A 56,902-nucleotide genomic window follows, 5' to 3' on the forward strand; every position below is an offset into this window, starting at 1 on the left:
CGAGGAAGACCTTGGTGCCCAGCAGCGCCTCGATCTGGCGGCGCGAGTCGGTGCCGACCTGCCGCAGCCGCTCCCCGCCCTTGCCGATCACGATGCCCTTCTGGCTGGACCGCTCGACGTAGATGTTGGCCGTGATGTCGAGCATCGGCTCGGCCTTGGGGTGCCGCTCGCGCGGCGCCATCTCCTCGATGACGACGGCGATGGAGTGCGGCAGCTCGTCGCGCACGCCCTCCAGGGACGCCTCGCGGATCAGCTCCGCGACGAGGATCTCCTCGGGCTCGTCGGTGAGGTCGCCGTCGGGGTAGAGCGGCATGCCCTCGGGGAGGCGCTTCACCAGCAGGTCGGCCACGAGCCGGGTCTGGTAGCCGTCCTTCGCCGAGCACGGCACGATCTCGGCGAACTCCATGAGCTTCGAGAGCTCGGTGAGCCGGGCCAGCACCTGCTCGGGCTCGGCCAGGTCGGTCTTCGTGACGACGCCGATCACCGGGGTGCGGTGGGCGACCCCGCGCAGCTCGTTGACGATGAACTCGTCGCCGCGGCCCACGGGCACGTCGGCCGGCACGCAGAACCCGACGACATCGACCTCCGCCCACGTCTCGCGGACGACGTCGTTGAGCCGGCTCCCGAGCAGCGTGCGCGGCTTGTGCAGCCCCGGGGTGTCGATGACGATCAGCTGCGCGTCGGGGCGGTGCAGGATGCCCCGGATCGCGTGCCGGGTCGTCTGCGGCCGGCTCGACGTGATGGCGATCTTCTGCCCGATCAGGGCGTTCGTCAGCGTCGACTTGCCGGCGTTGGGGCGGCCGACGAAGCACGCGAAGCCCGAGCGGTAGCCGTCGGGGACCTCGGCGAACCTCACGACGCCCACCGGGGTCGTGAGTGGAAACCGGTGTTCTGGCACCGGTTCGCACTCACGGGTGCCGCAGGCGCACTCACGCCGCACCCAGCGGGGCGATGCGCTCGCCGGTGAGGCGCTCCAGGATCTCGCGGCCGATCGGCAGCGCCGCCGTGGCGGCCGGCGAGGGCGCGTTCAGCACGTGCAGCACCGAGCCGGCGCCGGAGCCCTGGTCGACGAACAGGAAGTCGTCGACGAGCGTGCCGTCGCGCTTCACCGCCTGGGCCCGCACCCCGGCGCCCGCGGGCGAGAGGTCGGAGGCCTGCACGTCGGGCAGCATCCGCTGGATCTGCTTGACCATCGCCTTCTTCGACAGCGACCGGTGCATCTCACCGAAGCCGTACTTCCAGTGCGTCCGCGCGATCCGCAGCATGCCCGGGTAGGCGATGGTCGACAGGAACTCCTTGGGCTTGACCGTGCCCCAGGAGTAGCCCTCGCGGGCCAGCGCCAGCACGGCGTTCGGCCCGGCGTGGACGTGGCCGTCGATCCCGCGGGTGGCGTGCACGCCCAGGAACGGGAACGCGGGGTCGGGCACCGGGTAGATCAGGCCCTTGACCAGCTCCGCGGCCCGGTCGGAGAAGCCGGAGTACTCGCCGCGGAACGGGATGATCCGGATGCCGGGGTCGGCGCCCGAGGCCACCGCGAGCTCGTCGCAGCGCAGGCCGCCGCAGACGACGACCTGGGTGCCGAGCAGGTCGCCCCGCTCGGTGCGCACGACGACGTCGGCGCCGCGGCGCACGATCTGGGTGACCGCGCGGCCCGTGTGGACCTCGCCGCCCTCCTTGACGACGAGCTCACCGAGCTTCTCCGCGATCAGCCGGTAGTCGGTGATCCCGGTGGACGGGACGTGCAGCGCGGCGATCCCGCGGACGTTCGGCTCGTACTTCTTCATCCCGGCCTGGTCGAGCTCGGTGACCTCGACGCCGTTGGCCGCGCCCCGGCGCACCAGCTCCGCCATGCGGGGCAGCTCCTCGGGCTCGGTGGCGACGACGAGCTTGCCGCACACCTGGTGGGGCAGGTCGTGCTCACGGCAAAACGCCACGGTCTCCGCGCATCCGGCCACGGCCAGGCGGGCCTTGAGGCCGCCCGGGGCGTAGTAGAGGCCGGAGTGGATGACGTTGGAGTTGTGGCCGGTCTGGTGGTTCGCCAGGCGGGGCTCGCGCTCCACGACCGCGACGGAGCGGCCGGTGCGGGCGACGGCGTGCGCGGTGGCGAGGCCGACGATCCCGCCACCGACCACGACGACGTCGAAGGTGGGGGTGGTCATCCTGTGGACTCCAAGGGGGTGTCGGTCGTGTCGTCGTCGGGCCGGTCGAGCTGCTCGACCAGCACCGTGGTGATGCGGATGCGTCCGCGGGCGTCCTTGCCGCCCTCGGCCCGCAGCCGCAGGCCGGCGACCTCCGCCACCGCGCCGGGGAGCGGGACGCGCCCCAGCCGCTGGGCGAGCAGGCCGCCGACGGTCTCGACGTCGGCGGCCTCGACCGCCTCCGTCAGGTCGTTGTCGTCGGCGTCGATGCCGGGGAACAGGTCGGCGAGGTCGTCGACGGGCAGCCGCGCCGCCAGCCGCAGGCGCCCGTCCTCCAGCGGCTGCACGTCGGGCACCTCCTCGGCGTCGTACTCGTCGGCGATCTCCCCGACGATCTCCTCGAGGATGTCCTCGATCGTGACGACGCCCGCGGTGCCGCCGTACTCGTCGACGACGATCGCCATGTGCTTGCGCTGCGCCTGCATCTCCTTGAGGAGCTCGTCGACGCGCTTGCTGTCGGGCACGAACGCGGGCGGGCGCATGACGGCCGACAGCGCCGTCTCCCCCGCGTGCGACGCCGCGACCAGGTCCTTGAGGTAGGCGACGCCGACGATGTCGTCGATGTTCTCCCCGAGCACCGGGATGCGCGAGTAGCCGCTCTTGAGCGCCAGCCGAAGGACCTTCTCGACGGGCGTGTCGTACTCGGTCCACACCACGTCGGGGCGCGGCACCATGACCTCGCGGACCAGGGTGTCGCCCAGCTCGAACACCGAGTGGATCATCTGGCGCTCGTCCTCGTCGACGACGCCGGTGGTGCTCGCCATGTCGACGAGCTCCCGCAGCTCGACCTCCGAGGAGAACGGGCCCTGCCGGAAGCCCTGTCCCGGCGTGATCGCGTTGCCGACCAGGATCAGCAGCGACGTGAGCGGCCCCAGCAGCCGGGCCAGCGCGCGCACCGGCGCGGCCACCAGCATCGCGAGGCGGTAGGGGTGCTGGCGGCCCAGGGTGCGCGGCCCGACGCCGATGAGGACGTAGGACACGACCAGCATGATCCCGCCGGCGAGCAGCGCCGCAGGCCACACCGGGGCCGTCTCCTCGAACAGCGACGACTCCACCAGCGCGACGGTGAGCAGCACCGTGGCCGCCGTCTCCGCGGCCAGGCGCAGGAGCAGCAGCAGGTTGACGTGGCGGGGGCGGTCGTCGACGACGGCCGCGAGCGCCCGCGCGCCGGGCCGGCCCATCCGCACCAGCGAGTCGACGCGGGCGCGCGAGACCGACAGCAGCGCCGCGTCGGCGGCGGCGAACAGCCCGGCCAGCGGCACCAGGACGACGGCCGCGACGATCAGGCTCCAGTTCACGCCGGTCCCCGGTCCACGGTCAGGAGTCCTCGAGGCCGGCGGCGCCGAGCACGGCCGAGTCGGTGCGGCGCTGCGCCGCGCGGGCCGCGGCCTCCTCGCGGGAGCTGCGCCAGGTGGCCAGCAGCCGGGACTGCAGCGAGAACATCTCGCGCTCCTCCTCGGGCTCGCCGTGGTCGTAGCCGAGCAGGTGCAGGACGCCGTGCACGGTGAGCAGGTGCAGCTCGTCGGCGAGCTGGTGCCCGGCCTTGCGCGCGTTGCCCTTCGCGAACTCCGGGCAGAGCACGATGTCGCCGAGCAGCGCGGGCCCCAGGTCGGGGGCGTCGGGGCGGCGGGACTCGTCGAGCAGCTCGTCCATCGGGAACGACATGACGTCGGTCGGGCCGGGCTCCTCCATCCACCGCTCGTGCAGCTCGCTCATCGCGTCCTCGGTGACCGCGGTGATCGCCAGCTCGACGGCCGGGCTCACCCGCATGGCGTCGAGGGCGAACCGCGCCACCGACACGATGAGCGACTCGTCCATCGCGACGCCGGACTCGTTGCTGACCTCGATGGACACGAGGCCCAGGGTAGTCGGTGGTCCCGGGTAGGTTCTCCGCGGTGACTCGCGCGCGGAACTGGGCCGGCAACGTCGTCTTCTCCGCCCGTGAGGTGCACCACCCGCGGTCGGTCGCGGAGCTGCAGGAGCTGGTCGCCGGGTCCGACCGCGTGCGCGCCCTGGGCACCGGCCACTCGTTCTCCCCGATCGCCGACACCCCCGGTGACCTGGTCGTCCTCGACGCGCTGCCGGCCGGGGCCGTCGTCGACGGCGACCTCGTCACCGTTCCCGGCGGGATGCCCTACGCCGAGCTGGCGCGCCGGCTGCACGCCGCCGGGCGCGCGCTGCCCAACCTCGGTTCCCTGCCCCACATCTCCGTCGCGGGCGCCTGCGCCACCGGCACCCACGGCTCCGGGGACGGCAACGGCGTGCTCGCCACGGCCGTCGTCTCGGCCGACCTGGTGCGCGCCGACGGCTCGCTGGACACGGTGTCCGGCCCGTCGTCGGTGGTGGCGCTGGGCGCGCTCGGGATCGTCACGTCGCTGACGCTGCGGACGGTGCCGGCGTTCGACGTCGCGCAGTGGGTGGTGGTCGACGTCCCCTTCCACGGCTTCGACCACGTCGGCGAGCTGCTGGCCGACGCCTACAGCGTCAGCGCCTTCACCTACTGGGAGCGCCCGGTGTTCGACCAGGTCTGGGTCAAGCGCCGCGTCGGCCAGGGGCCGCCGGAGGACCACTGGATGGGCGGACGGCCCGCCGACGGCGCCCGGCACATGACCCGCGGCGAGCCCACCGGCAACTGCACCGACCAGGGCGGGCGCCCCGGCCCGTGGCACGAGCGGCTGCCGCACTTCCGCGCCGGGTTCCGCCCGAGCAGCGGCGAGGAACTCCAGTCGGAGTACCTGCTGCCGCGCGCGTCGGCCCCGGCGGCGCTGCGGGCGCTGGAGGCGGTGGCGGGCGCGATCGCGCCGGCGCTGCTGGTCTCGGAGGTCCGCAGCGTCGCCGCCGACGACCTCTGGCTCTCGGCCGCGCAGGGCCGCGACAGCGTCGCCGTGCACTTCACCTGGGTCCCCGACGCGGCCCCCGTCGCCCCCGCGGTCGCCGCCGTGGAGGCCGCGCTCGACCCGTTCGACGCCCGCCCGCACTGGGGCAAGGTGTTCACCACCCCGCCGGAGCGGGTGCGCGAGCTGTGGAAGCACCTGCCCGAGTTCGCCGACCTGGCCCGCGCCGCCGACCCGACGGGCAAGCTGCGCAACGCGATGCTCGACCGCTACCTGCCCGGCTGAGCCCTCCGGTGACGGCTCAGGGAGCGGGCGCGGGCGGCCGCGCGCAGGTCGTGTCGGTGGGCGGCAGGACGAGGTCCACCAGGTAGCGGGTGGTCACCTCGTCGGCGCAGGCGTTGACCCCCTGCAGCACCACGGTGTGGCCGTCGTTGTCCACCGAGAGCAGCCGCGCCGAGAGCTGGCGCGCGAGCGACACGCCGTCCTCGTAGGGCGTGGCGGGGTCCCCGGTCGACGACGCCACGAGCACCGGCGGCAGCCCCGGCGCGCCGACGGGGCCGGAGTCGCTCGTCGGGGGCACCGGCCAGAACGAGCACAGCTCCAGCACGTCCGACGAGCCGTACCCGGCGTCGAGGAACGGCGCGAGCGCCAGGTTCGCCTCGTTGACCTCGCGGGCGACGGCGCGGTCGGTGAGCCGGTCGCCGTCCATGCAGCTGATCGCCGGGAACGCCTCCAGCAGGTTGCCGTAGGAGCCGTCCGGGGCGCGGTCGTAGTAGAGGTCGGCGAGGATCAGCAGGTTCGTGCCGTCGCCGCGGGCGACCTGGCGCAGGCCGTCGAGCAGCGGCGGCCACAGCGAGTCGGCGTAGAGGGCCTGGACCATACCGGTGACGGCGTCGGCGTAGCCGAGCACGCGGCCGCCGTCCGCCGTCGGGACGGGCGCGTCGATCAGGGGCGTGAGCAGCTCCTGGACCTGCGCCGACGCCCCGGCCGCGTCGGTGCCCAGCGGACAGTCCGGCTGCGCGGCGCAGGAGGCCGCGAAGCTGTCGAAGGCCCGCTGGAACCCGCGGGTCTGGGTGGTGCGCGAGGCGACCGGGTCGAGCGAGGGGTCGACGGCGCCGTCGAGGACGAGCGCGCGGACCTCCGTCGGGAACTGCTCGGCGAACTCGGTCCCGATCGACGTGCCGTAGGAGTAGCCGAGGTAGGTCAGCTGCGGGTCGCCGACGACCTCGTGGGCGATCTGCAGGTCGCGGGCCACGTCGCGGGTGCCGACGTTCTCCAGGACGTCGAGCCCGACGCGGTCGGCGCAGCGGTCGGCGAACTCCTGGAACTCGGCCTCGGTCTGCGCGACGCCCTCGGGCGAGGTGTCGAGGTCGAGGTCGGCCCGCTCGGCGTCGACCTCCTCGGTGGTGGAGCAGTCGATCGACGGCTCGCTCACGCCGACGCCGCGCGGGTCGAAGCCGATGAGGTCGAACCGCCGCGCGACCTCCCCGTCGCCGAGCAGCCCGGCGAGCGCGGGCAGGAAGCTCACGCCGGACCCGCCCGGGCCGCCGGGGTCGACGAACAGCGAGCCGACCCGCGCGGCCGGGTCGAGCGCCTTCTGCCGCAGCATGGCGATGCGGGCGGTGGACGCCGACGGGTCGCCGTAGTCGAGCGGCACCTCGAGGTACGCGCAGTCGTACTGCGGGTTCGCGTACGCCTCGCGGTCGACGTCGGTGCGCGCGAGGTCCGTGCAGGGGCCCCAGGCGAGCTCCTGTGCGAAGTAGGGGTTCAGCGCGGGCGCCAGGGGCGACACAACGGCGGGGTCGGCCGCGGCGGGGTCGGCCGCGGCGGGACCGGCCACCGGGAGCAGCAGCGACACCGCCAGGACGACGACGGACGGGGCGCGGCGGGGGGACCTCACCGCGCCATCCTCACCCCGCGCGGGCGCGGCGCCCCGGCCCCACGCCGACCCCGATCGGCTGGATGAGCCGATCGGGGGGCGGGGTCAGCGCCGGCGGGCCCGGCGGTCCTGCGGCGGGCCGTTGCGCGGCGCCGCCGAGCGCAGGTCCGGGCGCGCCGTCTCGGCGTCCCAGCGGGAGTAGGCGTCGACGATGTCGGCCACCAGCCGGTGGCGCACGACGTCCTGGCTCGACAGCACCGAGAAGTGCACGTCGTCGACGCCGTCGAGGATCTCGCGCACCACGTGCAGGCCGGAGCGCGTGCCACCGCCGGGCAGGTCGACCTGCGTGACGTCCCCGGTGACGACGATCTTCGAGCCGAAGCCCAGCCGCGTCAGGAACATCTTCATCTGCTCGGGCGTGGTGTTCTGGGCCTCGTCGAGGATGATGAAGGCGTCGTTGAGCGTGTTGTGCGTCAACAGGTGGTCCTCGGTGACGTAGAGCGAGTCGCTCGCCGCTACCTGGATGCACACCGTCTGCGCCCTGCCCTCCGGCTCGATGGTGTCGATGAAGCGCATCGGTCGTCCACCGCCGCCGGCCGCCAGGTACGTGTCGCGCTTGCGGGCCAGCCGGAAGGGCTCGATCCCGGCCGGCAGCCGGATGTCGACGACGTGCGCGTCGTGTCGGTAACCGACGGGGCGCCCGGCCGCGAAGCCGGGTGTCCGGCCCGCCGCGAGGCGCGTGCGCGTGTAGGCGACACCGCCGAGGGAGCGAACCAGTTCCACCACGTCGTCCCGCAGTCGGGCAGACGCCGTCGAGTACTGGATGCGACACGTGCGGGCGACCTGGGTGACCGGACCGCCGTCTGTGTCGAGCAGACCCTGCAGCACGGCGAGCCGGACCGCTGAGGTGTTCAGCAGGTAGTCCGTCGGCACGAACTTCGAGTGGGACCGGGTCCCATCCAGGTCGAGCGCGCGCAGCGCGCCGGTGACCGGGTTCTCCAGCGTCATCACGTCGCCGGCGGCCCGGACGCGGTTCAGGACGTAGTCCAACCCACCCTTGTGCCGCACGACGACCCCCGGAAGCGCAGCGTCGAGTGCGACCGCCAGCTCTGGATCGGTGGTGGCGAACGCCGGAGTCGTCGCCCCGGTGATGCACCCGTCTCCGAGCAGCAGACCGAGGGCGTACGGGTCGATCGGCACCGCCCGCTCGGGATGCTCCACCGGCGCGGTGAGCATCGGGAGTTCGTACCGTCGGGCGTGGGCGGCCCGGAGGTTCCCGATCATGTCTTTCGTCTCGAGAACGCGCCACGGCTTGCCACGCCGACGATCGGGGGCCGTGCGCACGGTCCAGAGGTGCTCTCCGCAGCACAGCGTCGACGAGCCGTCCTGGGCCGTGACCCGGTAGACGTCCTTCTCCCCCTGCGGGTAGACCCCGAGCACCGGCGTCGGCTCGCCGTTCGAACCGACGACGAGATCGCCGACGACGAGATCGCCGATGGGCCGGAACCCTTCGGGCGTGAGGACGCCGGTGGTGACCGGTTGCGCCCTTCCACGCATGTAGGCCAGCGGCGCCACCTCGATCGTGCCGGCGGCCATCAGCTTCGGGATGGACTCCGGGTCGATCATGTCGTGCAGGGCGTCGTAGAGCGGGCGCAGGTAGGGGTCGATCTTCTCGAACAGCGTGCCGGGCAGGTAGCCCAGCCGCTCCCCCGCCTCGACGGCCGGCCGCGTGAGGATGATGCGGTTGACCAACTTGGCCTGCAGCGCCTGCACGGCCTTGGCCATGGCGAGGTAGGTCTTGCCCGTACCGGCGGGGCCGATGCCGAAGACGATCGTGTGCGCGTCGATGGCGTCGACGTAGCGCTTCTGGTTGAGCGTCTTCGGGCGGATCGTCTTGCCGCGGCGGGACAGGATGTCGAGCGAGAGCACCTCGGCGGGCGACTCCCCCAGCGTCTCCGCCCCGGCGCCGAGCATCTCGACGGTGCGGCGGACGGCGTCGGGGGCGACCTGCTGGCCGCGCTCGGCCAGCGTGATCAGCTCGGTGAAGACGCGCTCGGCGAACGCGACGTCGGCGGGGGCGCCGGACAGGGTGAGCTCGTTGCCGCGGACGTGCACGTCGGCGTCGAGCATCTCCTCGGCCGTGCGCAGCGTCTCGTCGCGGCGGCCCAGGAGGGCGAGCAGTGCGGCGTCCGGGACGGCCATGCGGGACTGGACGGACTGGACCGGCTGGACCGAATCCTGGTCGGGATGGGTCAAGGGCTGCGCCGCCTGCTCTCTGCGTCCGGGCCGTCTGGCACGAGTCGGTGTGACGCCGTCGATGCTACCGCCATCCCCTCGCCCACCGCCGGGTGTTCGACGGGCGTGAACTCCCGCACGTCCCCGTCCGCGGCCCGTCATCTGCCGTTAACGTGTTCGGCGACCGCTGCGCCCCGCGTGCCACCGCCGCCTGCTCCGCAGCCCCCCGCCCCGGAAGGCACCGTGACCCTCGCGTTCGCGCCCGCACTCGTCCCTGCCCGCTTCACGGCGGGTCCGACGCCCCCCGGGCGCACCCTCCTCGACGTCCTCGCGGCCACCGCCGGCCTCGTGCCGCACGAGCCCGCGATCGACGCCGCCGGGACGCTGCTGACCTACCGCGGCCTGGCCCAGGAGGTCGACGCCCTGCGCGCGGAGCTGGCCGCGGCCGGGATCGGCGTGGGCGACCGCGTCGGCGTGCGCCGCTCGTCGGGCACCGCCGGGCTCTACGTCGCCGTCCTCGCGGTGCTCGCGGCGGGCGCGGCGTACGTGCCGGTCGACGCCGACGACCCCGAGGAGCGCGCCGCGCTCGTGTTCGGCGAGGCCGCGGTGTGCGCGGTGCTGACCGACGCCGGCCTCGACGTCGTCGGCGCACCCACCGGGCGTCCCGGGCGCCCCGGGCCCGACGACGACGCCTGGGTCATCTTCACCTCCGGCTCCACCGGCACGCCGAAGGGCGTCGCGGTCACGCACCGGTCCGCGGCCGCCTTCGTCGACGCGGAGGCGCGGCTGTTCCTGGGCGGCGAGAAGCACGGCGACGAGCCGATCGGGACCGGCGACCGCGTCCTGGCCGGGCTCTCGGTCGCCTTCGACGCCTCCTGCGAGGAGATGTGGCTGGCCTGGCGCCACGGCGCCTGCCTGGTGCCGGCGCCGCGCGCGCTGGTGCGCACCGGCGTCGACCTCGGGCCGTGGCTGCGCGCGCAGCGCATCACCGTCGTCTCCACCGTGCCGACGCTCGCCGCGCTGTGGCCCGCCGACGCGCTGGAGGAGGTCCGACTGCTGATCTTCGGCGGCGAGGCCTGCCCGCCGGAGCTGGCCGCGCGCGTCGCCGTCGAGGGGCGCGAGGTCTGGAACACCTACGGCCCCACCGAGGCGACCGTCGTCGCCTGCGCGGCGCCGCTGCACGCCGACGCGCCGGTGCGGATCGGGCTGCCGCTGGACGGCTGGGAGCTCGCCGTCGTCGACGCGGCGGGCGAGCCGGTGGCGATGGGCGGCACCGGCGAGCTCGTGATCGGCGGCGTCGGGCTGGCCCGCTACCTCGACCCGGCCAAGGACGCCGAGAAGTTCGCGCCCGCCCCCGCGCTGGGCTGGGACCGCGCCTACCGCAGCGGCGACGTCGTGCGCGCCGAGCCCGAGGGCCTGGTCTTCCTGGGCCGTGCCGACGAGCAGGTCAAGCTGGGCGGGCGGCGCATCGAGCTGGGCGAGGTCGACGCCGCGCTGGCCGCGCTGCCCGGCGTCCGCGGAGCCGCGGCGGCGGTGCGCCGCACGGCGGCGGGCAACCAGGTCCTCGTCGGGTACGTGGCGGCGGCCGACCTCGACCACGACTCCGCGGCGGCCGCCCTGCGCGAGCGCCTGCCGGCCGCGCTGGTGCCGCTGCTCGCCGTCGTCGACGAGCTGCCGACCCGCACCTCGGGCAAGGTCGACCGCGACGCGCTGCCCTGGCCGCTGGCCGTCGCCGGCGCCTCCGCCGACGGACTGACGCCGACCGAGGCCTGGCTCGCGGAGGGCTTCGCGGAGATCCTCGGCGCCGGCGTGTCCGGCCCGTCGGCCGACTTCTTCTCCCTCGGCGGAGGCAGCCTCACCGCGGCGCAGCTCGTCGCGCGGATCCGGACGCGGCACCCGCAGGTCGCCGTCGACGACCTCTACCGCCATCCGCGCCTGGGTGCGCTCGCCGCCCACGTCGACGCGCTGCGCGGCGCGGAGGCCACGGTCCGCGAGGTCGCCCCGGTGCCCGCGCGCACCGGGTTCCTGCAGGCGCTGCTGTCGCTGCCGGTGCTGCTGCTGGTCGGGCTGCGCTGGACGGCCGTCGCGGGAGCGGTGTCGACCGCCGCCGCGCCCGTCGTGCCGGGGGCGTGGGTCACCGTCTCGTGGTGGGCGCTCGCCCTGGCCTGGCTCGTGCTGTTCAGCCCGGCCGGGCGGGTCGCCGTGGCGGCGGGCGGCGCCCGGCTGCTGCTGCGCGGCGTCGGGCCCGGCACCTACCCGCGCGCCGGGTCGGTGCACCTGCGGATCTGGGCGGCCGAGCGGCTCGCCGAGCGTTCCGGGGCCACCGGCGTGGCCGGTGCGTCCTGGACGCTGCGCTACGCGCGCCTGCTGGGCGCCCGGGTCGGCGCCGACGTCCACCTGCACGCCCCGCCGCCCGTCACCGGCCTGCTCAAGCTGGGCCGCGGCGCGTCGGTGGAGCCCGAGGTGGACCTGTCCGGGCACTGGGTCGACGGCGACCTCGTGCACGTCGGGCGCATCCGGATCGGCGCGGGCGCCCGCGTCGGTGCGCGCAGCACGCTGCTGCCGGGCACGCGGATCGGCAAGGGCGCGGAGGTCGTCGCCGGGTCGACGGTCGAGGGCGCGGTGCCCGCCGGGCAGCGCGTCGCCGGCTCCCCCGCCGCCCGCACCGGCCGCTCGCGCTTGGAGTGGCCCGCCGAGCCGGCCCCGCGGTCGCGGACCTGGGTCGCGGTCTACGCGCTGACCTCGGCCGCACTCGGGCTGCTGCCCGCCGCGGCCGCGCTGCCCGGGCTCGCGCTCGTCGTCGGCACCGGGTCGCTGTTCGCCGTGCCCGTCGCCGCGCTCGCCTACCTCGTCGCGTACGCCCTGCTCGTGCTGGTGGCCGTGCGGCTGCTCGGCGTCGGCATGGCGGCGGGGTACCACCCCGTCCACGGCCGCACCGGCTGGCAGGTCTGGACCACCGAGCGGCTGATGGGCATGGCCCGCACCGGCCTGTTCCCGCTCTACGCGAGCTCGCTGACGCCGCACTGGCTGCGCGCGCTCGGCGCGACCGTCGGGCGCGACGTCGAGATCTCGACGGTCGTCGCGCTGCCCCGCATGACGACCGTCGCCGACGGTGCGTTCCTCGCCGACGACACCCTCGTCGGCACCTACGAGCTGCGCAGCGGGTGGTTGCACGTCGCGCCGAGCCGGATCGGGAAGCAGGCGTTCCTCGGCAACTCCGGGATGACGGCGCCGGGGCGCTCGGTGCCCAACCGCGGGCTGGTCGGCGTGCTGTCGGCGACCCCGCGCAAGGCCAAGAAGGGCTCCTCCTACCTGGGCCTGCCCCCGATGCCGCTGCAGCGCTCCGCGGGCGGCGCCGACACCGCCCGCACGTTCCACCCGCCCCGGCGGCTGCGCCTGGCCCGTGCGCTCGTCGAGCTGTGCCGGGTGGTGCCGGTCGTGCTGTCCGCGACGCTCGCCGTCCTCGTCCTGGCCGCGGTGCTGACCGTGTGGAAGGCCGCGGGCGTCCTCGTCGCGGCGGCGCTGGCCGGGCCGTTCGTGCTGCTCGCGGGCGTGCTGGCCGCGTCGGTCGCGGTGCTGGCGAAGTGGGTGCTGGTCGGCCGGTTCCGCGCCGTCGAGCACCCGCTGTGGAGCGCGTTCGTGTGGCGCGACGAGCTCGCCGACACGTTCGTCGAGGTCCTGGCCGTGCCGTGGCTGATCGGTCCGGCCACCGGCACGCCGGTGCTGTCGGCGTGGCTGCGCGCGATGGGCGCGTCCATCGGGCGGGGGGCGTGGGTGGAGACGTACTGGCTGCCGGAGTCCGACCTCGTCGCGATCGGGGACGGCGCCACCGTCAACCGCGGGTGCGTCGTGCAGACGCACCTGTTCCATGATCGGATCATGAGCATGTCCCCGGTCCGGCTCGCGGGCGGCGCCACGCTCGGCCCGCACGGCATCGTGCTGCCGGGCGCGGGCATCGGCGCCGGCACGACCGTCGGTCCCGGCTCGCTCGTCACCCGCGGCGACGAGGTGCCCGCGGGCACCCGGTGGCGGGGCAACCCGATCACGTCCTGGTCCTGAGGTGGGCTCTGATCCCTACCTCCCCGGGCACGGCACCTCCGACCTGCGCGTGCGGCACTACGACCTGGAGCTCGACTACCGCGTCGGCGCCAACCGGCTCACCGCCCGCGCCGTCCTCACCGCGGAGTGCGACGCGCCGCTGGCCCGGTTCGCCCTCGACCTCGCCGGGCTGACGGTCCGCAAGGTCGTCGTCGACGGCCGCGACGCCCGGTTCGCCCACCGCGGCGGGAAGCTCCGCGTCACCCCGGCGCGTCCGGTGAGTGGGGGGTTCGTCGTCGAGATCCGCTACGGCGGCAACCCGCGGCCGGTGCGGGGGCGCTGGGGCGACATCGGCTGGGACGAGCTGACCGACGGCGCGCTGGTCGCGAGCCAGCCCGTCGGCGCGCCGTCGTGGTTCCCGTGCAACGACCACGTCGGCGACAAGGCCGCGTACCGCATGACGGTCACCGCCGAGGCGCCCTACACCGTGCGCGCCACCGGCGTACTGACCGGCCGGCGCCGCTCCGCGGGCACCCGGACCTGGGTGTTCGAGCGCCCCGAGCCGACCTCGACCTACCTCGCGGGCGTGCAGATCGGCCGCTACGAGGAGCTGCCGCTGGGGCCGGGGCAGACGGCGTTCGTGCCGCCGCGCCTGCGCCGCGCCGCCACCCGTGACCTCGGCCGCCACGCCGCGATGATGCGCACGCTCACCGGCTGGTTCGGCCCGTACCCCTTCGGCGAGCACCACGTCGTCGTCGCCGACGACGACCTCGACGTGCCGATCGAGGCGCAGGGCATGTCGGTGTTCGGCGCCAACCACGTCGACGGCCGCCGCACCCACGAGCGGCTGGTGCTGCACGAGCTCGCGCACCAGTGGTTCGGCAACAGCCTGACGATCGCGGGCTGGCGCCACATCTGGCTCAACGAGGGGTTCGCGACGTACGCGGAGTGGCTGTGGTCGGAGGCGTCGGGCGGACGGTCCGCGGCCGCGCACGCCGCCGAGTGGCACGCCGCGATCGCGCCCCGGCGCGCCGACCTGGTGCTGGCCGACCCCGGCGTCGGCGGTCTCTTCGACGAGCGCGTCTACAAGCGCGGCGCTCTCACCCTGCACGCCCTGCGCGGGCGCGTCGGCGACGCGGTGTTCTTCGCGCTGCTGCGCGACTGGGCGGTGCGGTACCGGCACGGCTCGGTGACCACGGAGCAGTTCGTCGCGCTGGCCGGGGAGCACGCGGGCGCCGACCTCTCCGGCCTGTTCGACGCCTGGCTGCACCGGAAGCCGCTGCCGCCGCTCACCTGATGAGCTTGTGCACCTCCCGGAACCGCGGGTGGTGCGAGTCGCGCAGCCACTCGAACAGCACCATCTCGGTGCTCACCACCTCGGCGCCGTGGCGCTGCATGCGGTCGATCGCGAGGTCGCGGTTGCGGGGGTCGCGGGAGCCGACCGCGTCGGCCACCAGCAGCACCCGGTGGCGCTTCGCGAGGAGCCCCAGCACGGTCTGCAGAACGCACACGTGCGCCTCGCACCCGGCGACGACGACCTCCTCCGTGCCCGGCGGCAGGAGCGTCGCGAACCCGGCCTCGGCGACGGCCCCGAACGCCGTCTTGGCCATCACGAGCTGCGGGAACGCCGCGACCTCGGGCACCGTGGGCCCGAGTCCGGCGGGGTTCTGCTCGGTGGCGCAGACCGGCACGTCCAGCAGGCCCGCCCCCTCGGCGAGGCGCCGGGCGTTGGCCACGACGGACGGGCCGTCGTGGATGACGGGTATGAGGCGCTCCTGCAGGTCCACCAGCAGCAGCGTCGACGACTCGGCGGTGAGCAGCATCGGGCCACCGTAGAGCCCGAACCCCCCGTGAGTGGCAACCGTGGCCGGAGCCACGATCGCCACTCACGAGGGGTGGCGCCGAGGTCGTGAGTGGCGATCGTGGCCAGAGCCACGGTTGCCGCTCACGGGGGCGTCAGTCCAGCAGCCGCACCGCCGCGTCGCGGCAGGCGCGCCACGCGTCGGTCGAGGGGTCGATCACCGCGAAGTGGTCGACGCCGGGCAGCGTCACGAGCTCGTCGCCCGAGGCCGCCGTGAACCGCTCGCTCTGGCGGATCGGCACGTTCGCGTCGGCCGTGCCGTGGACGCACACCACCGGCACCCCGATCGGCACCCGCGCCACCGGCGACCCCAGGGCGTAGCGGTCGGCGAGCTCGGCGGGCGACCCCCCCATCAGGTCCGGCACCGCCGACGCGCCGACGGCCCGCTCGGCCGCGTCGACGAGGTCGAGCACCCCGGCCTGGCTGACGGCCCCGCGCAGGCGCACCCGGGGGTCCGCACCGGGCGCACCGGCCGGGAGGCCGGGGCGGGCGGCGAGCCAGGCGGCGAGGTGCCCGCCCGCGGAGTGCCCGAGGGCGACGACGCGGTCGAGGTCGAGCCGGGCCCCCGCCTCGGACGCGGCGATGTCGGCCAGCCGGTCGACCGCGGCGGCGACGTCGTCGAAGGTGGCCGTCCACCCGCCCCCGCCGCCGACCCGGCGGTACTCGACGTTCCACGCCGCCACCCCGCTGCCCGCGAGGTCGACGGCCAGCGGGCGGCCCAGCTCCAGGCCGTAGGAGCTCCGCCAGAACCCCCCGTGCACGACCATCACGACGGGCACCGGGCCGTCGCCTGCCGGCAAGGTCAGCTCGCCGAACTGGCTCGCGTCGGGCCCGTAGTCCAGGCGCACCGGGTCGGCCGTGCCGCCGGAGGGGCCGCCCGAGGAGCCGGGGCCGGTCGAGCACGCGGCGAACAGGCCGACGGGCAGGGCGAGCGCGAGGCGGGAGAGCACGCTGCGGCGGGACACGGGTCCGATCATGGCAGGCGTTCGCGGACCGGCGGCGCGGAGTTCACGCGACCCGGTCGCCGCGCCGCGGTGGACGTGGGGGGACACCCACCGCGGCGCGGCTCCGCCGGACGAGGGGGGACTCCCCGGCGGCCCACGGGTGCGAGCACCCGCGTCTGCGGACCGGCCTCGCGCTGCGGCCGGGACGCGCGAACGATAGACCCCCGACCCCCGCCGCACCCAGCCCCACCACCGGGAACACCGCATGGCGCGGCCGCGTCCACCATCCGGGTCAGCCCGTGTGGAGAGGGGTCCATCGTCCGGTCAGGACACCGAGGGCCCCGAGTGCGACGGCGGCGGCGGTACTGGCCCGCAGCACCTCGGCACCGAGACGCACCGGGTGCGCGCCGGCCGCCACGAGCGCGTCGAGCTCCTCGTCGGTGACACCGCCCTCCGGGCCGACGACGAGCAGCAGGTCGCCGCCCGCGGGCAGCGCGACCGACGACAGCGGCGCGGTGGCCGACTCGTGCAGCACGAGCGCCCCGGCGACCGACCCGACGCGGCGGGCGAGCGCGGCCGTCGTCACCGGTTCCTCCACGACGGGCAGCCACGGCCGCCGCGCCTGCTTGCCCGCCTCGCGCGCGGTGCTGCGCCAGCGGGCCAGGGCCTTGTCCCCGCGCGGGCCGTCCTCCCACCGCGCGACGCAGCGCGCCGCGCGCCAGGGCAGCACCCCGTCGACGCCCGCCTCGGTCGCCAGCTCGACGGCCAGCTCGCCGCGGTCGCCCTTGACCAGCGCCTGCGCGAGCAGCACCCGCGGCGCGGGCGGCGCGACGGTGGCGCGCTCGGTGACGCGCAGGTCGACGCGGTCGCGCCCGACCGACTCGACGACGGCGAGCGCCGTGCCGCCGACCCCGTCGCCCAGCTGCACGACCTCCCCCGCCCGGATCCGCCGGACGGTGGCGGCGTGGCGGCCCTCGGCGCCGTCGAGCACGGCGGCCGGGCCGGCGGGCAGGGCGTCGACGAGGAACAGCGGGGCGGTGCCCACGCCCGTCAGCGGCCGAACGAGTCGCGCAGCCGCCCGAACAGGCCGTGGCCGTTGCGACCCGACCCGACGCCGGGCTGCTCCTCCTCGCGGAGGACGGCCAGGCGGCGCAGGAGCTCGGTCTGCTCGCGGTCGAGCTTGGTGGGCGTGACGACCTCGACGTGCACCATCAGGTCGCCGTGCCCGTCGACGCGGCCGGTGGAGCGCAGCCGCGGCATGCCCTTGCCGCGCAGCGTGCGCACGGCGCCGGTCTGCGTGCCGGGCTCGATGGTGATCTCCTGCGTGCCGTCGAGGGTGGGCAGCGGCAGGTTGGTGCCCAGCGCCGCCGCGGTCATCGGCAGCTTCACGGTGCAGTGCAGGTCGGCGCCGTCACGGGTGAAGAGCTCGTGCGGGTCCTCCTCGACCTCGACGTACAGGTCGCCCGCCGGGCCGCCGCCCGAGCCGACCTCGCCCTGCCCGGCCAGCCGCACGCGCATGCCGTCGGCCACGCCCGCGGGGATGCGGACGCCGACGGTGCGCCGCGAGCGCACCCGCCCGTCGCCCCCGCACTGGTGGCAGGGGTCGGGGATGACCTCACCGAAACCGCGGCAGTTGGGGCACACGCGCGAGGTGACGACCTGGCCGAGGAACGAGCGCTGCACGCTCTGGACCTCGCCGCGGCCCGCGCAGATGTCGCACATCGTGGGCGCGCTGCCGGGCGCGCAGCCCGAGCCGGTGCACTCGGTGCACAGCACGGCGGTGTCCACGGCCAGGTCGCGCGTGACGCCGACGGCGCACTCCTCGAGCGTCAGCTGCATCCGGATCAGCGCGTCGGCGCCGGGCTGCACGCGGCTGCGCGGGCCGCGCCCGCGGCCGCCGCCCTGCCCGCCGAAGAACGCGTCCATGATGTCGCCGAAGCCGAAGGCGCCGAAGTCACCGGCGCCCCCTCCCCCGCCGCCGTTGCCGAGCGGGTCGCCGCCGAGGTCGACGACGCGCCGCTTCTCGGGGTCCGACAGCACCTCGTACGCCGCGCCGACCTCCGCGAAGCGCTCCTGCGCCCCCGGGTCGGGGTTGACGTCGGGGTGCAGCTCGCGCGCCAGCTTGCGGTAGGCGCGCTTGATCTCGTCTGCTCCGGCGTCGCTCGAGACACCCAGAATCCCGTAGTAGTCCCGTGCCACGTGCGTGTTCCCCATGGTCCTTCTCGATAGTCGTGCGTGTGGAAAGTGGTACTAGCGTCCCGCCAGGATCTCACCCACGTACCGGGCGACGGCATGCACCGCCGCGATGCTGCCCGGGTAGTCCATCCGCGTGGGGCCGACGACGCCCATCCCACCCAACACGGTGCCCGTGCCGTAGCCGATCGACAGCACGGACGTGTCGCGCATCTCCTCGGCCTCGTTCTCCTCGCCGATCCGGACGGTGACGGTGCCCGGGTCCTGCGCCGCGGCCAGCAGCTTGAGCACGACGACCTGCTCCTCCAGCGCCTCCAGCACCGTGCGCAGGGAGCCGGGGAAGTCGGCGACGTTGCGGGTGAGGTTGCCGGTGCCGCCGAGCACCAGCCGCTCCTCGGGGTGCTCGACGAGCGTCTCTATCAGCACGGTGGCGATCGTGGTGACGACGTCGCGGAGCTCGGCGGGCGCGGTGCCGGGCAGGTCGGCGACGGCGACGGACGCCGCGGCCAGCGGACGCCCGGTGAGCGAGGCCCCCAGCAGCGCGCGGATGCGCGCCACGTCGTCGTCGGTGAGGACCTGCCCCAGGTCGACGACCCGCTGGTCGACGCGGCCGGAGTCGGTGATCAGCACCAGCATCAGCCGGGCCGGGGTGAGCGCGACGACCTCGCAGTGGCGCACCGTCGAACGCGTCAGCGTCGGGTACTGCACGACGGCGACCTGGCGGGTGAGCTGCGCGAGCAGCCGGACGCTGCGGCGCATGACGTCGTCGAGGTCGACGGCGCCGTCGAGGAACGCGGTGACGGCCCGGCGCTCGGCCGCGCTCAGCGGCTTCACCTGCGTCAACCGGTCGACGAACATCCGGTAGCCCTTGTCGGTGGGCACCCGGCCGGCGCTGGTGTGGGGCTGGGCGATGAGCCCGTCCTCCTCCAGCACGGCCATGTCGTTGCGCACGGTGGCGCTGGAGACCCCCAGGTTGTGGCGCTCCACGATCATCTTCGAACCGACCGGCTCCTGCGTGGAGACGTAGTCGGCGACGATGGCGCGGAGCACGGCGAACCGCCGCTCGTCGGCGTTCATGCGGCACCTCCCCGGGGTACTGGCGTCGCCACCAGTCTAGATGTGGGATGGACCCCGTGCTCATCCGTCGACCGGTGCTCGACGCCATCGCGGCGGGGAGCGTCGACCTGGCCTTCCGCCGCTGGTCACACGCCCGCGTGCGCCCCGGGACGCACCTGCGCACGGCCGTCGGGCTGCTGGAGGTGGTCGCCGTCGACGTGGTGGAGGAGTCCGATCTCACGGCCGAGGACGCCCGCCGCTCCGGCCACGACTCCCTCGACGCCCTGCGCGCGGCGAACTCCCGGCGCGACGGCGCGCTGTTCCGCGTCGTCCTGCGCCCGGCCGGGCCCGACCCGCGGATCGCGCTGCGCGAGTCCGCCGAGCTCTCCGACGACGACCGCGCCGCCCTCGACGCCCGCCTGGCCCGGATGGACCGCACCGCGCCCTGGACCGGCGCCGTCCTGCGCCTGATCGCCGAGCACCCCGGCGTCCGCGCCCCCGACCTCGCCGCCCGGCTCGGCCGCGAGACCACGTCGTTCAAGCGCGACGTCCGCAAGCTCAAGGAGCTGGGACTCACCGAGAGCCTGGAGGTGGGTTACCGCCTCTCGCCCCGCGGCGCCGCCTACCTACACATGCTACTGTAGGTGCATGTTGGATCACCGCTTGCAGATCCTCCTCGACGAGGAGCGCTACCAGCGCATCTCCTCGCTCGCGAAGGCGCGCGGTGTCTCGGTCGCCGCCGTCGTGCGCGATGCGATCGACCGCGGACTGCCGTCGGTGCCGGCACGGCGGTCGGCGGCGATGCGCCGGGTCCGGGAGGCCGTTCCGATGGACGTCGGGCGGCCCGAGGACCTCCGCGCCGAGCTCGACGAGCTCCGGGGCCGGCACGCGTGATCGTGCTCGACACCACCGTGCTCGTGTACTCCGTCGGTACCGAGCACCGCTTCCGCGGTCCGTGCGCCCGACTGCTCGACGCGGTCGCGAGCGGGGTGGTCGTCGCGACGACCACTCCCGAGGTCCTCCAGGAGTTCGCGCACGTCCGCGCCCGGCGCCGCGACCGTGACGACGCCGCCGACCTGGCCGAGGCGTTCTCGGACCTCCTCGCACCGCTGATCACCGTCGACGAGGACGCGTTCCGAGCCGGACTGCGCATCTTCCGCCGGTACCCCCGTCTCGGGTCCTTCGACGCGGTGCTCGCCGCCTCGGCCGTCGCGGCGGGTGCCACGACGGTGGTGTCCGCCGACGCCGCCTTCGCCGACCTCACCGACATCCGGCACGTCGTCCCGGACGAGGCGGGCGTCTCGGGGCTCGTCCCGACCGGCGCGACCTGACCCGGAGGCCACGCGGTCCTCACGCCGCGGTGGCATCGTGGGACCACGTGGCCGCCCCCCGCTTCTCCCGGCGCTGGCTGCTGGTCGGCGCCGGGGCGCTCGCCCTCGTGGGCGTCGACGCGCTGCCGCGCCCGGCCGGGCCCGTCGCCGACCTGCCCGCCGACGCCCTGCGCGAGCGCGTGCTGGCCGCCACCGGCCCGTACGTCGGCGTCGCCGAGAGCACCGCGCGGCTCGGGCTGCCGCCGCTGCCGCAGCTGGAGTCGGCCGTCGCCCTGCTCACCGGGACGACCCGGATCCGGGCGTTCGTGGCGTCGCCGGAGCGGTTCCGCGTCGACGAGCTGACCCCGGTCGGCGAGCGCGGCACCTACCGCCTCGACGGCCGCGAGTACGGCTGGAACTCCGACGCCGACCAGCTCACCGTGATCACCGGCGCCGCACCGCTGCGCCTGCCCCGCGCCGCCGACCTGCTGCCGCCGGAGCTGGCGCGGCGCCTGCTGCGCCTCGCGCCCGGCGACCCGGTGGAGACGCTCCCCGCCCGTCGGGTCGCCGGGCGGACCGCGGCCGGGCTGCGGCTCGTGCCGACCGACCCGGCCACGACGATCGGGCGCATCGACGTCTGGGCCGACGACGCGACGGGCCTGCCGCTGCGGGTGGAGGTCGCGCCGCGCTCGGCGCCCGAGGAGCCGCTGCTGGCCACGGCGTTCTCCGAGGTCGACGACCGCGCGCCCGACGAAGCCGACCTGCTGCCGCAGGTGCCGCCCGGAGCCGGGTTCGTGCGCGCCGACGCCGGGCAGATCGCGGGCGCGCTGCGCCGGCTCGACGCCCCGGACCCGCCGGCGACCCTCGCCGGCCGCGCCCTCGTGCCGCTCACCGCGACCCCGGGCTCGGAGCTGCCCGGCGTCGGCCTCTACGGCACCGGGCCGGCCGGGTTCGCGCTGTTCCCGGTCAGCCGCGAGATCGCCGACCGTGCCGTCGACGGGGCGGCGCTGGCCGGGGGCGCGGGCGTCGACGCCGGGCGCGGCCGCGCGGTCGTCCTCGCCACCCCGCTGCTCACGCTCGCCGTGCTGGCCCGCGGCCGGCGCGGGACACTGCTCGTCGGCACCGTCGCCGCCGACCAGCTCGAGCAGGCCCTGCTCGAGCTCCCCGACCGGAGGCGGACCTGACCGTGCACCAGCCATGACCCTCACCGACTCCTCGCCCCGCACCGCCGGGCGCCGCGAGGGCGACACCGCGATCCGCACCACCGGCCTGACCAAGCGCTACGGCCGCGTCACCGCCGTCGACGGGGTGGACCTGCACGTCCCGGCGGGCGTCCGCTTCGGCCTGCTCGGCCCCAACGGCTCGGGCAAGACGACGCTCGTGCGGATGCTGCTGGGGCTCGTGCACCCCACCGCGGGGTCGGTCGAGCTGCTGGGCTCGGCGATGCCGCGCCACGCCGCCACGGTGCTGCCGCGGGTCGGCGCGCTGGTGGAGAACCCGGCGTCCTGGTCGCACCTGTCGGGCCGGGCCAACCTCCGCCTGCTCGACGCCGCCGGCCCCGGCGGGCGCCGCCGCGACCGCCGGACCCGCGTCGACGACGCCCTGGAGCGCGTCGGCCTCGGCGGGGTCGACCGCCGCCCCGTCCGCGCCTACTCCCTGGGCATGCGCCAGCGCCTGGGCATCGCCGCCGCCCTGCTGCGCGCCCCCGCGCTGCTGCTGCTCGACGAGCCGACCAACGGCCTCGACCCCCGCGGCATCGGCGAGATGCGCACCCTGCTCACGGCGCTGAACGAGGGCGGCACGACGGTGGTGCTCTCGAGCCACCTGCTCAGCGAGGTCGAGGCGCTGTGCACGCGGGTCGGGGTGATGGACGCCGGACGCCTGGTGCTCGCCGAGGACCTCGCCGCGCTGCGGACGCCCACCGGCCTGGTCACGGTGCGCACGCCCGACCCGGCCCGCGCGGCCGCGGTGCTCGGCGACGCGGTCACCGCGCGCAGCGGCGACGCGCTCACCGTCCGCGCCGCCGACCCCGCCGCGGTCAACGCGCGGCTCGTCGCGGCCGGGGTGGCGGTGGCCGGGCTGGCCGAGCAGCGCCGCAGCCTGGAGCAGGTGGTGCTGGAGCTGACCGGCTCCGGGTCCGACCGGATCGCGAGCGCGATGACCGGGGGCGTGCGGTGATCGGCGTCGAGCTGCGGCTGATGCTGCGCAGGCGGCGGGTGTGGCTGTGCTGGGGCCTGCTCTGCGCGCTGCCCGCCCTGATCGCGGCGCTGCTCGCGGGCACCGGCATCGCGCCCGCCCCCGGCCAGGGCGGGGCGTTCCTGTCGTCCGTCGTGAGCAACGGGCAGCTGTTCCCGGCCGCTGCGCTGGCGATCGTGCTGCCGGTGTTCCTGCCGATCACGGTCGCGGTCGTCTCGGGCGACGCCGTGGCCGGTGAGGCCAACGCGGGGATGCTGCGCTACCTGCTGGTCCGCCCTGTCGGGCGGCTGCGGCTGCTGCTCGCGAAGCTCGTGTCGACCGCGGCGTTCGTGCTGCTCGCGGTGCTGTTCGTGACGATCACGGCGTACGTCGTCGGGGTGGCGGCGTTCGGCTTCGGCCCGGACGCGGCGGCGGGCGGCGCGGGCGCGGTGACGTCGCTGTCGGGCACGGTCCTGACCCCGGCGCAGCTCGCCGAGCGCACGCTGTTCACCGTCGGCTACCTCGCGCTGTGCATGCTCGCGATCGGCGCGATCGGGCTGTTCTTCTCGACGCTCACCGACTCCCCGCTGGCCGCCGCGCTCGGCGTCCTCGCCGTCGTCGTGACGAGCGCGGCGCTGCTGCCGCTGGAGGCCGCCGACGCGGTCGAGCGCTACCTGCCCACGACCCACTGGCTGGCCTGGATCGACCTCTACCGCGACCCGATCGCCTGGTCGGCCGTCCGCGAGGGCGCCGGCGTGCAGCTCACGTACGTGGCCGTCGCGTTCGGGGCGGCCTGGGCGAACTTCGCGACGAAGGACGTCACGAGCTGACGCACGTCCCCACCGCGACCGGGCCGGCACCGAGGGCGCCGAGGACCAGATCGGCGACGGCCGGGGCCGACGGGAGCTGCCCGTGCGCCACGACCGCACCCGGGCACACGTCCTGGACCAGCACGTTCGTCGCGCCGTCGAGGACCGCGGTGTCGACCGGCGTGACCACGTCGTCGTCGGCGGTGCGGACCGACAGCCACGGCACGAGCGTCCCGACCCGCGCCGCGTCCAGCTCGGCGATCTCGGCGCTGCCCGGGGCGACCTGGCGGCAGGCGGGCGGGCAGGCGTCGGGCAGCGCGGCGGCGCCCGCCCCCGCCAGCGAGGTGCCCTGCAGCGGCGAGCCCAGCGTCACCACGCGCCGGGCCTTCGCCGGGCCGTCGTCGCGGGCGAGCCACAGTCCGGTGACGACCCCGCCCGCCGAGTAGCCGACGACGTCGACCGACGGCGCGCCCGCCGACAGCTCGGCGTCGGCGGTGTCGTCGAGGACGCGGACCTGCGCGGAGAGGTCGCCGGTGCCCTCGCCCGGCAGCGCGAGCACCCGCACCTCCCGCCCGCTCGCGGTGAGCCGGGCGGCGAGCGCCCCGAGGGCGGCGGAGTCGCCGCCGTACCCGGGCACGAGCAGCACCGGCCCCGGCACGTCCTGGGGCGGGCGCGACGCCGGGTCGACGGACGGCGACGGCCACACCCGCACCCCCACCAGCACCGCCCCCACCAGCACGGCCGCGAGGACGACCAGCACCAGCACCCGCCGCCGCGGACTCACACCGGACCCGAGCGGCCACGACCCCGAGCACCGACGGCGAACTCGCGCGGCGGGAAGGCGAACTCGCGCGGTGGGGAGTCCCCCGCGAGTCGGGGTGTCGTGGCGAGCGTGTCGGGCTCTGCGTGCGGCCCGCTCACACCGGGGCCGCGGCCAGCAGGGCGTGCACGACCCCGTCGGCCAGCAGGCGGCCGCGGCGGGTGAGCACGGCCACCCCGTCCTCGACCTCCAGCAGCCCGTCGGCCACGGCCTGCGCGGCGGCGGCGCGGCCGGGGTCGTCGAGCAGGTCCAGGGGCAGGCCCGAGCGCAGCCGCAGCCGCAGCATCACGCGCTCGGTGTGCCGCTCGGACTCCGTCAGCTCCTCGCGCCCGGCCTCCGCCGACCCGGCCGCCACCGCCGCGGCGTAGCGCGCCGGGTGCTTCACGTTCCACCAGCGCGCCCCGGCGAGGTGTGAGTGCGCACCCGGGCCCAGGCCCCACCAGTCGCCGTCGAGCCAGTAGCCGAGGTTGTGCCGGCACTCGGCGTCGGGTGACGACGCCCAGTTCGACACCTCGTACCAGCCCAGGCCGGCCGCGGACAGCCGGTCGTCGATCAGCTCGTAGCGCGCGGCGGCGACGTCGTCGTCGGGGGCGGGCAGCTCGCCGCGGGCCACGCGCCGGGCCAGCGCCGTGCCGTCCTCGACGATGAGCGCGTACGCCGAGACGTGGTCCACCCCGGCGTCGAGGACGGCGTCGAGCGAGGCGCGCAGGTCGTCGTCGGTCTCGCCCGGGGTGGCGTAGATGAGGTCGAGGTTGACGTGCCCGAGCCCCGCCGCCCGGGCCTCCCGCGCCGCGGCGACGGCCCGGCCCGGCGTGTGGCGGCGGTCGAGCACCCGCAGCACGTGCGGCGCGGCCGACTGCATGCCCAGCGACACCCGCGTGAACCCGGCGTCGACGAGACCGGCGAAGAACTCCGGCGAGGTCGACTCGGGGTTCGACTCGGTCGTGACCTCGGCACCCGGAGCGAGCCCGAACGTCGACCGGACGGCGTCGAGCACGGCGCCCAGGCGCTCCGCCCCGATCAGCGACGGCGTGCCGCCCCCGACGAAGACGGTGTCGACCGCCCGCTCCCCGACGGTCGCGGCGGCGAGGTCGAGCTCGCGGCGCACGGCGTCGAGCCACCCGCCGACCGACGCGCCGGAGCCGTCGAGCTCGGAGGCGGTGTAGGTGTTGAAGTCGCAGTAGCCGCAGCGGGCCGCGCAGAACGGCACGTGGACGTAGATCCCGAACGGAGGCGGCACGCTTCCCGAGTGTGCCACCGGTGTGAATCCCCTCCCAGCATGCGGGCGCCGATGGATCGCTGCCCGGACAAGTGGCACTCTGAGCACGTGACCGCGCCCATGCCCGCCCCGCTCCCCGGGGCTGCGGCGTTGGGCCTGCGCCTCGTCGCCCGGCGCCACGTGGATCTCAGCCGCGTGAGCAGCGCGATCTGTCGCTGACGCGCTCTCCCCGCGTCCCCTCTCGCACACCCCTCGGCGCACCACCGCCATCGGAGGCACTGCTTTGCCGCCCACCACACCCACCCGTGTCCCCGCCAAGCGCAAGCGCGGCGAGGGGCAGTGGAAGCTCGGCCACCGCGAGCCGCTGAACCCGAACGAGCGCACGAAGAAGGACGACGACGGGCTCAACGTCCGCGCGCGCATCGAGAACGTGTACGCCAAGGGCGGCTTCGACTCGATCGACCCGGCCGACCTCCGTGGTCGGATGCGCTGGTGGGGGCTCTACACCCAGCGCAAGCCCGGGATCGACGGCGGCCGCACGGCGGCGCTGGAGCCCGAGGAGCTCGACGACCGCTACTTCATGCTCCGCGTCCGGCTCGACGGCGGCGCGCTGACGACCGAGCAGCTGCGCGCGCTCGGCGAGATCAGCCAGACCTACGCCCGCGACACCGCCGACGTCACCGACCGGCAGAACATCCAGTACCACTGGATCGACGTCGTCGACATGCCCGCGATCTGGACGAAGCTCGAGGGCCTGGGCATGGTCACCACCGAGGCCTGCGGCGACACCCCGCGCGTCGTGCTGGGCTCCCCGGTCGCGAGCGTCAGCGCCGACGAGGTGCTCGACCCGCAGCCGGCCATCGACGCGATCGTCGAGCGCTACGTCGGCAACCCCGAGTACTCGAACCTGCCGCGCAAGTTCAAGACGGCGATCTCGTGGCAGCAGGACGTCGCCCACGAGATCAACGACGTGTCGTTCATCGGCTCGGTGCACCCCGAACACGGCCCCGGCTTCGACGTGTGGGTCGGCGGCGGCCTGTCGACCAACCCGAAGATCGCGCAGCGCCTGGGCGCGTGGGTACCGCTCGACGAGGTCCCCGACGTGTGGGCCGGGATCATCGGGGTCTTCCGCGACTACGGCTACCGCCGCCTGCGCCACCGCGCGCGCATCAAGTTCCTCGTCGCCGACTGGGGCGTGGAGGAGTTCCGCCGCGTGCTGGAGGACGAGTACCTGGGCCGCAAGATGGTCGACGGCCCGGCGCCCGCCACGCCCGAGCACCCGATCGACCACGTCGGCGTCCACAAGCAGGTCGACGGCCGCAACTACGTCGGCGTCGCCCCCGCCTCCGGACGCGTCTCGGGCACCACGCTCGTCGCACTCGCCGACGCCGTCGAGAAGGCCGGCTCGGGCCGCGTCCGGCTCACCGCGCAGCAGAAGATCGTCGTGCTCGACGTCGCCGACCGGAAGGTCGACGCGCTGGTCGCCCGGCTCAACACGCTGGGCCTGCAGGCCGACCCGTCGCCGTGGCGCCGCGCCACGATGGCGTGCACGGGCATCGAGTTCTGCAAGCTCGCGATCGTCGAGACCAAGGAGCGGGCGATCCGGCTGGTCGAGGAGCTGGAGAAGCGCCTGGCCGACGTCGTGCCGGAGCACCCGATCTCCATCCACCTCAACGGCTGCCCCAACTCCTGCGCCCGCACGCAGGTCGCCGACATCGGGCTCAAGGGCCAGATCGTCACCGACGCCGCGGGCGACCAGGTCGAGGGCTTCCAGGTGCACCTGGGCGGCGGGCTCGGGCTCGACTCGGGCTTCGGGCGCAAGCTGCGCGGCCTCAAGGTCACCAGCGCGGAGCTCGGCGACTACGTCGACCGCGTGGTGCGGCGGTTCGCCGAGCAGCGCACCGACGGCGAGCGCTTCGCCCAGTGGGTGCTGCGGGCCGACGAGGACGACCTGAAGTGAGTGAGCGGGCGGTCCCGTTCTACTGCCCGTACTGCTCCGACGAGGACCTGCGCCCCGCTGTTCTCCCGGATGACAGGGCCGCGCACGGGGCCTGGTACTGCGGCTCGTGCCTGCGCACGTTCACGCTGAAGATGATCGGGATCGGAGTTCCCTCATGAGTGTCGCCACCGAGCCGGACCTGCGCGCCACCGCCGAGCGCGGTGCCGCCGAGCTGGGCCCGGACGCCACCGCGCAGCAGCTGCTGGACTGGGCGGCGCGCACGTTCGGCAGCCGGCTGATCGTCGCGTCGAACATGCAGGACGCCGTGCTGGTCGACCTCGCGTCGAAGGCCTCCCCCGGCGTCGAGGTCCTGTTCCTCGAGACCGGTTACCACTTCGCCGAGACCATCGGCACCCGCGACGCCGTGGAGCACGTCTACGACGTCTCGATCGTCAACGCGCAGGCCCGGCGCTCGGTCGCCCAGCAGGACGCCGAGTTCGGCAGGGACCTGTTCGCCCGCGACCCGGGCGCCTGCTGCGCGATGCGCAAGGTCGAGCCCCTGCAGGACACCCTCGCCGGCTACGACGCCTGGGTCACCGGCGTCCGCCGCGTCGAGGCGCCGACCCGCGCGGGCACGCCGCTCATCCAGTTCGACGAGAAGTTCGGGCTGGTGAAGATCAACCCGATCGCGGCCTGGAGCGACGAGGACATGGACGCCTACATCGCGGCGCACGGGATCCTGGTCAACCCGCTGGTCGCCGAGGGCTACCCGAGCATCGGCTGCGCCCCCTGCACCGCGAAGCCGGCGCCCGGCGCCGACCCCCGATCCGGCCGGTGGGCCGGTACCGCCAAGATCGAATGTGGGTTGCACCCGGCATGACGGTTCCCGTGATGGACGCCCTCGAGGCGCTGGAGTCCGAGGCGATCCACATCTTCCGCGAGGTCGCGGGCGAGTTCGACCGCCCGGTGATCCTGTTCTCCGGCGGCAAGGACTCCACGCTGCTGGTGCACCTGGCCGTCAAGGCCTTCGCGCCCGCGCCCGTGCCGTTCCCGCTGCTGCACGTCGACACCGGGCACAACTACGCCGAGGTCATCGCGTTCCGCGATGCGATCGTCGAGCGGCTGGGCCTGCGGCTGGAGGTGGCGCACGTCCAGGACTGGATCGACGACGGGCGCCTCACCGAGCGCCCCGACGGCACCCGCAACCCGCTGCAGACCGTGCCGCTGCTCGACTCCATCGTCGAGAAGCGCTACGACGCGGTCTTCGGCGGCGGGCGCCGCGACGAGGAGCGCGCCCGCGCCAAGGAGCGGATCATGTCCCTGCGCGACGGCTTCGGCCGCTGGGACCCCCGCAGCCAGCGCCCCGAGCTGTGGAACCTCTACAACGGCCGGCACGCCCCCGGTGAGCACGTCCGCGTGTTCCCGATCAGCAACTGGACCGAGCTCGACGTCTGGCGCTACATCCAGCGCGAGGACATCGAGCTCCCGTCGATCTACTACTCACACCGGCGCGAGGTGTTCCGCCGCGACGGCATGTGGCTGGCCGAGGGCCCGTGGGGCGGCCCGCGCGGCGGCGAGGCGCTCGAGGAGCGCACCGTCCGCTACCGGACGGTGGGCGACGGCTCGTGCACCGGCGCCGTCGAGTCCACCGCCACCACGCTCGACGAGATCATCGCCGAGGTCACGGCCTCGCGGCTCACCGAGCGCGGGGCCACCCGCGCCGACGACCGGCTCTCCGAGGCCGCCATGGAAGACCGGAAGCGCGAGGGCTACTTCTGATGAAGGATCTTCTCCGATTCGCCACGGCGGGCTCCGTCGACGACGGCAAGTCCACGCTGGTCGGGCGGCTGCTCTACGACACCAAGTCGGTGCTGGCCGACCAGATCGAGGCCGTGCAGCGCGCGTCGGTCGACAAGGGCCTGTCCACGCCCGACCTGTCGCTGCTCGTCGACGGCCTGCGCGCCGAGCGCGAGCAGGGCATCACCATCGACGTCGCCTACCGCTACTTCTCCACGCCGACGCGTGAGTTCGTGCTCGCCGACACCCCGGGCCACGTGCAGTACACCCGCAACACCGTCACCGGCGCGTCCACCGCGGAGCTCGCGGTCCTGCTGGTCGACGCCCGGTACGGCGTGGTCGAGCAGACGCGCCGGCACGCGGCCGTGCTCGCGCTGCTGCAGGTCCCGCGGCTCGTGCTGGCCATCAACAAGATCGACCTCATCGGCTACGACCAGGCCGCTCTCGAGGCGATCGGCAAGGACTTCGCCGGCCTCGCCCGCTCGCTGGGCTTCGCCGACGACGCCGTCGTCACGATCCCGGTGTCGGCGCTCGTCGGCGACAACGTGGTCGACCGCTCCGAGCGCACACCCTGGTACACCGGCCCGACGCTGCTCGGGCACCTGGAGTCCGTGCCGGTCACCCCGCCCGAGGCGGACTCGCCGTTCCGGATGCCGGTGCAGTACGTGATCCGCGAGCACGCGAGCGACTACCGCGGCTACGCGGGCCAGGTCGCGTCCGGCACGGTCCGGCCCGGCGACGCCGTCGTCGTGCTGCCCGGCGGGGCCACCACCACGGTCGCGGGCGTCGACACCGCCGACGGCCCGCTCGACGCCGCCGGCGCGGGCCGCAGCGTCACGGTCCGGCTGGCCGACGACATCGACCTCTCCCGCGGCGACGTCCTCGCCACCGCCGCGGCTCCCCCGCGCGTCACGAACGAGCTCGACGCCACGCTCTGCTGGCTCTCGGACAAGCCCCTGCGCCCCGGCGCGCGGCTGCTGCTCAAGCACGGCACCCGCACGACGCAGGTGATCGTGGGCGCGCTGGGCGACCGGCTCGACACCGACACCGTGTCCTACGTGGACGCCCCGGAGCAGCTGGCCGCCAACGACATCGCGCGCGTCTCCCTGCGCACCGCCGACGCCCTGCCCGTCGACGACTACGCCGACATCCGCGCCACCGGCGGCTTCCTGCTCATCGACCCGCCCACCGGCAACACCCTCGCCGCGGGCCTGGTGGGCGACCCGCTTCGCCTGCAGGCCTGAGGCACGGCACGCCCCCCCCCCCCGCCGGCTCCGGCACCCCGCCACCGCCGGCTCGCACACACCTCCCGGGGCTCGCACACAGGTCCGGCCCTGTGTGCGGGCCCCGCGGCCTGTGTGCGAGCCGCCCGGGCGGGCCGCCCCAACCGAGCCGCCCCGGACCGTGTCTCCTGTCACGTCCGGGCACCTCGCCGGGCAGCGCTGCCCCGTTCGGCCCAGTGCTGCGCGCTGCTCGACGGGCGCACTGCGCCTCGTCGCAGGTCAGCGGCCCGCCACCCGGGTCGGCGATCTTTGACCGGACATTCACGCCGCCGTCCTGCATGCCGGATGACTCCTTGAACCCCGCCGCCGCGCGGCTCACGATGGAGCGGTGACGCCGACGGAGACCAGCGCGACGCCTTCCGGCGTACCCGCGGCCCCGGCGCACCGCCTCGCGGCGGACCTCGAGCGCTTCTGGCCGTCCCGCCGCGGCCACGCGTTCGACGAGTTCTGTCGCTGACCCTTCCGTTCACCCGCTGCGCGGCCCCCTCGTGCCCGCACCCGCTCGCTCCGGCGCGCGCCGACGACGTCGGCCGACCGCGCCCACCGAACCGAAGGACCACCCCCGATGTCCCGCCTCCGGACCACCCTGGTCCTCGCCGTCACCGCCGCGCTGGCCCTCGCCGGCTGCTCCCGCGCCGAACGCGCCCCCGACGCGCCCGCGGCCGGCGGCACCGCCGCCGAGCTGCGGCTGGGCTACTTCCCCAACGTCACCCACGCCGCCGCGATCATCGGGGTGCAGGAGGGCCTGTTCACCGCCGAGATCGGTGACACCACGCTCACCGCCCAGACCTTCAACGCGGGCGGCGACGCCGTCAACGCACTGTTCGGCGGTTCGATCGACGCCACCTACATCGGCTCCGGCCCGGCGATCAACGCCTTCGCCCGGTCCGACGGCACGGCCGTGCGGCTCGTCGCGGGCGCCACGGACGGCGGCGCGCAGCTCGTCGTCCGCCCCGGCGTCACCTCGCCCGAGCAGCTGCGCGGCACCACGATCGCCACGCCGCAGCTGGGCAACACGCAGGACATCGCGCTCAAGGTCTGGCTGAAGGACCAGGGCCTGACCGTCGGCGACGCGCCCGACCAGGTGCAGATCGCCAACCTGGAGAACCCCCGCACCCTCGACGCCTTCCGCCAGGGCAGCGTGCAGGCCGCATGGCTGCCCGAGCCGTGGAGCTCCCGCCTGGTGCTCGACGCCGGCGCGAGCGTGCTGCTCGACGAGCGCGAGCTGTGGGACGGCGGGCGCTTCCCGACCACCGTGCTGCTCGTGTCCACCGACTTCGTCAACCGCTACCCCGACACGGTGCGGGCGCTGCTGCGCGGCCACATCGCCGCCACCGAGCTCGCGAACGCCGACCCGGCGCGCGCCGCCACGATCGTCAACGACGGCATCCAGCAGCTGACGGGCAACCGCCTCGCCGACCCGGTCATCGCCCGCGCCTTCACCGAGCTGACCCTTTCGACCGACCCCCTGGCCCCCACCTTCCCGCAGCTCGCCCAGGACAGCGTCGACGCCGGCATCGCCGACGACCTCGTCGACCTGGCCGGGTTCGTCGACGCGGGCCCGCTCAACGCCGAACTCGAGGCGGCCGGGCAACCGGCCGTCGACTCCGCCGGACTCGACTCACCCTGAGGACTGATCCCATGACCGCCACTCTCGATCGCACCGTGCAGGCCCCGGCCCGGCCCGCGGCCCAGCTCACCGGGGTCTCCAAGGTCTTCGGCTCCGGCGTGGGCGCCGTCACCGCGCTGAACGGCGTCGACCTGCGGGTCGAGCCGGGCGAGTTCGTGTGCCTGCTCGGGGCGTCGGGCTGCGGCAAGACCACCCTGCTCAGCATGCTGGCCGGGCTCGACGAGCCCACCCGCGGCACCGTGGAGGTCGCCACCGACCGCCCGGCGGTCATGTTCCAGGAGCCCGCGCTGCTGCCGTGGCTCACGGCCACCCGCAACGTCGAGCTCCCGCTGCGCCTGGCCGGCGTCGGCCGGTCGGCGCGCCGGGGCACGGCCGGTGAGCTGCTGGAGCTGGTGCGGCTCGAGGGCCAGGCCGGCAAGCGCCCGCACGAGCTGTCGGGCGGCATGCGCCAGCGCGTGGCGCTGGCCCGCGCGCTCGCGGCCACCACGGTCGACGCCGAGCGCGGCAGCCGCCTCATGCTCATGGACGAGCCGTTCGCCGCGCTCGACGCCATCACCCGCGACGTCCTGCAGGGCGAGCTGACCCGCGTCTGGCAGGCCACCGGCACCGCGGTCGTCTTCGTCACCCACGACGTCCGCGAGGCCGTGCGGCTGGGCCAGCGCGTCGTGCTGCTGTCCTCGCGCCCGGGCACCGTCGTCGGGGAGTGGGACCTCACCTCCGGCGACCGCGAGGTCCTCACCGAGGAGATCACCGACCGCCTGCGGGAGGTGATCTCGACGCATGGCCGCGCCGCCTGACGCCCTCACCCGCGACGACGCCGCCGCCGTCGCCGGTCTCGACGCACTCGACACCCCGACCTCGCAGCGGGTGCCGCTGTGGCGACGGCTGCTGTCGTCGTCGGTGCCGCCGCTGCTCACGCTCGTCGTCGTCATCGTGGCGTGGCAGGCGCTCTGGGCGTCGGCGATCTGGCCGGAGTTCAAGCTCCCCGCCCCGATCGCCGTGGCCGAGCAGTTCGCCGAGATCGTCGTCGACGGCTCGATCTGGTCGATCACCTGGACCTCCGTCGGCCGTGCGATCGTCGGCTTCCTCGTGGCGGTCGTGATCGCCACCCCGCTGGGCCTGCTGGTCGCGAAGGTGTCGTTCGTGCGCCGCGCGATCGGGCCGCTGCTGTCGGGGATGCAGAGCCTGCCGTCGGTGGCGTGGGTGCCCGCCGCGGTGCTGTGGTTCGGGCTCACCGACGCCACCATCTACTTCGTCGTCCTGCTGGGCTCGGTGCCCTCGATCGCCAACGGCCTGGTCTCGGGCATCGACCAGGTGCCGCCGATCCTGGGCCGCGTCGGCGACGTCATGGGTGCGGGGCGCCTGGCCTCGGCTCGCCTGATCCTGCTGCCCGCCGCGCTGCCCGGCTACATCTCGGGCTGCAAGCAGGGCTGGGCGTTCGCCTGGCGCTCGCTGATGGCCGCGGAGATCATCGCGACGTCCCCGCAGCTCGGCGTGGGCCTGGGCGCCTACCTCAAGCAGGGCAGCGACGTGAACAACATCGCCGGGGTGATCTCGGCGATCGTGCTCATCCTGCTGGTCGGCGTCGGCATCGAGCTGCTGGTGTTCAAGCCGCTGGAGAGGCGGGTGCTGCAGGCGCGGGGGCTCGCGCTGTGAGGCCCGCTCCGCAACTGGGCTGAGCACCACCCCGACTCACGCGCAACGAGACCCCGACTCGCGGGAGTTCCGCGAGTCGGGGTCTCGTTGCGGCCGTGTCGGGGTCTCGTTGCGCGGTGCTCAGGCCGCCCGGTCCGCCGCGCGCGCCGCCGGGAGGCTGCGCAGCACGGCGCGGGCGACGGCGTCGTTGTAGCGCAGGCTCTGGGCGTTCATCCCGGGCCGGGTGAACGCGCCCGCCACCTTCACCGTCGTGTGCGGCCCCACCGCGAACCGCCGCGGGTGCACGGTCCCGTCGGCGTCGACCAGCGCGCCGTCCTCGGGGCGCACCCGGACCAGGCCGGTGTTGCGCAGGACGGTGCCGTCGTCGTCGACGAGGACGTCCTCGCTGACGGCCCCGCGCCGCACCAGGTCGGCGAGCAGCGGGTCGGACGTGCGCGCGGCGCTCGGGTCGGGCAGCCGCGCATCGACCAGGGCCGTGGCGCGCACCGGCTCCGCGCCGGCCAGGGTGGCGCTGCCCGCGGCGAACTCCCCGTCGACGACGTCGACCCACATCCCCGAGCCCAGGAACCGCACGAACCCGGCCTCGGACAGCGCCAGCAGCTGCCGCACCCGGAACCCGGGCGGGCCGCTGGCCACGGAGTTGAAGAAGCCCTGCCACCACGCCATGTCCGACGCCCGGGAGCGCGCGGTGAGCGCGCCGGACAGCCGCGTGGTCTCGCCGTAGACCGACAGCATCGCGACGAACGCGCCGAGGTGCGGGGTGTGGGCGTCGTCGACGTGCTGGCGCAGGTCCTCGGCGATCCGGGCGCGCACGAGCGGCTGCAGGGCGTCGAGGTCGGGCGCGCTGAGGCCGTCGAGGGGGCGGTCGAGCGCGGCGAAGTCGATGCGGTCGACCGGGTCGGGCACCGTCGACGCCAGCAGCGCGGCCATCTCCGGCGTGCCCCAGCGCAGCGCCGCGTAGGCGTCGGCGAACTCCTCCCACGGCACCGCGACGCGGTCGGGGTGGCCCACGAACAGCTCGTGGTACCAGCCCCAGGCGATCTCCTTGGCCATCAGCGGCCACGCCTGCTCCCGCAGGTCGACGTCGCCCGCGGCGATCAGCGGGTCGACGGCGTCGGGCCCGAAGAACCGCGGCAGCGGCGGGCGCCCGGCCTTCAGCCCGTAGTGGGTCTTGGAGTGGTAGGGCGCCCCGCGCGGCGACCCGACGACCAGCCGCGGCTCCCGGCCCGAGGGCACGTACCCGGCGTCGGTGTAGCGCCCGCCGCGGCCCTCGAACAGCAGCACCACCAGGTCGACGAACGCGAGCCCCATGCCGCGCACGATGACCGTCTCCCCCGGCCGCAGCACCGACAGGTCGGAATCGGTGGTCTGCTCGGGCGCGAGGTAGCGCAGGCCGGGCACGGCGGCGAGGTCGAGCTCGTCGGGCGTGGGACGCGCGTCGAGGTGGCCCGAGGCGAGCACGACGGAGTCGACGCGCAGCGGCGGGCCGTCCTCCAGGTGCACGACCTGCACCGCGCCCTCCTCGGTGAGCGCGGTGGCGCGGGTGCGGTGCACGTGCGCGCGCATCCCGGCGGGCAGCTCCGCGATCACGCGGTCGAGCACCCACGTCAGGTAGGCGCTCTGCAGGCGCCGGCTCGGGAACGTCGACGCCGTGACGGCGGCCAGCTCGTCAGCGAGGTCCGGGTCGACCTCGGGCCGGCTCTGCACCCAGTCCCACATCGAGGGCCCGGGCCGGATCGGGCCCTCGCAGACGACGGTCTCGTCGGTGAACATCGTGACGTCGGCCGACATCGAGTTCATGGCCAGCAGCGGCGACTGCTCGTGGCGCCAGATCCGGCCCGCCCCGGCCGGGTACGGGTCGATCAGGTGCACGTCGAGGCCGCCCGGGTGCAGCTCGGGGGCGCTGGCGGCGAGGCGCTCCAGGATCCCGGCGCCACGGGGCCCGGCGCCGACGATCGCGATGGAGGAGGTCATGAGGGTCCTCGGGGAGGGGGCGGACGGGTGGACGGCCGCCGGCCTACAGCGCAGCGCTGGTGCGGCAGAGGTCGACGTGCCTCCGGCGCTTGAGCGGGATCCCCATGCCCCGACGGTACGGGCGGATCACGGCCACGGCCAGCGCACCGGACCCGCGTCACGCCCGGTCGACGAGCTTCGCGAGCGCCGCGCTCCGCTGCTCGAGCCCGCCCCGCCCCTCGATCCCGTCGCGCCGCAGCTCCACCATCACCGCCGTGACGCGGGCGTCGGTGCGGAACCGCGACAGCGGGACGTAGGCGCCGGAGAACGGGCTGTCGAGCGCCGCCCCGGCCCCGAACGCGGCCCGCGCCGCCGCGACGAGCGCGGGCGGGGTGTGGAACGGGTCGGTGCCCAGGCAGACCGACGGCCGCCATCTCCTCGCGCCCGTCGGGGAACCGCTCGACGTCGACGACGAACCGCGACACCGGGTTCACCAGCAGCCACGGCCGCACCCGCGCCGCACCGGCCGCGGCCCGCGCGACCACGTCGGTGCCGTGGTCGGTCAGCGCCGCGAGCTCCGCGCCCAGCGCGGCGTCGTCGAGGAGCAGGTGCGGGCGCGTCCACGCCGGGACCCGCGTGCCCGCGTGCGGGACGTGCAGCACGACCGGGCTCGCGGCGCCGCCGGTCTGTTCCCCGTCGGCGACCACGTCACCCATCCTTGCGCGGGCTCCCGCTCCGGTGTGGAGTGGAGCCATGCCCGTCCCGCTGGTGAGCCGCCGGCACGTCGACCTCGGTCGCGTGTGGTCGGCGGTGTGTCCGGGGTCCTGAGACCCCCGCACACCCACCACCGGAAGGACCCCCGTGCCCGTCGAGTTCCTCGGGATCGGCGCCACGAACGACGGCTCCGAGACCCACGCCCGCTCCGGCCCCGCCTTCGACAAGGCCTTCACGCTCGCGCTGGCCCGCGCGCACGAGGAGAACGGCTGGGACCGCGTGCTCACCGCGTACGCCTCCGGCAGCCCGGACCCGGCCCAGGCCGCCGCGCTGATCGCCACCCACACCGACCGCCTGCAGCTGCTGCTCGCGCACCGCCCCAACGTCTCCCACCCGACGTTCGCCGCGAAGACGGTCGCCACGCTCGACCAGATCTCCGACGGCCGCCTCACCCTGCACGTCATCACCGGCGGCAACGACCACGAGCAGCAGCGCGAGGGCGACACGCTGCCCAAGGACCAGCGCTACGCCCGCACCCGCGAGGCCATCCAGATCTACAAGAAGGCGTGGACGTCGCGCGAGCCGTTCGACTTCCACGGCGAGCACTACTCCTTCGAGGACTTCGTGCTCGACGTCGAGCCCGCGCAGCAGCCGCGCCCGCTGATCTCCTTCGGCGGCTCGTCGCCCGCGGCCTACCGCGTGGGCGCCGAGGAGGCCGACATCTACGCGCTGTGGGGCGAGCCGCTGGCCGGCACCGCCGAGCAGATCGCCACGATCACCGACCTCGCCGCCGCGGCCGGGCGCCCGGCGCCGCGGTTCCAGGTGGCGTTCCGCCCCATCCTCGGCCGCACCGAGGAGGAGGCATGGGAGAAGGCGTACGCCACCGTCGCCCGCATCCAGGACCGCACGCAGGGCGGGCAGCAGCTCACCCGCCGCCACAAGCTCACCGACCCGGAGAACGCGGGCTCGCAGCGGCTGCTGGCCGTGGCCGCGCAGGGCGAGCGGCACGACCGGGCGCTCTGGACGGTCACCGCGCAGGCCACCGGCGGCGCCGGCAACTCGACGGCGCTGGTCGGCACGCCGGAGACGGTGGCCGCCGCGCTGCTGGACTACTACGACCTCGGCGTCCGCATCCTGTCCGCCCGAGGCTACGACATGATCGCCGACGCCCGCGAGTTCGGCCGCGAGGTCATCCCGCTGGTGCGCCAGGAGGTGGCGCGCCGGGACGCGGCCGTCGTCCCCGCCGCCCGGGCATGACCTCCGAGGTCATCGAACGGCCTCGACGCGGCCGCTAGCGTCGGTACCGTGACGACCGCGACGCGAGCCACCGGCACCACGGCCTCGGCCTTCGGGTCGCTGCTGCGCGACTGGCGGCAGCGCCGCCGGCTCACCCAGCTCGACCTCGGCCTGGCCGCCGACGTCTCCGCCCGGCACCTGAGCTTCCTGGAGACCGGGCGCTCGCGGCCGAGCCGGGAGATGGTGCTGCACCTGTCCGAGGAGCTGGACGTGCCGCTGCGCGCGCGCAACGAGCTGATGTCCGCCGCCGGGTTCGCCCCCGCCTACAGCCACCACGACCTGGGCGACGCCGAGATGGACGAGGTCCGCGCCTCCCTGCAGCGCATCCTCGACGGGCACTCGCCCTACCCGGCGGTCCTCGTCGACGGCATGTGGAACCTGCTCGCCTCCAACGCCGCGGTCTCCGTGCTCACCGAGCTCGTCGACCCGTCGCTGCTCACCGGCCCCACCAACATCGTGCGCCTGGCGCTGCACCCGCGCGGCCTGGCGCGCCACGTCGTCGACCTGCCGGAGTACGCGGCGCACCTGGTCTCGCGGCTGCGGCGCCAGGCCGAGCGCTCGGCCACGACGGGGCTGCGGGCGCTGCTGGCCGAGGCCGTGGAGCACTGCCGCGTCCGGGGCCTGGACGCCTCGGCGCAGCCGCGCGACCGGATCGTGCTGCCGCTGCGCCTGCGCCACCCCGACGGTGAGCTGACGTTCTTCTCCACGGTGGCCGTGCTCGGCGCCCCGCTCGACGTCACCCTCGACGAGGTCTGCATCGAGTCGTTCTTCCCCGGCGACGCCGCCACCGCCGACTACCTGCGACGACGGGTCGGGTAGCGCGAACCCCTGCCGATCACCGCCCCGCTCGGGGAGGATGGTGGGAGTGACCACCCCCCTGATCGGTGTCGAGGACGTGAAGACACCGGCCTGGGCGGTGGGCTACGAGAACGCGGCGGCGGCCGGGCTGCGCACGGTGGCCCGCACGACGCTGCGCACGTCGGGGCTGCTGATCGGCTGGGCGTGGCGGGCGTCGCCGCGGCTCACGCTGCTCACCGGCGTCGTGCAGCTCGTCGCCGGGGCCGTCACCGCGTTCGGGCTCCTGGCCACGGCGAACGTGTTCACCTCGCTGCTGGAGCAGGGGCCGACGCCCGAGCGCCTGCTGGGCGCGCTGCCCGGGCTCGCGCTCGTCGTCGCCGCGTACGCGCTGCGCGGGCTGCTCGACGCGGCGGTGGCGACGGTGCAGGCCGCGCTCGTGCCGCTGGTGGAGCGCCGCGCCCAGGACGACCTGCACGCCGCCGTGCTCGGGCTCGACCTCGTCGCCTTCGACGACGCCGACTTCACCGAGCTCGTCGACCGCGTCGCCGAGCAGAGCATCACCCGCATCCGCATGGGCACGAACGTCACCGGCGACCTGCTGGCCTCGCTGGTGTCGATGCTGGCCGCCGTCGTCACCGCCGGGCTGCTGCACCCGCTGCTGCCGCTCGCGGTCCTGGCCGCCGCGGCGCCGCAGGGCTGGGCGACGCTCACCTCGGCCCGCGCGGGCTACCGGTCCTTCGTCCGGACGCTCTCGCGCGTGCGGCGGATGGGCGTCACCGGGCACCTCATCACCCACCGCGACAACGCCGCGGAGCTGCGCGCGTTCACCGCCGAGCCGGTCCTGCTCGCCCAGCACCGCCGGATCAGCGGGGAACTCGCGACGGAGGCGGTGCGGCTCGGGCACCGCCGCACGCGCATCCAGCTGGCCGGGCGCACCCTGTCGGGCCTCGGCACCGCGGCGGGCTACGCGCTGCTGGGCGCGCTCGTCTACGTCTCCGCGGTCCCGCTGGCGCTGGCCGGGGCCGCCGCGCTGGCCATGCGGATCGCGGGGCAGGCCGTGTCGTCGACGGTGTACGAGAGCAACCAGCTCGTCGACGCCGGGTACTACATCGAGCTCTACCGCACCTGCCTCGCCGGCGCCGCGGGCCGCCGCCGGCCCCCGCCCACGGCCGTGCTGCACGGCGACCCGGAGGTCGTCACGCTCACCGACGTGGCGTTCCGGTACCCCGGCGCCGAGGAGCTCGCCGTCGACGGGGTGAGCGTGACGATGCGCCGCGGGGAGGTCATCGCGCTGGTCGGGGAGAACGGGTCGGGCAAGTCGACGCTGGCCAAGCTCATGGTCGGGCTGTACGTGGCCGAGCGCGGGTGCGTCGACTGGGACGGGGTGGACCTCGCGCACGCCGACCCCGCCGACGTGCTGTCGCGGGTCGCGGTCGTGCTGCAGGAGCCGGTGCACTGGCCGACGTCGGCGGAGAACAACGTCCGGATCGGGCGGCTGGACCGCGCCGACGACGGCGACGCCGCCCGGGACTCGGCGGCCCGCGACTCCGGCGCCGACGCCGTGGTCGCCGAGCTGCCCGACGGCTGGCCGACCGTGCTGAGCCGGGAGTTCCAGGCCGGGCGCGACCTGTCGGGAGGTCAGTGGCAGCGGATGTCGGTGGCGCGCGGGCTCTACCGGGACGCCCCGTTCGTCGTCGCCGACGAGCCGACGGCGGCGCTCGACGCCCGTGCCGAGCACGCCGTCTTCGCCACCCTGCACGGGCGCACCGGGGCCGGCGCCGACCGGATCACGGTGCTGGTGACGCACCGGCTCGCCAACGTCCGCTACGCCGACCGGATCCTCGTGCTCGACCGCGGGCGGCTGATCGAGTCCGGCCGCCACGACGAGCTGATCGCGCTGGGCGGGGTGTACCAGGAGCTGTTCGCGCTGCAGGCGAGCGCCTATACGGTCGACGCATGACCGAGCTGGTGCACCTCGACGTCGAGTCCGCGATCGCGACGATCACGCTGGACTCCCCCGCCAACCGCAACGCCCTGTCCGCCCAGCTGCGCCGCGAGCTGATCGCGCACCTCGGGACCGCGCTGGCCGACGAGTCCGCGCGCGTGATCGTGCTGAGCCACACCGGGCGCGTGTTCTGCTCGGGCATGGACCTCAAGGAGACGCGCGGCGCGGGCGTGTCCGAGCAGGGCGTCAACGAGGTGCCGGCGATCCTCACGACGCTGTGGACCTCGCCCAAGCCGGTCGTCGCGCGCGTCGCGGGCCCGGCCCGGGCGGGCGGGGTCGGCCTGGTGTCGGCCTGCGACATCGCCGTGGCCGCCACCGACGCCTCGTTCGCGTTCAGCGAGGTGCGGATCGGCGTCGTGCCGGCCGTCATCTCGGTGACGGTGCTGCCGCGGCTGCTCCCCCGCGCCGCGCACGAGCTGTTCCTCACCGGCGAGACGTTCGACGCCGTGCGCGCCGTGACCGTCGGCCTCGTCAACTCCGCGGTGCCCGCCGAGGGGCTCGACGCCGAGGTCGCCCGCTACACCGAGATGCTGCGCCTCGGGGCCCCGGGCGCGCTGGCCGCGACGAAGCGGATGCTGCGCGCGGAGCGCCCGGCGTCGATGGCGGGGCAGTTCGCGGAGATGCAGGAGCTCTCGGCCGGGTTCTTCGCCGGCGAGGAGGGCCAGGAGGGCATGCGCGCGTTCGCCGAGAAGCGCAAGCCCGCCTGGGTCGTGGAGGGCTGAGCGTCGTCGCGGGCTGAGCTCAGCCCTTCCGGGGGTCGCGCCCGGACGCCGACAGCGCCCGCTCCCACGCGCTCGCGCCGTCCTCGAGCGGGACCTCCGGGCCGTACCACCCGCCGTCGCGCCCCATCTGCGCCACCGGGCCGACGCCGTCGAGCACGACCCGCCCGAGGTCGTCCGGGACGTCGAGGCGCTGCCCGGTGGCGACGGCGAGGTCCCAGGCGTGGAGCGCGAACTCCGCGGTCATCAGCGAGCCGATCATCGCGGCCGGCATCGGCGTCTCGGCCATGTGCGCCTCGCCCTCCCAGGCGGCCGGGTCGTCCCAGGCGGCGGCGGTGGAGGTGGCCTGGGCCGCGCAGGCCTTCGCCCACTCCTCGTGTGCGACGCCGCCGAGCACCGGGGAGCTGCCCGGGTCCCACGGGCGGACCACGCGCCGCGCCGAGTTCTCCGCGAGCAGCATCCCCGACGCCATGTGGTCGATCAGGGCGGCGACGGTGAAGCCGGGGCACGGGGTCGGGTCGGCGAAGCGGGCGGGATCGGCGCCGCGGATCGCGGTCACGGCCAGGTCGATCGTGCGGGACATGTCGTTCATGGCGACGAGCCTGCCGCCCCGGCTCGATCCGGTCTTGGAGGAACGCGACACGGTTACGCTGGATCCGTGCAGATGCTCGACGTCCTGGCCGGCCGGCCGCTGGTGGCGCTGACCGGCGCCGGCCTGTCCACCGACTCCGGCATCCCCGACTACCGCGGTCCCGGCTCGCCCCGCCGCACCCCGATGACCTACCAGGAGTTCGTGTCCGGGCCCGGCGCGCAGCGCCGGTACTGGGCGCGCAGCCACGTCGGCTGGGCGCGGATGGCGCACGCCGCCCCCAACGCCGGGCACCGCGCGCTGGCCGCGCTGGAGGCGTGCGGGGTGCTGCGCGGGCTGATCACGCAGAACGTCGACGGCCTGCACTCCGAGGCCGGGCACCGCTACCTCATCGACCTGCACGGCCGCATCGACACCGTCGTCTGCCTCGGCTGCCGCGAGCGCACCCCCCGCGCCGCGCTGCAGGAGCGCTTCGCCGCCCTTAACCCCGGCTTCCTGGAGGCCGCGGCCGTCGAGATCCGTCCCGACGGCGACGCCGAGCTCGACGACGTCGAGGGCTTCGAGCTGGCCTGGTGCACCTCCTGCGGCGGCGTCCTCAAGCCCGACGTCGTGTTCTTCGGGGAGAACGTGCCGCGCGAGCGTGTCGCCCGCGCCTACGCCCTCGTCGACGACCTCGTGCCGGTCGGCGGGGCGCTGCTCGTCGCCGGGTCGTCGTTGACGGTGATGTCCGGGCTGCGGTTCGTCCGGCACGCCCACAAGCACGGCGTGCCCGTCGTCATCGTCAACCGGGGCACCACCCGCGGCGACGACCTCGCCACCCTCCTCGTCGACGCCGGCTGCTCCGACGTCCTCCCGGCCCTCGTACCCGCGGCGGCGTGATGCCGTTCCGGACCGCACCACCACGACCCCCGGCGCGATCCTGACGATCACCGCGCTCCAGCCGTGGTCGCCATCCGCCGCACCTCACCACGGCCCGGACGGCCGTGGCGTGGGACCGACGGCGATCACCAGCCCGACGGTCGCCGACCCGACCCGACCCCCGGCCGCCGACCACCACCCCCGAAAGCGGGGCCGTCAGCGGCGGGTCACCAGCTCCGACACCCGGTCCAGCGCCAGGGCCACGAGGAAGCACAGAGGCAGCACCACCACCACGGCCAGCAGGACCTGGAGCGGGAAGGCCAGCTGCGTGACCCACAGCTCGACCGCGTCGTACCAGTCGGCGAGCGCACGTGTCACGGTCCACACGGTACCGACGGCCCCCGCCGACTAGGTTCGCACCCATGTTCGCCGTATACGCCGCAGAGCCCAACGCCGACGCTCCGCTCTCCTCCCTCACGGTCGGGGACCGCCCCGAGCCCGAGGCCCCCGAGGGGTGGGTGACGGTCGACGTCAAGGCCGCCAGCCTCAACATGCACGACATCTGGACGCTGCGCGGCGTCGGGATCAAGCCCGAGCAGTTCCCGATGATCCTGGGCTGTGACGGCGCCGGGACGCTGGAGGACGGCACCGAGGTCGTCCTCCACTCGGTGATCGGCGACCCGACCTGGGGCGGCGACGAGACGCTCGACCCCAAGCGCACGCTGCTCACCGAGAAGCACCAGGGCAGCTTCGCCGAGCGCGTGGTCGTGCCGGCCCGCAACGCGATCCCCAAGCCCGAGGGCCTGACGCTCGTGCAGGGCGCCTGCATGGGCACCGCGTGGCTCACGGCGTACCGCATGCTGTTCACCAAGTCCGGACTGCGCCCCGGGCAGACGATGCTCGTGCAGGGCGCGTCGGGCGGGGTGTCGACGGCGCTGGTCCAGCTCGGCCGCGCGGCCGGGATGCAGGTGTGGGTGACCGGACGCACGGAGGAGAAGCGCGCGGTCGCCGAGCGGCTCGGTGCGCACGCCGTGTTCCCGTCCGGCGAGCGCCTGCCCGGCAAGGTCGACGCCGTGTTCGAGACGGTCGGCGAGGCCACCTGGTCGCACTCCATGCGCGCGCTGCGCCCGGGCGGCACCATCGTCATCTCCGGCACCACCAGCGGCCCGAACCCGCCCGCCGACCTGCAGCGCCTGTTCTTCCTGCAGCTGCGCGTCGTCGGCTCGACGATGGGCACGCGCGACGAGCTGGCCGACATGCTGGCGTTCATCGCGACCGCCGGCATCACCCCCGAGGTGGGCCTGGAGCTGCCGCTGGAGCAGGCCGAGGAGGGCTTCCGGGCGATGCTGGACGGCACTGCGGCGGGCAAGATCGTGTTCACGCGCTGAGTAGTCGGACAGGGCCGTACGGGGCCAACTTGCACGGACAGACGCACGTGCACCGAAACGCACGTACAGTGTGTCACCGTGTCCGAACCACGAAGTCGAACGGCGCCGGGGACCGTCTACGCCCCGGTGCCACCTGTGACAGGTCTGGTCGAGCTTCTGGACCGGTTGGACCGCGCGCTCGCCACGGCGCTGTCCCCGGCCACCTCGGCGGAGGGCGTCAGCCGCGACGGCTGGCGCGTCCTCCTCATGCTCGCCCGCGGGGGCGGCCGGAGCATGGGGGAGATCGCCTCCCACACCGCGCTGCCGGCACCCACCGCCACCCGGGTCGTCGACCGCCTGGTCGCCTCCCAGCTGGCCTTCCGGCGCACCGACCCGCTCGACCGGCGGCGCGTGCTGGTCCATCTGGCCGGTGACGGGAGGGCGGTGGTCGAACGCGTCTGCGGGCGCGTCGAGCGCGGCGCGGGCGAGGCCCTGGGTGCCTCGCACACCCCCGAGCGGGCCCAGCTCGCCGAACTCCTGGAGGCACTGGCGACCCAACCGCTCGCCGTGCAGCGCCGCTAGCTCCCCGGAACCGACCGCCGCTCCCACCACCCCGGGCCCCCGCCGCCCTCCGACGGCACCGGCCCGCGGCAGCCCCGCACGACCCGCTCCCCCTCCGCCACGTGCATGATCCGTCGCGGACAGTGACGAACACCATGGTCACGCAGCGTGACTACCCTCAGGGCGACCGCACTCAGGGAACGAGAGCTCCCGCCGTGGCCGCCCCCGCCGCCGCGTACGGGAACGCGGCCAGCAGCAGCACCCCCACGCCGACGACGAGCGCGCGGCGGAACCACGTGCCGCGCGTGGCCAGCCAGCCCGTGACGAAGGCGATCGCCGGCGGCAGGACGACCGCGTAGACGGTGGCGAGCCGGGCGGCGACGTCCGCGCGTGCCCCGGAGAGGTCGACGCCCGAGACCCCCGCGACGACCAGCCCGGCCACGACGACGGCGAGCAGGCCGCCCAGCAGCAGGCCGGCCCGCTTCTTCGCGAGCCCGGCCAGCACGCCGAGGACAAACACCGCCACGAGGACGGCGGCGCCCACGGCGTTCGGGTCGGCGACGGTCACGGCGCTACTTCTTGGCCTTGTCCGCCGTCGAGTCGGTGGAGAGCGCGGCGACGAAGGCCTCCTGCGGCACCTCGACCCGCCCGATGGTCTTCATGCGCTTCTTGCCCTCCTTCTGCTTCTCCAGGAGCTTGCGCTTGCGGGTGATGTCGCCGCCGTAGCACTTGGCGAGCACGTCCTTGCGGATCGCGCGGATGTTCTCGCGCGCGATGATCCGCGACCCGATGGCCGCCTGGATCGGCACCTCGAACTGCTGGCGCGGGATGAGTTCGCGCAGCTTCGTCGTCATCGACGTGCCGTAGGAGTAGGCGTCGTCCTTGTGCCGGATCGCCGAGAACGCGTCGACGGGCTCGCCCTGCAGCATGATGTCGACCTTCACCAGCTCCGACTCCTGCTCCCCCGCCTCCTCGTAGTCGAGCGAGGCGTAGCCGCGGGTGCGCGACTTCAGGGCGTCGAAGAAGTCGAAGATGATCTCGGCGAGCGGCATCGTGTAGCGCAGCTCGACGCGGGTCTCGGAGAGGTAGTCCATGCCGCCGAGCTGGCCGCGCCGGCTCTGGCACAGCTCCATGATCGCGCCGATGAACTCCGACGGCGCCAGGATCGTGGTCTTCACGACGGGCTCGTAGATCTGCGCGACCTTGCCCGTCGGCCAGTCGGACGGGTTGGTCACCGTCATCTCCGAGCCGTCGTCCTTGACCACGCGGTAGACGACGTTGGGCGCGGTGGAGATGAGGTCGAGCCCGGCCTCGCGCTCGAGGCGGTCGCGGGTGATCTCCAGGTGCAGCAGGCCCAGGAAGCCGCAGCGGAACCCGAAGCCCAGCGCCGCGGACGTCTCGGGTTCGTAGGTGAGCGCGGCGTCGTTGAGCTGGAGCTTGTCGAGCGCCTCGCGCAGCTCGGGGTACTGCGAGCCGTCGACGGGGTAGAGCCCGGAGTAGACCATCGGCCGCGGCTCGCGGTAGCCCGTGAGCGGCTCCGTGGCGCCCTTGCGCAGCGAGGTGACGGTGTCGCCGACCTTCGACTGCCGCACGTCCTTCACGCCCGTGATGAGGTAGCCGACCTCCCCGACGCCCAGGCCGACCGTGGCCTTGGGCTCCGGGGAGACGATCCCGATCTCCAGGATCTCGTGCGTGGCGCCCGTGGACATCATCTTGATGCGCTCGCGCGGGGTGATCTTCCCGTCGACGACGCGGATGTAGGTGATGACGCCGCGGTAGGTGTCGTAGACCGAGTCGAAGATCATCGCGCGGGCCGGGGCGTCGGAGGCGCCGACGGGGGCGGGCGTGACGCGGACGACCTCGTCGAGCACCTCGGCCACGCCGACGCCGGTCTTCGCGCTGACGCGCAGGACGTCGTCGGGTGCGCAGCCGATGATGTGCGCGATCTCCTTGGCGTAGCGGTCGGGGTCGGCCGCCGGGAGGTCGATCTTGTTGAGGACCGGGATGATCGTGAGGTCCTTCTCCATGGCCAGGTACAGGTTGGCCAGGGTCTGCGCCTCGATGCCCTGCGCGGCGTCGACGAGCAGGATCGCGCCCTCGCAGGCCTCCAGCGCGCGGCTCACCTCGTAGGTGAAGTCGACGTGGCCCGGGGTGTCGATCATGTGCAGGACGTGCTCGACGTCCCCCACCTTCCACGGCAGGCGCACGTTCTGCGCCTTGATCGTGATCCCGCGCTCCCGCTCGATGTCCATGCGGTCGAGGTACTGGGCGCGCATCGCGCGCTCCTCCACGACCCCGGTGATCTGCAACATGCGGTCGGCCAGCGTCGACTTGCCGTGGTCGATGTGGGCGATGATGCAGAAGTTCCGGATCAGCTCCGGCGGGGTGAAGGTCTTGTCGGCGTACGAGGCCACTCACGGTTCCATTCAGCTGCGGGTTCGCCCCATGGTCCCACGCCACCGGGACCGCCCCGGCCACCCCGTCCGGGCACCGGTCGTAGCCCGCCGATCACGGAGTGCTCGACCTTGTCGTACCCGACCCTCCCGTGCTGTTGCATGTGCGCCTGCACGTGCGAACATGGCCGAGTCGCTCAGGTCGCCGGGACCGTCGGGGATCTCGTCACCTGATCGCGCCGGGACCCCAGCCCCGGCGTGGACGAGCAGACCGACCGGCCCGAAGGGGGCGACCGGTGACCGTGCCCGCCGTGAACCGCATCGAGCACGACGGATGCAGTCTCATCGCCGGAGCCGCCGAGTGCGGCTGCCCGGCCGACGCCGCGCGCCTGGGTCCGGGCCGCATCGAGGCCCGCGCGCGCGACATGTTCATCTGGCAGCAGAAGGCGCCGCCCGCCGGACGCGCCGCCGCCCGCCGGGGCATCGACGGCCTCCTCGCGCACGCGCGCACGCACGGTCCCTCCGACCTCGTCGCCGAGCTGGTGCGGATGTCGGCGCTGCTGCGGATCATGGAGGAGGACCCGGTCCACCTCGTCGAGATCGACGCCCTGCTCGACGCCTACGCCGAGATCGCCGAGCTCGCCGACGACGCCTGCCGGCTCGCCGAGGTCGCCGTGCTCCGCGCCCACCGCTCGGTGATCTTCGACCACGGCGACGCCGCGCTGCCCGACACCGCGGCCGCGCTCGCGATCCTGGCCGACATCGGCGACCCGGTCCCCGGGCAGGGCGGCCTCGCCTGGACCCAGCGGATGTCGCGCACGCTCAACGGGCTGCTGCTGGTGCTGCTCAAGCTCGGCGCGCACGAGCTCGCCGACGAGGTGTCGCAGCGCGCGGTGGCCGTCGCCGAGTCCGGCAGCGGCCCGATCGACCGGCTCATCCACCAGCTCAACCGCGTGCGGCTGCAGCTGTCGTGGGCGCTGCGGCTCGAGCGCGGCGGGCGCGAGGCCGCCGCGGCCACGCGGTTCGTCGCCGCCGCCCAGATCGCGCACATCGCGGCGCGGCTGTGGACCGACGCCCGCGAGCGGCACGCCGGCATCGGGCTGCCTCCCGTCGAGGAGTGCATCGTCGTCGGCGCCGCCTACGCGATGCAGCACCCCGGCCCGCAGCACCTGCAGCGCCTGGACCGCCTGGGGCGCACGGCCTTCCTGCTCGACGACCGCATCCTGCTGGCCATCGCCGCCGCCCGCTGCCACATGAAGGACGGGAGCCCGTTCGACGCCGTGCGCGCCCTGGAGCCGCTGCGCGCCGAGCTGTTCGCGCGCGACGGGTCCGAGCCGCTGCTCGCCCTCGCGCTGCACCGGGAGTTCGCCCGCGTCGAGGGCGCCACCCGCGGCGACGTGCCGCGCTCCCCCGGCCTGGAGCACTACTCCGCCGCGCTCGAGGACGAGCTGTGGGCGCTGCGCGAGGCCCGGCTGCTGGCGCTGCGCAGCCACTCCGAGCACCACCGGCTCACCCGCGAGCACGGCGCCGTCGCCGCGCAGGCCCTGCAGGACCCGCTCACCGGCCTGCCCAACCGGCGCGCGCTCGACCTGCGCCTGGCCGAGGAGATGGGCGCGTCCACCAGCCAGCCGTGCGCGGTGGCGCTGGTCGACCTCGACCGCTTCAAGGACGTCAACGACGCCCGCTCGCACGCCGCGGGCGACCGCGCCCTGCGGGCCGTCGCGGCCTGCCTGCGCACCACGCTGCGCGCCCCCGACATGGTCGCGCGCTACGGCGGCGACGAGTTCGTCGTCGTCATGCCGGCCACGCCGCTGCCGGTGGCCCGCGCGGCGCTGCTGCGGGCCGCGGAGGCGGTCGCGAGCCTGCCCCAGGACGTCGCCGCGGGCGTCACGATGTCGGCGGGAGTGGTCCGCGCCCCGCTCGACGGCGACCCGTCCGCCGCGCTGGCCGGGGCCGACGCCGCGATGTACCGGGCCAAGCACCAGGGCGGCAACGCGGTCGTCATCGGGGCGGTGCCCACGGGCGACATTCCGGCGGGGCCCGTCGAGCGCACCGGGAGGCTGCGCCGGGTGATGTCGCAGGTCGGGTCCGGCCCGGGCCGGTCCGCCCGGGCCGGGGCACCGCCCGGGCCGCCGGAGACGGCCGGGCTGTAGGCGCCCGCTCCCGGACGGAAGACCCGCTCAGGCCAGGCGCGTCATGTCGACGGTCACGTCGAGCGCGGCCGCCGTGCCCCCGGAGTAGATGCCCTTGAGCGGCGGCACGTCGGAGTAGTCGCGGCCCACCGCGACCCAGACGTGGCGGTGCCCGATCTCGATGTCGTTGGTCGGGTCGTAGCCCCACCACCCGCCGGTCCACGCCTCGATCCAGGCGTGGCTCTCCCCCGTGACGGTCTGGCGGACCTCGGTCTCCGCGCGCGGCAGCAGGTACCCCGAGACGTAGCGCGCCGGGATGCCCATCTCGCGCAGCAGCAGCAGCGTGAGGTGCGCGAAGTCCTGGCAGACGCCCTTGCGCGTCTCCCACGCCTCCACCGCGTTGGTGTGCACGCCGGTGGTGCCGGCCTGGTAGGTGAGGTGCTCGCGGACCCAGCGGCACGCGGCGAGCACGGCGTCGGCGGGGTCCTTGCCGCGCTTGAGCGCCTTGGCCGCGCGGGAGAGGTCGCGGTTGCGCACGACGTAGTCGGTGAACTCGAGGGTCTCGGTGAACCGGTCGCGCGCCGGCTCCCCCGCGAGCTCCTCCCAGGTGGCCGACCGCGCGGGCGCCAGCGCGTCGGCCGTCTCCACGACCGAGGTGGCGGTGACGGCGAGCTCGGTGTGCGGTGCGTGCAGGTCGAACGCGGTGACCGTGGTACCCCAGTAGTCGGAGTACCGGTAGGACCGCGTGGGCGGCACCGTCTCCACCCGGCTGACGATGACGTTCTGCCGGCTGTCGCTGCGCGGGGTCAGCCGCACCTCGTTGTAGGACTCGTGGACGGGCGCGGCGTACCGGTAGCCCGTCTCGTGCACGACGCGGATCCGCCAGCCCATCAGGAGACCTCCGGTGCGGTCCAGGCGACCCAGGGGGCGGCGTGGAAGTACTGCAGCGACACGGCCTCGCCGACGTCGCGGATGGTCGCCTGCAGGCCCATGAGCTGGGTCGGCAGGTCGTCGAGGAGCTCCTCGGGACGCAGGAACTCCAGCTCGGAGCGGGCCCGGCCGAGCAGGCGCAGCGCCTCGGCCTTGGCCCCGATCCGGGCGGTGGGCCGGTTGTCGAGGTCGGCCAGGCACGTCTCGGCCTGGCGCAGCGCGTGGAACACCGACCGCGGGAACAGCTTGTCCATGAGCAGGAACTGCACGACACGCGTGGCGTCGAGCGCGCCGCGGTAGGTGCGCAGGTAGGTGTCGGCGGCGCCCGCGCTGCGGAGCACGGTGAGCCAGCCGGGGCTCGACATGCGGTCCGAGACCCGGGACAGCAGCAGCCGCACCACCATGTCGACGCGCTCGACGGAGCGGCCGAGCAGGTAGAACCGCCAGCTGTCGTCGCGGCTCATCGTCGACGCCGCGAGGCCGGAGAACATGGCCGCGCGGTCCTCGACGTAGGAGAAGAACGCGTGCGGGCCCACCCAGCGGGCGTAGCGCTGCCGCTCGGGCAGCGCGTTCCAGGTGGCGTTGAGGCACTCCCACATCTCCGACGACACGACCTCGCGCGCGCCGCGGGCGTTCTCCCGGGCGCTCGAGACGGACGCGACGATCGACCCGGCCTGGTCCGCGGAGTAGCCGACGAGCTCGGTGAGCGACCACGCGTCGAGCGGGTCGCCCTCCGGCGCCTCGACGCCGAGCACCGCGAGCAGCGTGCGTGCGGTGGTGTCGGGGTCGACGGTGGCGTCCTCCAGGAGCTGGTGGACCGAGACGTCGAGGATGCGGGCGGTGTCGTCGGCGCGCTCGACGTAGCGCCCGATCCAGTACAGCGACTCGGCGTTGCGGGCTAACATGCGGCTTCGCCGCCCGTGAGCGGCAACCCGGGCCCTGGCAACGGTTGCCACTCACGACCTTGTTGCTGTTGTTGCTGCTGCTGCTGGCCGATCGTCAGCTCGGGGCCGTGCTCGGCGGCGGGCGAGCCGGCCGGCGACGCGACCGCCAGCCCGCGCTGGCCCAGCTCCCGCTCGGCCTCGGGCGAGCGCTGCGCGGCGAGCACCCAGGTGTCCTTGCTGCCGCCGCCCTGGCTGGAGTTGACGACCAGGCTCCCCTTCGGCAGCGCGACGCGCGTCAGGCCGCCGGGCAGCACGAACACGCTCTCCCCGTCGTTGACGGCGAACGGCCGGAGGTCGACGTGGCGCGGCACCAGCCGGTCGTCGACCTTCGTCGGCACGGTCGAGAGCTGCACCACCGGCTGCGCGATCCAGCCGCGCGGGTCGTCGCGGATCTCCTTGCGGGCGGCCGCGAGCTGGGAGCGGGAGGCGTTGGGACCGAACAGGATCCCGTAGCCGCCGGAGCCCTCGACGGGCTTGAGCACCAGCTCGTCGAGCCGGTCGAGCACGTGCCCGCACTCGTCGTCGAGCCAGCAGCGGAAGGTGTCGACGTTGGGCAGCAGCGGCTTCTCCCCGAGGTAGTAGGAGATCATCTCCGGGACGTAGGTGTAGACGAGCTTGTCGTCGCCGACGCCGTTGCCCACCGCGTTGGCGATGACGACGTTGCCCGCGCGGGCCGCGTTCATCACGCCCGCGACGCCGAGCACCGAGCTGGGCTTGAACTGCAGCGGGTCGAGGAACTCGTCGTCGATGCGGCGGTAGATGACGTCGACCTGCTGCTCGCCCTGGGTCGTGCGCATGTAGACGACGTTGTCGCGGCAGAACAGGTCGCGGCCCTCGACGAGCTCCACACCCATCTGCCGCGCGAGAAGCGAGTGCTCGAAGTAGGCGGAGTTGAACACGCCCGGGGTGAGCACGACGACCGTCGGGTCGGCCTCGTTGGCCGCAGCCGCCGAGCGCAGGGCGCGCAGCAGGTGGGTGGAGTAGTCACCGACGGCGCGCACGCGCTGGCGGCTGAACAGGTCGGGGAACACCCGCGCCATCGTGCGGCGGTTCTCCATCACGTACGACACGCCGGAGGGGTTGCGGAGGTTGTCCTCCAGCACCCGGAACGTGCCCGCCTCGTCGCGGACCAGGTCGATCCCGGCGACGTGGATCCGCACGCCGTTCGGCGGGTTCAGCGCGTGCGCGGCGCGGTGGTAGTGCTCGCAGCTGGTGATCAGCCGCCGCGGCAGCACCCCGTCGCGGACGATCTCGGCGTCGCCGTAGATGTCGGCGAGGAACGCCTCCAGCGCCTGCACCCGCTGGACGATGCCCTTCTGCAGCTTCGCCCACTCCCCCGCGGCGATCACGCGCGGCACGATGTCGAGGGGGAAGGGCCGCTCCTGGCCCGACAGCGAGAACGTGATGCCCTGGTCGACGTAGGCGCGGTCGAGGGCCTCGGAGCGCACGGCCAGGTCGGCCGCCGCGGTGGGGGCGATGGCGTCGTGCAGGGCGCGGTAGTGCGACCGGATCCGGCCGTCGGCGTGGAACATCTCGTCGTACGCCCCGGCGTAGGGGCGGTCGGGCTCCAGGTAGCCGTCGAACAGTGCGGAGCCCTCGACCGGATCGGCCGGTGCGACCGGCTCCGCGGAGCCCGCGCTCCGCTCGGTGGCCCTGGCGGCCGCGGGGCGACGGCGCTCGGTTGCGCGGCTCACGGTCCTCCTCGCCGCGGCCGCGGGGTGCGGCCGACGATGGTCATCCTCGCCCAGCGCGGCGCGCCCGAGCCAGTTCGGGATGCTACGGCCACGTAACGGCACGTAGTGTCCGCGCGGTGGACGGGCGCAGTGGGTGGATCACCGTGGCCGTGGCGTTCACGTCGATGGCCGTCTGCTTCGGCGTCGCCTACAGCTTCGGGGCGTTCTTCGCGCCGATGGCCGCCGAGTTCGGCACCGGCAGCGGGGCCACCTCGCTCGTCTTCGGGGTCACGGCGTGCTGCTGGTTCGTGCTGGGCTCGGTCAGCGGCCGCGCGGTCGACCGGTTCGGGCCGCGGCCGGTGCTGCTGGTCGCGGCGCTCGCGCTGGGCACCGGGCTGCTCGTCACGGCGGCGGTGCGCGACCTGTGGATCGGCTACCTCACCTACGGGCTCGGCGTCGGGATCGCGGTGGCGTGCGGGTACGTGCCGATGGTCGCGATAGTCGGGGCCTGGTTCGAGCGGCGGCGGGCGATCGCGCTCGCCGTCGCGGTGTCCGGCATCGGGATCGGGACGCTGGCCGGCGCGCCGCTGGCCGCGGCCCTGATCGACGCCGTCGGCTGGCGGCAGACGCACGTCGTGTTCGGGATCGGGGGCGCGGCGCTGCTGCTGGTGTGCGCGCTCGTCGTGCGCCGCCCGCCCGCGCCCACCTCGGGCCCGTCGATGCCCGTCGGCGAGCTCGTGCGGACCGTCGCGTTCCGCTCGATGTACGCCGCCACGCTGCTGTCCTCGCTCGCGCTGTTCGTGCCGTTCGTGTTCCTGCCCGCCACCGCGCTCGCCCTCGGCTCGTCGGCGGTGGCCGCGGCCGCGCTCGTCGGCGTCATCGGGGTGTCGAGCGTCGTCGGGCGCCTCGCGATGGGCACGGTGGCGGAGCGGTTCGGGCGGATCGCCACGTTCCGCGCGTCCTTCGCGGTGCTCGGCGCGAGCTTCGGGATCTGGTTCGTCGGCGGCTCCTACCCGGTGCTCGTGGCCTTCGCCGTGGTGCTGGGCGTGGGCTACGGCGGGTGGATCGCGCTGCAGCCCGCCGTCATCGCCGAGCTGTTCGGGCTGCGCGGCCTCGGCGGCGTCGTCGGTCTCGTCTACACCTCCGGCGGGATCGGCGCGCTGCTCGGCGCCCCCGTGGCCGGTGTGCTGGTCGACGTCACCGGTGGCTACGGGTGGGCGATCGCGTTCGCGGGCGTGTGCGGGGTGGGGTCCTTCCTCGCGCTGATCCCGCTGAGGGGTCCTGCACGGGGTGATGTCGTGTCCGCGGAGACCCGGCTGTAGCATGGACCGTCGAGCGCCCGGCGTGATGTGTGAAACCGCCGCCAGGGCCTTCCGACAGACACCAGCGGCAGGAAGAACCGAGGCACAGCGCGTGGCGAACATCAAGTCCCAGATCAAGCGGGTCAAGACCAACGAGAAGGCGCGTCAGCGCAACAAGTCGGTCAAGTCCGCGGTCCGCACCGCGGTGCGCCGCTTCCGCGAGGCCGCGGCCGCCGGTGAGACCGACAAGGCCGTCGAGCTGCAGCGCGCCGCCGCCAAGGCGCTGGACAAGGCCGCCAGCAAGGGCGTCATCCACAGGAACCAGGCGGCCAACCGCAAGTCGGCGATGGCCAAGAAGGTCACCACCGCCGCCTGATCACGGCATCCACGACGGCGTCGTCCCTGCGGGGGCGGCGCCGTCGTGGTGTTCCCGGGTGCCGCACGCACCCTGCGCCTCAGCGCAGGCCGCGCGCCGCGCAGAGCAGCAGGACCGCCCGCTCCAGCGCGTAGGCCGGCTCCGGTGACGCGCCCTTGACGTCGGCGTTGAGCTGCGCGGTGAGCGCCACGGCGTCGGCGAGGGCCTCGGGCCGCCACGAGCGCACCTGGCCCTGTGCCTTGCGGACCTTCCACGGCGGCATGCCCAGCGCCCCGGCCAGCCGGTTGGGGTCGCCGCGTCCCGCCGAGCCGACCTTGGCCAGCGTGCGCACGGCGTCGGCCAGTGCGTCGGCCACCAGCACCGGCGGCACGCCGAGCACGAGCGCCCACCGCAGCGCCTCCAGCGCCCCAGCACGGTCGCCCGCCACGACCTTGTCGGCCACGGCGAACCCCGTGGTCTCGGCCCGGCCGCGGTGGTAGCGGCGCACGGCCTTCTCGTCGACGGTGCCGCCGGTGTCGGCCACGAGCTGGCCCGCCGCGGAGGCCAGCTCTCGCAGGTCGGAGCCGACCGCCTCGATCAGCACGCCCACGGCATCGGGCGCGATCTTCCCGCCCGCCCGGCGGACCTCGGAACGCACGAAGTCGGCGCGCTCCTCGGGCCGCGTCAGCCGGTCGCACCGGACGACCGTGGCGCCCTTCGCCCTGAGCGTGTCGGCGAGGGCCTTGTTGCGGGCGCCCCCCGCGTGCGTGACGACCAGCGTGATGCCGTCGGCCACGTCGGCCGCTTGCTCCGCGATCGCCGTGGCCAGCTCCTTGCCGGCCTCGTGCGCGGACGCGACGACGACGACCCGGGCGTCGGCGAACAGGGAGGGGCTCAGGGCGTCGGCCAGGTCGACCGGCGACAGCTCGCCGGCGCGGTAGCGGCGCAGCTCCGCCCCCGCCTCGCCGGCGCGCACCTCCGCCGCGACGTCCTGCACGGCGCGTTCGACCAGCAGTTCCTCCTCGCCGAGGACGAGCCGGACCGGTGCGGGAGCCACGCCCGCCATCGTCGCGCACGGCACCGACAGCCGGTGATCCGGCTCCCACATGGCGGACAGGGGTTGGGATCGGGGTCACCCGTGTCGTAACGTCGGCCCCACAACTGCACATGGCTCATCCAGAGGGGCAGAGGGAACGGCCCGTTGAAGCCCCGGCAACCGGCGAGACACGCACCAGCGGCGTGCTCGATCACGGTGCCAATTCCGACCCGCACGGTGCGGGGAAGATGAGGAGATCTTCGATGTCGCTGCTCGCTGTGCCGTCCCTTCCCGGGGCTGCGTCCACGCCCACGTCCACCTTCGATCTGGGCCCCGCTCGCACCCTGTCCTGCCGGGAGTGCGGCCACCGCATCCCGCTCGCCGCCGAGTTCGCCTGCCCCCAGTGCTTCGGCCCCCTCGAGGTCGCCTACGAGTTCGGCGACGTCACGCGCGCCTCCATCGAGGCCGGCCCGCAGTCGATCTGGCGCTACCGCGGCCTGCTGCCCGTGCCCAGCACCGTGCAGGACGTGCCGAACACCGAGCCGGGCATGACCCGCCTCATCAAGGCCGACCGCCTCGGGGCCGCGCTCGGCATCCGCAACCTGTGGGTCAAGGACGACACCGGTAACCCGACGCACTCGTTCAAGGACCGCGTCGTCGCCGTCGCGCTGGCCGCGGCCCGCGAGCTCGGCTTCACCGTCCTGTGCTGCCCCTCCACCGGCAACCTCGCCAACGCCGTGGCCGCCGCGGCCGCCCGCGCCGGGTGGGACTCCGTCGTCCTCATCCCGAAGTCGCTGGAGCAGGCCAAGGTCCTCACCACGGCGGTGTACGACGGCACGCTGCTCGCCGTCGACGGCAACTACGACGACGTCAACCGCCTGGCCACCGAGCTCGCGGCCGAGCACGAGGACTGGGCGTTCGTGAACGTCAACGTCCGGCCCTACTACGCCGAGGGCTCCAAGACCCTCGGCTACGAGGTCGCCGAGCAGCTGGGCTGGCGCCTGCCGGAGCAGATCGTGGTGCCGGTGGCCTCGGGCTCGCAGCTCACCAAGGTGGACAAGGGCTTCCAGGAGTTCGGCTCGCTCGGGCTCGTCGAGGCCACGCCGTACACGATCTTCGGCGCCCAGGCCACCGGCTGCTCGCCGGTCGCGAAGGCCTTCGACGACGGCCACGACTGGATCCAGCCCGTGCGGCCGGACACCATCGCCCGCTCGCTCGCGATCGGCAACCCCGCCGACGGCCCGTACGTCCTCGACGCCGTGCGCCGCACCGGTGGCGCGGTCGGGCACGTCAGCGACGAGGAGGTCGTCGAGGGCATCAGGCTGCTCGCCCGCACCGAGGGCGTGTTCGCCGAGACCGCCGGCGGGGTCACCGTGGCCACCACCCGCAAGCTGCTCGCCGA

The 56,902-nt window shown here is 74.7% G+C and carries 51 protein-coding genes, 4 pseudogenes and 1 riboswitch (2 of these 56 cut by a window edge); of the genes and pseudogenes, 30 read left to right on the plus strand and 25 right to left on the minus strand.

Annotated elements, in window-relative coordinates:
• From era to ybeY, 4 genes are all read right to left on the minus strand, one after another.
• Nucleotides 1-856, minus strand: partial view of a GTPase Era gene (era, locus tag I4I82_RS06230; RefSeq protein ID WP_218595444.1) — the 5' portion only. It extends 68 nt beyond the left edge of the window; the window shows 856 of its 924 coding nt (coding positions 1-856); the start codon lies at nt 854-856; its stop codon lies off the left edge, out of view.
• 73 nt (nt 857-929) lie between these two features.
• Entirely contained in the window at nt 930-2,159 is a 1,230-nt protein-coding gene (lhgD, locus tag I4I82_RS06235) for an L-2-hydroxyglutarate dehydrogenase (protein WP_218590493.1), read from the minus strand.
• Nucleotides 2,156-3,496, minus strand: coding sequence for a hemolysin family protein (locus I4I82_RS06240; RefSeq protein WP_218590492.1), 1,341 nt, complete (start codon nt 3,494-3,496; stop codon nt 2,156-2,158). Before I4I82_RS06240 ends, lhgD begins: the two co-directional genes overlap by 4 nt.
• 19 nt (nt 3,497-3,515) lie before the next feature.
• Entirely contained in the window at nt 3,516-4,052 is a 537-nt protein-coding gene (gene ybeY, locus I4I82_RS06245) for an rRNA maturation RNase YbeY (RefSeq protein ID WP_218590491.1), read from the minus strand.
• 41 nt (nt 4,053-4,093) lie between these two features.
• Between ybeY and I4I82_RS06250 the strand changes: the two genes are divergently transcribed.
• Nucleotides 4,094-5,317 (plus strand): D-arabinono-1,4-lactone oxidase, encoded by a 1,224-nt coding sequence (locus I4I82_RS06250; protein ID WP_218595445.1) that lies wholly within the window; start codon nt 4,094-4,096, stop codon nt 5,315-5,317.
• Between the two features lie 16 nt (nt 5,318-5,333).
• Here the strand turns inward: I4I82_RS06250 and I4I82_RS06255 are convergent, their stop codons facing one another.
• From I4I82_RS06255 to I4I82_RS06270, 4 genes and pseudogenes are all read right to left on the minus strand, one after another.
• Nucleotides 5,334-6,932 (minus strand): alpha/beta hydrolase, encoded by a 1,599-nt coding sequence (locus I4I82_RS06255; protein WP_218595446.1) that lies wholly within the window; start codon nt 6,930-6,932, stop codon nt 5,334-5,336.
• 84 nt (nt 6,933-7,016) lie between these two features.
• Nucleotides 7,017-7,379, minus strand: a pseudogene (locus I4I82_RS06260) (PhoH family protein); the annotation flags it as partial.
• A gap of 279 nt (nt 7,380-7,658) precedes the next feature.
• Nucleotides 7,659-8,468 (minus strand): annotated as a pseudogene (locus I4I82_RS34740) (LAGLIDADG family homing endonuclease); the annotation flags it as partial.
• Nucleotides 8,457-9,230 (minus strand): annotated as a pseudogene (locus I4I82_RS06270) (PhoH family protein); the annotation flags it as partial. The pseudogenes I4I82_RS06270 and I4I82_RS34740, both read right to left, overlap by 12 nt.
• 159 nt (nt 9,231-9,389) lie before the next feature.
• On the opposite strand from I4I82_RS06270, the gene I4I82_RS06275 reads away from it, so the two are divergent.
• Entirely contained in the window at nt 9,390-13,205 is a 3,816-nt protein-coding gene (locus I4I82_RS06275; protein WP_226369904.1) for a Pls/PosA family non-ribosomal peptide synthetase, read from the plus strand.
• Nucleotide 13,206: 1 nt separating this feature from the next.
• Nucleotides 13,207-14,481, plus strand: a complete 1,275-nt coding sequence (locus tag I4I82_RS06280) for a M1 family metallopeptidase (protein WP_218595448.1) — start codon at nt 13,207-13,209, stop codon at nt 14,479-14,481.
• On the opposite strand, the gene I4I82_RS06285 is transcribed toward I4I82_RS06280, so the two are convergent.
• The 5 genes from I4I82_RS06285 to hrcA form a co-directional block, all read right to left on the minus strand.
• A complete protein-coding gene (locus tag I4I82_RS06285; protein WP_218595449.1) occupies nt 14,474-15,007 on the minus strand; it encodes an isochorismatase family protein in 534 nt (177 codons plus the stop codon). The two genes, I4I82_RS06280 and I4I82_RS06285, sit on opposite strands and share 8 nt — an antisense overlap.
• A 133-nt stretch (nt 15,008-15,140) precedes the next feature.
• On the minus strand, nt 15,141-16,010 hold the full coding sequence (locus I4I82_RS06290; protein ID WP_226369905.1) for an alpha/beta hydrolase family protein: 870 nt from the start codon (nt 16,008-16,010) through the stop codon (nt 15,141-15,143).
• A gap of 271 nt (nt 16,011-16,281) precedes the next feature.
• Nucleotides 16,282-17,034: a 16S rRNA (uracil(1498)-N(3))-methyltransferase gene (locus I4I82_RS06295; protein WP_218595451.1), complete on the minus strand. Its 753-nt coding sequence runs from the start codon at nt 17,032-17,034 to the stop codon at nt 16,282-16,284.
• A gap of 5 nt (nt 17,035-17,039) precedes the next feature.
• Nucleotides 17,040-18,188 (minus strand): molecular chaperone DnaJ, encoded by a 1,149-nt coding sequence (gene dnaJ / locus I4I82_RS06300; RefSeq protein WP_218593481.1) that lies wholly within the window; start codon nt 18,186-18,188, stop codon nt 17,040-17,042.
• Nucleotides 18,189-18,239: 51 nt separating this feature from the next.
• The gene (hrcA, locus tag I4I82_RS06305; RefSeq protein WP_218593478.1) at nt 18,240-19,259 is read right to left on the minus strand and encodes a heat-inducible transcriptional repressor HrcA; all 1,020 of its coding nucleotides are present in this window, start codon (nt 19,257-19,259) and stop codon (nt 18,240-18,242) included.
• Between the two features lie 47 nt (nt 19,260-19,306).
• Between hrcA and I4I82_RS06310 the strand changes: the two genes are divergently transcribed.
• The 6 genes from I4I82_RS06310 to I4I82_RS06335 are packed head-to-tail and all read left to right on the plus strand — an operon-like array spanning nt 19,307 to nt 23,553.
• Nucleotides 19,307-19,882, plus strand: a complete 576-nt coding sequence (locus I4I82_RS06310; RefSeq protein ID WP_218595452.1) for a hypothetical protein — start codon at nt 19,307-19,309, stop codon at nt 19,880-19,882.
• Between the two features lie 4 nt (nt 19,883-19,886).
• Nucleotides 19,887-20,132 (plus strand): ribbon-helix-helix protein, CopG family, encoded by a 246-nt coding sequence (locus tag I4I82_RS06315; protein WP_218593476.1) that lies wholly within the window; start codon nt 19,887-19,889, stop codon nt 20,130-20,132.
• Nucleotides 20,129-20,569, plus strand: a complete 441-nt coding sequence (locus I4I82_RS06320) for a type II toxin-antitoxin system VapC family toxin (RefSeq protein ID WP_218595453.1) — start codon at nt 20,129-20,131, stop codon at nt 20,567-20,569. The genes I4I82_RS06315 and I4I82_RS06320 overlap by 4 nt, the downstream gene beginning before the upstream one ends.
• Nucleotides 20,570-20,616: 47 nt before the next feature.
• Nucleotides 20,617-21,732 carry a sigma-E factor regulatory protein RseB domain-containing protein gene (locus tag I4I82_RS06325; RefSeq protein WP_218595454.1) on the plus strand — a complete coding sequence of 372 codons (1,116 nt, stop codon included), beginning with the start codon at nt 20,617-20,619 and terminating at the stop codon, nt 21,730-21,732.
• A gap of 13 nt (nt 21,733-21,745) precedes the next feature.
• The gene (locus I4I82_RS06330; RefSeq protein ID WP_218595455.1) at nt 21,746-22,726 is read left to right on the plus strand and encodes an ABC transporter ATP-binding protein; all 981 of its coding nucleotides are present in this window, start codon (nt 21,746-21,748) and stop codon (nt 22,724-22,726) included.
• Entirely contained in the window at nt 22,723-23,553 is an 831-nt protein-coding gene (locus I4I82_RS06335; RefSeq protein WP_218595456.1) for an ABC transporter permease, read from the plus strand. Before I4I82_RS06330 ends, I4I82_RS06335 begins: the two co-directional genes overlap by 4 nt.
• On the opposite strand, the gene I4I82_RS06340 is transcribed toward I4I82_RS06335, so the two are convergent.
• Nucleotides 23,543-24,316, minus strand: coding sequence for an esterase/lipase family protein (locus tag I4I82_RS06340; RefSeq protein WP_218595457.1), 774 nt, complete (start codon nt 24,314-24,316; stop codon nt 23,543-23,545). The genes I4I82_RS06335 and I4I82_RS06340 overlap by 11 nt on opposite strands.
• 133 nt (nt 24,317-24,449) lie before the next feature.
• A complete protein-coding gene (hemW, locus tag I4I82_RS06345; RefSeq protein WP_226369906.1) occupies nt 24,450-25,592 on the minus strand; it encodes a radical SAM family heme chaperone HemW in 1,143 nt (380 codons plus the stop codon).
• A gap of 99 nt (nt 25,593-25,691) precedes the next feature.
• Between hemW and I4I82_RS34875 the strand changes: the two genes are divergently transcribed.
• The 10 genes from I4I82_RS34875 to I4I82_RS06385 all read left to right on the plus strand — a co-directional run bounded on the left by I4I82_RS34875 (nt 25,692) and on the right by I4I82_RS06385 (nt 33,876).
• Entirely contained in the window at nt 25,692-25,790 is a 99-nt protein-coding gene (locus I4I82_RS34875) for a putative leader peptide (RefSeq protein ID WP_372451518.1), read from the plus strand.
• A 64-nt stretch (nt 25,791-25,854) separates the two neighbouring features.
• A complete protein-coding gene (locus I4I82_RS06350) occupies nt 25,855-27,531 on the plus strand; it encodes a nitrite/sulfite reductase (protein WP_218593884.1) in 1,677 nt (558 codons plus the stop codon).
• Complete coding sequence (locus tag I4I82_RS06355; protein ID WP_218593885.1) at nt 27,528-27,689, plus strand: Insertion element protein; 162 nt, start codon at nt 27,528-27,530, stop codon at nt 27,687-27,689. The genes I4I82_RS06350 and I4I82_RS06355 overlap by 4 nt, the downstream gene beginning before the upstream one ends.
• Nucleotides 27,686-28,390 carry a phosphoadenylyl-sulfate reductase gene (locus I4I82_RS06360; protein ID WP_218593886.1) on the plus strand — a complete coding sequence of 235 codons (705 nt, stop codon included), beginning with the start codon at nt 27,686-27,688 and terminating at the stop codon, nt 28,388-28,390. Before I4I82_RS06355 ends, I4I82_RS06360 begins: the two co-directional genes overlap by 4 nt.
• Complete coding sequence (gene cysD, locus I4I82_RS06365; RefSeq protein WP_218593887.1) at nt 28,387-29,289, plus strand: sulfate adenylyltransferase subunit CysD; 903 nt, start codon at nt 28,387-28,389, stop codon at nt 29,287-29,289. Before I4I82_RS06360 ends, cysD begins: the two co-directional genes overlap by 4 nt.
• On the plus strand, nt 29,289-30,551 hold the full coding sequence (locus I4I82_RS06370) for a sulfate adenylyltransferase subunit 1 (RefSeq protein WP_218595459.1): 1,263 nt from the start codon (nt 29,289-29,291) through the stop codon (nt 30,549-30,551). Before cysD ends, I4I82_RS06370 begins: the two co-directional genes overlap by 1 nt.
• Before the next feature lie 367 nt (nt 30,552-30,918).
• Nucleotides 30,919-31,047: a hypothetical protein gene (locus I4I82_RS34380; RefSeq protein WP_267460576.1), complete on the plus strand. Its 129-nt coding sequence runs from the start codon at nt 30,919-30,921 to the stop codon at nt 31,045-31,047.
• A 108-nt stretch (nt 31,048-31,155) separates the two neighbouring features.
• Nucleotides 31,156-32,220: an ABC transporter substrate-binding protein gene (locus I4I82_RS06375; RefSeq protein WP_218591933.1), complete on the plus strand. Its 1,065-nt coding sequence runs from the start codon at nt 31,156-31,158 to the stop codon at nt 32,218-32,220.
• 11 nt (nt 32,221-32,231) lie between these two features.
• A complete protein-coding gene (locus tag I4I82_RS06380) occupies nt 32,232-33,017 on the plus strand; it encodes an ABC transporter ATP-binding protein (protein WP_218591934.1) in 786 nt (261 codons plus the stop codon).
• Nucleotides 33,001-33,876 carry an ABC transporter permease gene (locus I4I82_RS06385; RefSeq protein WP_218591935.1) on the plus strand — a complete coding sequence of 292 codons (876 nt, stop codon included), beginning with the start codon at nt 33,001-33,003 and terminating at the stop codon, nt 33,874-33,876. Before I4I82_RS06380 ends, I4I82_RS06385 begins: the two co-directional genes overlap by 17 nt.
• Nucleotides 33,877-33,996: 120 nt before the next feature.
• Here the strand turns inward: I4I82_RS06385 and I4I82_RS06390 are convergent, their stop codons facing one another.
• Together I4I82_RS06390 and I4I82_RS34880 are read right to left on the minus strand one after the other, a co-directional pair.
• Entirely contained in the window at nt 33,997-35,850 is a 1,854-nt protein-coding gene (locus I4I82_RS06390; RefSeq protein ID WP_218591936.1) for an FAD/NAD(P)-binding protein, read from the minus strand.
• 302 nt (nt 35,851-36,152) lie between these two features.
• Nucleotides 36,153-36,584, minus strand: a pseudogene (locus I4I82_RS34880) (N-formylglutamate amidohydrolase); the annotation flags it as partial.
• A 106-nt stretch (nt 36,585-36,690) separates the two neighbouring features.
• Between I4I82_RS34880 and I4I82_RS06405 the strand changes: the two are divergent.
• The 4 genes from I4I82_RS06405 to I4I82_RS06420 are packed head-to-tail and all read left to right on the plus strand — an operon-like array spanning nt 36,691 to nt 41,364.
• Nucleotides 36,691-37,800: an LLM class flavin-dependent oxidoreductase gene (locus I4I82_RS06405; RefSeq protein ID WP_218591938.1), complete on the plus strand. Its 1,110-nt coding sequence runs from the start codon at nt 36,691-36,693 to the stop codon at nt 37,798-37,800.
• 48 nt (nt 37,801-37,848) lie between these two features.
• Nucleotides 37,849-38,658: a helix-turn-helix domain-containing protein gene (locus I4I82_RS06410; RefSeq protein WP_218591939.1), complete on the plus strand. Its 810-nt coding sequence runs from the start codon at nt 37,849-37,851 to the stop codon at nt 38,656-38,658.
• A 37-nt stretch (nt 38,659-38,695) separates the two neighbouring features.
• Nucleotides 38,696-40,597, plus strand: a complete 1,902-nt coding sequence (locus I4I82_RS06415; RefSeq protein ID WP_218591940.1) for an ABC transporter ATP-binding protein — start codon at nt 38,696-38,698, stop codon at nt 40,595-40,597.
• A complete protein-coding gene (locus I4I82_RS06420) occupies nt 40,594-41,364 on the plus strand; it encodes an enoyl-CoA hydratase-related protein (RefSeq protein WP_218591941.1) in 771 nt (256 codons plus the stop codon). The genes I4I82_RS06415 and I4I82_RS06420 overlap by 4 nt, the downstream gene beginning before the upstream one ends.
• 19 nt (nt 41,365-41,383) lie before the next feature.
• Here I4I82_RS06420 and I4I82_RS06425 read toward each other — a convergent pair whose 3' ends face one another.
• A complete protein-coding gene (locus tag I4I82_RS06425; RefSeq protein WP_218591942.1) occupies nt 41,384-41,953 on the minus strand; it encodes a TIGR03086 family metal-binding protein in 570 nt (189 codons plus the stop codon).
• Between the two features lie 72 nt (nt 41,954-42,025).
• Here I4I82_RS06425 and I4I82_RS06430 point away from each other — a divergent pair, with 72 nt between their 5' ends.
• Entirely contained in the window at nt 42,026-42,829 is an 804-nt protein-coding gene (locus I4I82_RS06430; protein WP_218591945.1) for an NAD-dependent protein deacetylase, read from the plus strand.
• A gap of 195 nt (nt 42,830-43,024) precedes the next feature.
• Here the strand turns inward: I4I82_RS06430 and I4I82_RS06435 are convergent, their stop codons facing one another.
• The gene (locus I4I82_RS06435) at nt 43,025-43,186 is read right to left on the minus strand and encodes a hypothetical protein (RefSeq protein ID WP_218591943.1); all 162 of its coding nucleotides are present in this window, start codon (nt 43,184-43,186) and stop codon (nt 43,025-43,027) included.
• A 44-nt stretch (nt 43,187-43,230) separates the two neighbouring features.
• Between I4I82_RS06435 and I4I82_RS06440 the strand changes: the two genes are divergently transcribed.
• The gene (locus I4I82_RS06440; RefSeq protein ID WP_172159558.1) at nt 43,231-44,196 is read left to right on the plus strand and encodes a zinc-binding dehydrogenase; all 966 of its coding nucleotides are present in this window, start codon (nt 43,231-43,233) and stop codon (nt 44,194-44,196) included.
• 135 nt (nt 44,197-44,331) lie between these two features.
• Nucleotides 44,332-44,757 (plus strand): MarR family winged helix-turn-helix transcriptional regulator, encoded by a 426-nt coding sequence (locus tag I4I82_RS06445; RefSeq protein ID WP_218595460.1) that lies wholly within the window; start codon nt 44,332-44,334, stop codon nt 44,755-44,757.
• 172 nt (nt 44,758-44,929) lie between these two features.
• Here the strand turns inward: I4I82_RS06445 and I4I82_RS06450 are convergent, their stop codons facing one another.
• Both I4I82_RS06450 and lepA read right to left on the minus strand, forming a co-directional pair.
• Nucleotides 44,930-45,304, minus strand: a complete 375-nt coding sequence (locus tag I4I82_RS06450; protein WP_218591840.1) for a hypothetical protein — start codon at nt 45,302-45,304, stop codon at nt 44,930-44,932.
• Nucleotides 45,305-45,308: 4 nt separating this feature from the next.
• Nucleotides 45,309-47,150, minus strand: a complete 1,842-nt coding sequence (lepA, locus tag I4I82_RS06455; protein WP_218591839.1) for a translation elongation factor 4 — start codon at nt 47,148-47,150, stop codon at nt 45,309-45,311.
• Nucleotides 47,151-47,440: 290 nt separating this feature from the next.
• On the opposite strand from lepA, the gene I4I82_RS06460 reads away from it, so the two are divergent.
• Nucleotides 47,441-49,282, plus strand: coding sequence for a GGDEF domain-containing protein (locus tag I4I82_RS06460; protein ID WP_218591838.1), 1,842 nt, complete (start codon nt 47,441-47,443; stop codon nt 49,280-49,282).
• Between the two features lie 27 nt (nt 49,283-49,309).
• Here I4I82_RS06460 and I4I82_RS06465 read toward each other — a convergent pair whose 3' ends face one another.
• From I4I82_RS06465 to I4I82_RS06475, 3 genes are read right to left on the minus strand one after another with little or no spacing between them, the layout of a single operon-like run.
• On the minus strand, nt 49,310-50,152 hold the full coding sequence (locus I4I82_RS06465) for a transglutaminase family protein (RefSeq protein ID WP_218591837.1): 843 nt from the start codon (nt 50,150-50,152) through the stop codon (nt 49,310-49,312).
• Nucleotides 50,152-51,096: an alpha-E domain-containing protein gene (locus I4I82_RS06470; protein ID WP_218591836.1), complete on the minus strand. Its 945-nt coding sequence runs from the start codon at nt 51,094-51,096 to the stop codon at nt 50,152-50,154. Before I4I82_RS06470 ends, I4I82_RS06465 begins: the two co-directional genes overlap by 1 nt.
• Complete coding sequence (locus tag I4I82_RS06475; RefSeq protein WP_372451480.1) at nt 51,090-52,829, minus strand: circularly permuted type 2 ATP-grasp protein; 1,740 nt, start codon at nt 52,827-52,829, stop codon at nt 51,090-51,092. The genes I4I82_RS06470 and I4I82_RS06475 overlap by 7 nt, the downstream gene beginning before the upstream one ends.
• Nucleotides 52,830-52,945: 116 nt before the next feature.
• On the opposite strand from I4I82_RS06475, the gene I4I82_RS06480 reads away from it, so the two are divergent.
• Nucleotides 52,946-54,130, plus strand: coding sequence for an MFS transporter (locus I4I82_RS06480; RefSeq protein ID WP_218591835.1), 1,185 nt, complete (start codon nt 52,946-52,948; stop codon nt 54,128-54,130).
• 91 nt (nt 54,131-54,221) lie between these two features.
• Nucleotides 54,222-54,485: a 30S ribosomal protein S20 gene (gene rpsT, locus I4I82_RS06485; protein ID WP_218591834.1), complete on the plus strand. Its 264-nt coding sequence runs from the start codon at nt 54,222-54,224 to the stop codon at nt 54,483-54,485.
• A 79-nt stretch (nt 54,486-54,564) separates the two neighbouring features.
• Here the strand turns inward: rpsT and holA are convergent, their stop codons facing one another.
• Nucleotides 54,565-55,530, minus strand: coding sequence for a DNA polymerase III subunit delta (gene holA / locus I4I82_RS06490; protein ID WP_218591833.1), 966 nt, complete (start codon nt 55,528-55,530; stop codon nt 54,565-54,567).
• 103 nt (nt 55,531-55,633) lie between these two features.
• Nucleotides 55,634-55,755, plus strand: a riboswitch (SAM riboswitch).
• 8 nt (nt 55,756-55,763) lie between these two features.
• Between holA and thrC the strand changes: the two genes are divergently transcribed.
• Nucleotides 55,764-56,902, plus strand: partial view of a threonine synthase gene (thrC, locus tag I4I82_RS06495; protein ID WP_218591832.1) — the 5' portion only. 148 nt of this gene lie beyond the right edge of the window; 1,139 of the gene's 1,287 nt are visible here — the first part of the coding sequence; it begins with the start codon at nt 55,764-55,766; its stop codon lies beyond the right edge, outside the window.

Origin of the sequence: Pseudonocardia oceani (assembly GCF_019263585.2) — a bacterium.
GTDB classification, from domain to species: Bacteria; Actinomycetota; Actinomycetes; order Mycobacteriales; family Pseudonocardiaceae; genus Pseudonocardia; species Pseudonocardia oceani.

Excerpts from the sequence above, each read along its gene's own strand:
- lhgD (WP_218590493.1), bottom strand. The coding sequence starts at position 2,159 with ATGACCACCCCCACCTTCGACGTCGTCGTGGTCGGTGGCGGGATCGTC.
- I4I82_RS06285 (WP_218595449.1), bottom strand. The coding sequence starts at position 15,007 with ATGCTGCTCACCGCCGAGTCGTCGACGCTGCTGCTGGTGGACCTGCAG.
- hrcA (WP_218593478.1), bottom strand. The coding sequence starts at position 19,259 with ATGAACGCCGACGAGCGGCGGTTCGCCGTGCTCCGCGCCATCGTCGCC.
- I4I82_RS06310 (WP_218595452.1), top strand. The coding sequence starts at position 19,307 with ATGGACCCCGTGCTCATCCGTCGACCGGTGCTCGACGCCATCGCGGCG.
- I4I82_RS06315 (WP_218593476.1), top strand. The coding sequence starts at position 19,887 with ATGTTGGATCACCGCTTGCAGATCCTCCTCGACGAGGAGCGCTACCAG.
- I4I82_RS06330 (WP_218595455.1), top strand. The coding sequence starts at position 21,746 with ATGACCCTCACCGACTCCTCGCCCCGCACCGCCGGGCGCCGCGAGGGC.
- I4I82_RS34875 (WP_372451518.1), top strand. The coding sequence starts at position 25,692 with ATGCCCGCCCCGCTCCCCGGGGCTGCGGCGTTGGGCCTGCGCCTCGTC.
- I4I82_RS06360 (WP_218593886.1), top strand. The coding sequence starts at position 27,686 with ATGAGTGTCGCCACCGAGCCGGACCTGCGCGCCACCGCCGAGCGCGGT.
- cysD (WP_218593887.1), top strand. The coding sequence starts at position 28,387 with ATGACGGTTCCCGTGATGGACGCCCTCGAGGCGCTGGAGTCCGAGGCG.
- I4I82_RS06370 (WP_218595459.1), top strand. The coding sequence starts at position 29,289 with ATGAAGGATCTTCTCCGATTCGCCACGGCGGGCTCCGTCGACGACGGC.
- I4I82_RS06375 (WP_218591933.1), top strand. The coding sequence starts at position 31,156 with ATGTCCCGCCTCCGGACCACCCTGGTCCTCGCCGTCACCGCCGCGCTG.
- I4I82_RS06380 (WP_218591934.1), top strand. The coding sequence starts at position 32,232 with ATGACCGCCACTCTCGATCGCACCGTGCAGGCCCCGGCCCGGCCCGCG.
- I4I82_RS06385 (WP_218591935.1), top strand. The coding sequence starts at position 33,001 with ATGGCCGCGCCGCCTGACGCCCTCACCCGCGACGACGCCGCCGCCGTC.
- I4I82_RS06390 (WP_218591936.1), bottom strand. The coding sequence starts at position 35,850 with ATGACCTCCTCCATCGCGATCGTCGGCGCCGGGCCCCGTGGCGCCGGG.
- I4I82_RS06415 (WP_218591940.1), top strand. The coding sequence starts at position 38,696 with ATGGTGGGAGTGACCACCCCCCTGATCGGTGTCGAGGACGTGAAGACA.
- I4I82_RS06420 (WP_218591941.1), top strand. The coding sequence starts at position 40,594 with ATGACCGAGCTGGTGCACCTCGACGTCGAGTCCGCGATCGCGACGATC.
- I4I82_RS06425 (WP_218591942.1), bottom strand. The coding sequence starts at position 41,953 with ATGAACGACATGTCCCGCACGATCGACCTGGCCGTGACCGCGATCCGC.
- I4I82_RS06430 (WP_218591945.1), top strand. The coding sequence starts at position 42,026 with ATGCTCGACGTCCTGGCCGGCCGGCCGCTGGTGGCGCTGACCGGCGCC.
- I4I82_RS06440 (WP_172159558.1), top strand. The coding sequence starts at position 43,231 with ATGTTCGCCGTATACGCCGCAGAGCCCAACGCCGACGCTCCGCTCTCC.
- I4I82_RS06465 (WP_218591837.1), bottom strand. The coding sequence starts at position 50,152 with ATGGGCTGGCGGATCCGCGTCGTGCACGAGACGGGCTACCGGTACGCC.
- I4I82_RS06470 (WP_218591836.1), bottom strand. The coding sequence starts at position 51,096 with ATGTTAGCCCGCAACGCCGAGTCGCTGTACTGGATCGGGCGCTACGTC.
- holA (WP_218591833.1), bottom strand. The coding sequence starts at position 55,530 with ATGGCGGGCGTGGCTCCCGCACCGGTCCGGCTCGTCCTCGGCGAGGAG.